Origin of the sequence: Nocardia sp. SYP-A9097, from assembly GCF_009649815.1 — a bacterium.
Classification (GTDB): domain Bacteria; phylum Actinomycetota; class Actinomycetes; order Mycobacteriales; family Mycobacteriaceae; genus Nocardia.
Map to the genome: position 1 here is coordinate 169,562 of NZ_WJIC01000012.1, position 41,140 is coordinate 210,701.

Sequence of the window (41,140 nt, forward strand, 5' to 3'; positions counted from 1 at the left end):
GGGTTCGGGGGCGAAGCCCCTGAGAGGTACGAGAGTTGTTCTATCCCCCATAAACCTTCGCGTCCAGGGTGCCGATGTACGGCAGATCCCGGTACCGCTCCGCGAAATCCAGGCCGTAACCGACCACGAACTCGTTCGGAATATCGAAACCGACCGCCATCACGTCGACCTGGGTGCGCAACGCATCGGGCTTGCGCAGCAGCGTCACCACCTCCAGCGAGGCCGGATTGCGGCTGGACAGATTGCGCAGCAGCCACGACAGTGTGAGCCCGGAATCGATGATGTCCTCGACGATCAGCACATTGCGCCCGGCAATGTCCTTGTCCAGATCCTTCATGATCCGCACCACGCCCGAGGACGAGGTGGAGGAACCGTAGGAGGAGACCGCCATGAACTCCATCTGGGTGGGCACGGTCAGCTTCTTGGCCAGATCCGTCATGAAGAAGATCGCGCCCTTGAGTACGCCCACCAGCAGCAGATCACCCTCGGGGGCACCGGCGGGATAACGCTTGGCGACCAGTTCGGCGAGCTCATCGATCTTGCTCGCGATCTCGTCTTCGCTGATCAGCACCGACGCGATGTCGTCCCCGTACACGTGGCCTGGTTTCCCTTCAGTGATGATGTCGACCCCGATCGGGTTCGCTGTGGGTCAGTATGAGCCTGCCATGTTCACGCGCGGCAACCAACCTGGTCCCGGTGACCGAGCCACCGACCGCGACGCCGCCCTGCCCGCGCCAGTCGGTGACCAGCGCCTCGACCGCTCGTAAATTGCTGTCCGTCAATGATTTTGCGCCGCCGCCGAGCAACCACGCGCGAATAACGCGCCGCCGCAGCGCGGGCGCGACAGTGGTGAGCGTCTCGAGAATCAGGGCTTCGCCATCAATCGCGGAGTTCAGCAAATTTTCGGCAAGCGCATCCAGGGTCGCGCCGTCCTCACGCAGCTGCGCGGCCGTGCGCGCGAGTGCGGCCGCCACTCCCCCGCCGAGCACCTCCTCCAGCAGCGGCAGCACCTCGGTACGCAGCCGCACCCGCGTGAATTCGGGTGCGGTGTTGTGCGGGTCCTCCCAGGGCGTCAGCCCGAGATCCGCGCACAGTTGCCGAGTCACGTTGCGCCGCACGCCGAGTAGCGGTCGGCCCCACGGTTCGGCGTACTCGGTCATGCCTTGGATCGACCGGCCGCCGGACCCGCGCGCGAGACCCAGCAGCACGGTCTCGGCCTGATCGTCGAGGGTGTGCCCGAGCAGCACCGGCATCCCCGGGCGCAGGCTGTTCGCCCCCGAATCCGCGCCGGGCAGCACCGAACGTGCCTGTTCCCTCCCCCGGTAAGGCTCGAATCGCGCCGCATCCAAGGCCGCATACCGAGCGCGCCGGGCCGCCGCCTCGAGGCCGCCCTCGGTCCCCACCTCGACCGTGAGCACCCGCGCGGACCGGCAGCCCAGGCGCAGCGCCACCTCCGCCGCCCGCGCCGCGACCTCGGCCGATCCGTCCTGCAAACCATGGTCGACGATGTACGCGTCCACCACCTCGGCCTCGACCGCCGCGGTCGCCGTCAACGCCAAAGAGTCCGCCCCGCCGGACAATCCGACCGCGACCACCCCGTCCGGCGCGAACCGGCCCAGCCAATCCCGCACGGCATGACGCATTTCCAGCGCCGCGCGCGTCTCGGGCAGCCGGGGGCGAGTGTTCACGCCCCGATCGTCGCACGGCGCTCAGCGGAGTCGCCGCATACCCGCTCAGCCCAGTACGCGGTCGACCCAGCGCTGCGGTTCGCCGATCTCGTCCGTGCGCGGCAGCGTCTCCGCATCGGTCCAGATGGTGTTGAAATGATCCATGCCGACGGTGCCGACCACCTCGTCGACGAAGGCTTTGCCCCGAACGTATTGCGCCACTTTGGCATCCATGCCCAGTAGCGCGCGGAGTAGTCGCTGCAGCGGATTGCCGGGCCGTTTACGGCGCTGATCGAAGGCCGAGCGAATGCGGGTCACCGACGGCACCACGGCCGGGCCGACCGCGTCCATGACGTGATCGGCGTGACCCTCCAGCAGCGTGCCCAGCATGAGCAGCCGGTCCAGGGCCGCACGCTGCGGTTCGGCCTGGGTGGCGCGCAGCAGCCCGACCATGCCGCCCGCCGGATCCTCGATACCGCGACGGCGGTCCCGGACGGCCTCGACGAGGCGGCCGAGCATATCGGCGATGGGCTCGTCCCCGGCCGCGCCGAGCACCTCCACATTGCGCTGCATGTACTCGGCCAGCCACGGTGCGGAGGAGAACTGCACGCGATGGGTGACCTCGTGCAGGCACACCCAGAGCCGGAAGTCGCTGGGCTGCACGCCGAGTGCACGCTCCACCGCCATGATGTTCGGCGCGACCAGCAGCAGGGTGCCGTCCGGTCCGCTGAACGGGTCGTATTGACCGAGGATCGCGGTGGACAGGAAGGCCAGCATGGCCCCGGCCTGCACGCCTGCCGGTTTACCGATGAACTTGCCCTTGTCCCCGGCGGCCACGCCGGTGCCGGTGAGCTGGGCCATGGACTCCGCGGCAGCCGTGATCCAGCCCCGCCGATCCACCACTCGCGCCTCGGGGACGGCGGAACCGTCCAAGAGCCGGCTCACCTCACGCACCGGACCCTCGGCCCGCCTGGACGCCGCGGACAGCTCCAGCACCGCCTGTTCGGCCGAGTACCGGGACGTGCGCGGGCCGGACGGCACCAGGGCCGCCCCGGTGCGCGCGGCCAGGCTCCAGTCCACCGAACCGGCGAGCGTGTTCTTCAACCGCGACGGTTGGAGGGTCTCCGTGGTCACCAGCGCCCCCGAATCATCGGCTGTCGGATGTGCGGCGAATTCGATACGCCCGGAACCGTTCTCATCGGCACGCCCTGTCTCTGCGCCCCGCCGGTCGGCGGGGTGTTCGGGTCCGGTCATAGTCATCCACCCGTCAGGAGCAGCCACAGTTGCGCAGTGCGGCTGCGATGGCGTCCAGCGCGGCGCGGCTCTGTTCGGGCAGCCGCTGGTTGGACATCAGCGCGAAGGTGAGTACGCGCCCATCGCGATCCAGCACATATCCGACCAACGCGCTCGCCACGTCCAGAGTTCCGGTCTTGGCCCGCACCCAGCCCGCGCCGACCCGGTCGCGGCTGGTGTAGCGGTCGGTGAGCGACCCGGTGGCCCCGGCAACGGGCAGATAGTCGAGGAGGGCGGCGAGCGGGTCGGCGACGGCGTTCGAGGTCGATGCGACGCTCGAAGTCTCCTGGCCCACAGCACTGTTGGGCAGTGCCGCGACGGTGACGATGCGGTCCAGCAGGCGCGGCGGAATCAGGTCGTCCACCGAGAGCCCGCTGGCATCGAGCAGGGTGAGCCCGGTGGCGTCGAATCCGGCGGCGCGCAATGTGGTCGCCATGGCGGTGACGGTGCCCGTGAACGACGCCTCCGAGCCCGCGGCGACGGCGATCTCGCGGCCGATGGTCTCGGCGAGCACATCATCGGAGTGAACCATCATGTCGCGCAGGCGATCCCGCAGTGGCGCGGACTGTACCGAGGCGACCTTGGTCGCCGCCGCGGGCGCAGTGCCGAGCCGCACCTTCGCCGGGTCCAGCCCCAGTTCGGTGGCGAGCCTGCGCCCCGCGTCGAGCGCCGGCGTCGCCGTGCGCGGCGAGTACTCGACCAGCGGATTCAACCGTCCGCCGTCGATCATCACCGAATCGATGGGTGCGATCGACCCGCCGCCGATATCGGCCGGATCCCAGCCCTGCGCCATGCTCGACCCGGTGTAGGCCGAGGTGTCCACCACGATCGTGTCCGGCTTCTGCCCGGAGGATTTGACCTGCGCCACCAGATCCGAGAGCTTCGGCCCGTTCGGGTAGTAGCCCTTACCGTCCGGTTGCGCGGTGAGCGTGGGATCGCCGCCACCGACGAGCACCAGCTCATTGGCGGCCGCACCCGTGACGACCTGTGTGCTCACCCGATGGTCCGGCGGCAGCGCCAGCAGCGCGGCGGCTGTGGTCAGCACCTTGGCGGTGGAGGCCGGGATCATCGGCTTGTCCGGATCGGTGGTCCACAGCACCTTGCCGCTGTCCGCGTCCGAGACCGAGGCCGCGAAAATCCCCAGGTCCGGATTGCCGATCACCGGTGCGAGCGCGGCGGCCAGCCCGGTGACACTCGGTGCGGGCGCGGTCGGCGGTGCGGGCGCGACCTGCGGCAATGGCCGCACCGGCGACGGCGGATCGGCGATCGTCAAGCCCCCGTGCCGGAATTCCTCCGTCCACGGTTTCAGCGTCGCCACCACACCGGCGGCTATGCCCAGCACCAGGACCAGCACGGATGCCACCACGATCCAGGTCTTTCGACGCCGTTTGGCCTCCAGCCCACCGATGTTCTGCTTGTTCCCAGCCACCTGCCGCCGTCTCCCTGATACACGTCCCTGCCGAACCCACGCATCCCGGCACCACACTATCCTCGTTGCGCAGTCGTTCCCCCGAACGAGCTGGCGAGTCGGCAGCCATACCCGCACCGAAGAAGGAGATGACGTGGAGTTCGACGTCACCATCGAGATCCCCCGGGGTCAGCGCAACAAGTACGAGGTAGACCATGAGACCGGCCGGGTGCGGCTCGACCGCTACCTGTACACGCCGATGATGTACCCGGCCGACTACGGCTACATCGAGAACACCCTCGGCGGCGACGGTGATCCCCTGGATTGCATGGTCCTGCTGCCCGAGCCCGTGTTCCCGGGTGTGCTGGTCGAGGCCCGTCCGGTCGGCGTGCTCATCATGAGCGATGAGGCCGGCACCGATGAGAAGCTGGTGGCGGTCCCCGCCGGCGACAAGCGCTGGGATCACATCCAGGATGTCGAGGACATTCCGGAGTTCCAGCGCAAGGAGATCTCGCACTTCTTCGAGCGCTACAAGGACCTGGAGCCCGGCAAGTGGGTCAAGGTCGAGGGCTGGGAGAACCGCGCCAAGGCCGAGACTCTGGTCGTCGAGGCGTACGCCCGGCTGAAGGAGCAGGGCGAGCACTGAGCTCGATGCTTTACTCCACCGCCGGTGTCACACCACCGGCGGTGGTACGCAGCGGTACTTCCTTCCAGAACACCACCAGGATCAAGGCGAGTAGCGCCACTCCCGACGTGGTGAGAAATACCGTGGACAGCGATTCCGCGAAGCCCACCTGAAAAGGCTTGGCCAGCACCGGATTCAGCCGCTGAATCACCGAACTGTCGCTGAGTACGCTCTGCGCGGCCGTGCTGTCGTGGTTCGAAAGTCCTTGTGCGAGCGCCATATCCGCCGGATTACCGTCGTGCGCCCCTTTGATCAGCGCCTGCTGGAATTCCGTATCCTGGCTCGCCGCAACGAGTTCGGTGCGAATATTCGGGGCCAGTCGAGTGAAGAGCACCGACAGGAATACCGCCGCGCCCAGCGTGCCGCCGATCTGCCGGAAGAAGGTGGCCGCCGCCGTCGAAACACCCATATCCTTGGGCGGCAACGCATTCTGCAGCGCGATGATGAGCGGCTGCATGAGATTGCCGAGCCCGAAACCCACGCACAGCATGAACAGCACCACCACCCAGTACGCGGTATCGGCCTTCAGATAGTGCAGCAGGAACAGCCCGAGGGTGATCATGCCCGCGCCGACCAGCGTGTACGCCTTGTAGCGGCCGGTGCGGGAGATCAACTGCCCGGACAGGATCGAGCCGATCATCATGCCCAGCACCATGGGCATCATCTGCAAACCGCCGATCATCGGACTGGCCCCGCGCACCGCCTGCAAATACTGCGGCAGCAGCAGAATCCCGCCGAACATGCCCGCGCCCACCACGAATGAGATCACCACGCCCAGTGCGAAAGTGCGGTCGGCGAAGATGCGCAGGGGGATCATCGCGGCATCCCCGAGCGCCGCCTCCACCGCCACGAAGCCCAGGATTCCGATCGTCCCGACGGCATAGCAGAGCACCGATCTGCCACTGCCCCAACCCCATTCGCGGCCCTGTTCGGCCACGATCAACAGCGGTGCGATGCCGATGGCCAGCACCAGCGCACCCCAGTAGTCGACGCGATCGCGGGAGCGTTCCCGCGCGGGCAGATGCAGCGCCCGGGTCACCACGAGCAGGGTGAACAGGCCGATCGGCACATTCACCAGGAATACCCAGCGCCAGCCCGAAATTCCGAGAATACTTTCCTGACCTGCGAACAATCCGCCCAGCACCGGCCCGAGCACACTCGAGGTACCGAACACCGCCAGGAAATAGCCCTGATACCTGGCCCGCTCCCGAGGGGGCACGATATCGCCGACGATGGTGAGCGCCAACGACATCAGCCCACCCGCGCCCAGACCCTGCACCGCACGGAAAGCGGCCAGCTCATACATGGAATGCGCGAACGCGCAGAGCAGTGAACCGGTCAGGAAGATGATGATGGCGGCCAGATAGAAGGGCTTGCGCCCGTACATATCCGAGAGTTTGCCGTACAACGATGTGGCGAGCGTGGAGGTGATCAGATACGCCGTGGTCGCCCACACCTGCAGCGAATACCCGTGCAGGTCATCGGCAATGGTGCGAATCGCGGTGGACACGATGGTCTGATCGAGCGCGGCGAGCAGGATGCCGAGCAACAGCCCGCTCAGAATCACCATAATCTGCCGATGGGTGAAGCCGCCTGCTTCGGTCGACTCGCCCACCTCGGATGTAGCCATGACCAACCTCCCCGGTCCCCGCTCACGATAAGCGGGCGGGAACCGGGAGGCCAGCGGTTTCCGGTGCCGAGCCCCGGAGTGTTTCGAGAGTTGTTACTTCCCTCGGAACTTCGGGGCGCGCTTCTCGAATACGGCCTGAATCGCCTCGGTCAGATCCTCCGACGGCAGGAACGCCGAATTCCAGGCCGACACATAGCGCAGCCCGTCCGCGACCTTGCCCGCCTTCGGATGATCCAGCACATCCTTGATGCCCTGCACCACCAGCGGCGGATTCTCGGCAATCTCACGCGCCAGCGCGTACGCCGCGTCCAGTACCGCTTCCTGATCGGCGAACACGTCGTTGATCAGTCCGATCTTCTCCGCGCGCGCCGCGTCGATATCCTTACCGGTGTAGGCGAGTTCGCGCAGATGCCCCTCACCGATGATCCCCGGAAGCCGGTGCAGCGAACCGATATCCGCGACGATGGCGACCTTCGCCTCCCGCAGACTGAACTTGGCGTCCGCACTGGCCAGCCGGATATCGGCGGCCGCGATCAGATCCAGCCCGCCGCCGATGCACCAGCCGGAGACCGCCGCGATGACCGGCTTGTGGCAGTCGGCGACCGCGGTCACCGAAGCCTGCATCTCGCGCACATGGCGCAGGAAGTCGGTGCGCGGTCCGGCGAGCGCGCGCTCGGCGAGCAGCGGGCCGAAGAGCGGGCTCATGGCGGGCAGGTCCAGCCCGTAGGAGAAGTGCTTGCCCGCGCCGGTCAGTACGACGGCCCGCACCTGCGGGTCGGCGTCGAGCTCACCGAAGATGAGCGGCAGTTCGCGCCAGAAGTCCGGGCCCATGGCATTGCCTTTGCCGGGACCGGTCAGCGTCACCGTCGCGATGTGGTCCTTGCTTTCGACCTCGAAAGCCTTCCAATCGGTCATCGGACCAGCGTATCGGGGGTGCACGGGGCCTGGGCGGGCGGTCCGAACCCGGTGTTGAATCCGCTGTCCCGCACGGGTTTCCGCGCTGGTCCGCACATTCACCGCAATCGCTCTACTCTGGTTGCCATGCGCAGGTCCCTGCCACCGGTCGCCTCCAAAGTCTCCGACACCCTCATCGCTCGCGGCCATCACGGGGTGATCCTCACCCAGCCGCAACCCACCCACACCGCCGCCGAGGCCGCTCAGGCGCTCGGCGTGGAGATCGGCGCGATCACCAAATCGCTGGTCTTCCTGCTCGACGACGATCCGGTACTGCTGCTGGTCTCCGGCGCGCACACGGTGCATCTGGACCGCACCGGGGAACGCCTGGAAGGCACGCTGACCCGGGCCCCGGCCGCCATGGTGCGGGAGGTGACGGGTCAGCCGATCGGCGGAGTCGCTCCCGTCGGGCATCCGATCAACCTGCCCACCTTCATCGACAACGCGCTCGGCCGGCATCCGGAATTGTGGGCCGCGGGCGGGCATCCGAATACCGTCTTCCGCACTACTTTTGGTGAGCTGGTCCGGATAACCGCAGGTCTGGCCATCGACGTGGATTGAGAATCGGCAGTTTCCTGCACCGGATGGAATATCCGGCGGGTAGTGGACGTAGGTTCGGAAGGTGACCGATTCTCCGACGCCTGGCGCCGAGCTTCATGTGCCCGACGACCTGAGCGGCATCACCGCCCAGCAGTACCGCGCCGCCATGCGGCACTATCCGGCGGGCGTCACCATTGTCACGCTGAATTCCGATGACGGACCGGTCGGTTTCACCGCAACCTCGTTCGCATCGCTCTCCGCGCAGCCGCCGCTCATCTCGTTCAATATCGCCGAGACCTCGTCGAGTATCGCCGCCATGTCGCAGGCGCAGTCGGTGGTCGTGCACTTCATCGGTCAGCATCAGAAGCATCTGGCGCAGCGGTTCAGCCGCAGCGCGGCGGAGCGTTTCACCGACCGGTCGCTCTGGACCACCCTCGAATCCGGCGAACCGGTCCTGCACGGCACCCCGATCTGGGTGCGCGCCACCGTGCACCAGCTGATTCCGATCGGCGATCACACCCTGGTGATCGGCCTGGTAACCCGAGTCCACGACAACACCGAGGACGCACCCGCCGTCGGCCCGCTGGTCTATTACAACGGCGTCTACCACCGCGCCGAGATCGCCGACTGACACTCCGGTCACGCCGCCGAGGCCACCGTCCCTATCCCGAGAGCCGCCAGGATTCCGGCACTCGCCCGCTCCAGCCGATCGCGCACCTTCGGTTTGCGCAGCAGCGCCACCGCCCGCGAGGCCGCCACCGCCAGCAGCACCATTTCGATTGCGGCAATGCTGGATTCGATCGCGCCGAGGGTGAGCGTATCGGCGAAACTCACGTGCGCGAGGAACTGCGGCAGCACCGCGAGATAGAACAGGCCGACCTTCGGATTGAAAACACAGGACAGCAATCCGGCGGCGAATGCCGAGCGAACCGAGGAGGCCCGGGCGCTGGACTGCTCCAACTCCGGCTCCGCCGACCCCTTGCGATGCGCCATCAACGCTCGAATCCCCAAGTACAGCAGGTAGATTCCGCCGATCACCTTCAGCGTGCGATACGCCGTGGCCGACTGCTCCAGCAGCGCCGCCACTCCGGCGGCGACAACCACCGCCCAGACGATTCCGCCGCAGGCCGATCCGGCCGCGGCGGCGATCCCGGGACGCGGTCCGGCCATCGAAAAGCGCAGTACCAGAAAGGTATCCGGGCCAGGGGTGAGGGCCAGCAGCACACACAACCCGATAAAGCTCAGCAGCAGGGGGAGACTCACCCGCTCATGGCAGCGCACCGGGCGGCCCGAACGCAAGCGGATATGCGAAAGCCGCCGGACCTGCTCGAAATCAGCAGGTCCGGCGGCTCACCGAGCTACGAAGATTCAGTTCCGCGCGCTGAATTCCGCACCCAGATCGTGGAACACATTCGTGTTCATCGTGAAGGCCAGGCGAGCCTCGTCGAGTACCTTCTCCACATCGGCGCCCTCGATCGGCAGCGCGTCCAGGGCATCGCGGTAGTCGCGCTTGAACGCGGCCGGGTTGGTGATCTTGTCGAAGACGTAGAACCGCACGCCGTCACCCTTTTTCGGCAGATCCCACAGCTTCTCCGCGGTACCGCGAATGACCTGGCCACCGGAGAGATCGCCCAGGTAGCGGGTGTAGTGATGCACCACGTATCCGGCGGTCCACTGGGTCGCGCACTCTTCGATGCGGGCGGCGTAGGCCGCGGTGGTATTCAGCGCGGTCAGCTCATCGCGCCAGCGCGGGCCGCCGAGGTAGGCGAGATCGGCCTCGATGGCGGCCAGGCGGTTCAGCTCCGACTTCACGAACGGGCCCGCGATCGGATCGGAAGCCAGTGTGGCGGAATGCTTTTCGAGCGCCGAGTAGACGAACCAGAGCTGCGAGGTGTAGCGGTAGAAGGCCTCGACGCCGAGCTGCCCGGTGAGCAGGTCCTTCATGAAGGTGGAGTGTTCGGCCTCGGCGTGCTGCTGCTCGGTGGCGCTGCGAATGAGCGTCGAGAACGGCGTGCTGGTGTCCAACATGGTCGAGCTCCTCGTGGTCTCCGGGGCTACCACCTTTGGCTACCCTAACTTTCTTCTCGACCATACGCTTCAGCAACGATCGCGCGATTCGACCTTTTCGCTCCTCCCACTCCAACTTTCGGATGATTTTCCGGAGGGGGTTGACAAGACCCTCGATCGTCTGCAAGCCTCTTCAACCAGGTCATGAGTACCAGCGCAAAGCCCTGGCTAGCTGGTCGGCAACCCTCCTCCGCGGTGGGGTGCTCCAGGTGACGACCCGGCCGACGCCCAAACCGGGCGCGGCAAGCGCGGACTCTCGATCACTCTTCTTCTGATCGCGTGTCCCTTGCCCGATGGGATTTCGTGATGACTGCATTTGCCGACCAGACCTGCACCGCCCTCACCACCGTCTCCGGCTGCGATCTCCAGGTACCCCTGGTTCAGGGCGGCACCACCAGGTACGCCAACTTCGACTATGCCGCCAGCGCACCGGCTTTGGCGCAGGTCACCGCCCGTGTCCAGGAGCTGCTGCCGTTCTACGCCAGCGTGCACCGCGGTGCGGGCTACGCCTCCCGCGTCTCCACCGACTGCTACGAATCCGCGCGCGGTTCGGTCGCCCGCTTCCTCAATGCGGCCGACGACCAGGTCGTGGTCTTCACCCGCAACACCACCGACTCGCTGAACCTGCTCGCGGCCTGCGTGCCCGGTGACACGGTGGTGCTGGATGTGGAACACCACGCCAACTTCCTGCCGTGGGTCAAGAACGGCCGCCGGGTGGTACCGATCGCGGACACCATCGAGGAGACCATTCAGCGCGTGGTCGCCGAGCTGTGCACCAAACCCGCTGCGCTACTTGCCATTACCGGCGCGTCCAATGTGACCGGGGAACTGCTCCCGCTGGAGCGACTGGCCTGGATCGCGCACCAGTGCGGCACCCGCGTCCTGGTGGACGCCGCTCAGCTGGCCCCGCACCGCCGCATCGATCTGCGGACCAGCGGCATCGATTACCTGGCCTTCTCCGGCCACAAGGCGTACGCGCCGTTCGGCGCGGGCGTACTCGTCGGCCGCCGGGACTGGCTCGATACCGCCGAGCCGTACCTGGCCGGTGGCGGTGCGGTCCGTTCGGTCACCGCCGACAGCGTCGAGTGGGCTCCGGCCCCGCAACGGCACGAGGCCGGTTCCCCCAATGTGCTGGGCGTGGCCGCGCTGGCCGCCGCCTGCGATGCCCTCGCCGAGCTCGACCAGACCACCGTGCTCGAGCATGAGCAGTACCTCACCCACCGCCTGCGCTACGGACTGAAAACCGTTCCGGGCGTGAACTTCCTGCGCATCTGGCGGGACAGCACCGACGCCGTCGGCATTGTCGCCTTCACCGTGGACGGTTTCGAACCCGGACAGGTCGCCGCGTATCTCTCCGCCGAACACGGCATCGGCGTCCGCGACGGCCGCTTCTGCGCGCATCCGCTGCTGTCCCGGCTCGGCGTGGATGCCGCCCTGCGCGCCAGCATCGGCCTGGGCAGCACCACCGCCGATGTGGACCGTCTCATCGACGCCATTGCCGCGCTGGTCGAGAACGGCCCCACCTGGGATTACGCCAAGACCGACGGCCACTGGAACCCCACCCCGGAGACCCGCCCTTTCGGCGGCTCCGACGCGGGCGCGGCCCCTTGTGGATTCTGAATCGACACAGCGGATTCTGAATCGCTGACTCAGAACACCAGGTAGCGCTGGGCGAGCTCCTCGACGAACGGATCGTCGTCGGCAACGGCATCAAGTATGTCGAGATCGTCCTGCACCGAAAGCTGGCGCGTATCTTCCTGATCCGGATCCGGCGGCCCGTCCTCTTCGAGCTGCCGGATCAGTTTCGCGCGCACCCGCTCCTTCAACGAATCACCCATAGCCAGAGCATGCCATCACACCGGCGCGAGCCAGGTCCCCCACGGCGTATTACGCAGCACCGTATATAGGAGAAGGAATGCCATGGTCACCCACATAGCCGGCTTCGGCAGCACCTGCGGCAGCCGCGGCGGAGTCGCCTTCCCCTGAAAACCCCGGACCAGCCAGGTCCCCCACCACGCCAGGAAGCCCAGCAGCAACGGGAACAGCAGGATATTGCTGTGAATCGCGTCGAGCACATGGCCTTCGGTGAGATTGTGCAGCCCGCGCAATCCACCGCAGCCCGGACACCACCACCCCGTCAACTCCTTGAACGGGCAGATACCGTACGAACCCTGCTCATGTGGATCCCGAAAATGCAGTAGCGCCAGCCCACCGGCCACCGCACCGCCCACGAGCAACGGCAATCCAGCACTCAGCCACCTGGGGCGAGTAGCAGATTCGGCGTCGAACGCCTGCGCGGTATCCACCAGACAACCGTAACCGCGCCCCCGCCGACCCGCCATATCACCGCCGACTTCGCACCCCCTGCGAACAGGATTAACTCTGCATACTCGTGGGTATGCTTCCCCGGCAACGGTTTTCGATTCGGGGAAGGTAGGCATATGAGCCAGCGCCAGGCCGACGGCGACAAGATCGCCCGCGCCGCGGCATCCGCCGGTGTGCTCGCCTTCATCATCGTCGCCAAAGCGGGCAGCCGAGTCCTCGGCTGGTCTTTCGGCCTGATCATGCTGTTCGGAGTTCTCACGCTCGCCCTGATCGGCGCGGGCGCCTACTTCTGGTCCAAGAAGCAGGTGCAACCGGCCCCGCCCGGCATCGAGGCGGATCCGCCCACACAGCCGCTGTTCTACCAGCGGTAATCCCGCGCCACCGGCGGTAATTCAGCGAATCGGCGCGCGGTCGCTCACGGGTGCGGTGAGTGCGCCCGCGAGCATATCGATGATCTCCGCCCACGCGCCCACCTCGCTCGCGGCGACCCGCCCCGACTCCACCGCCCGCTCATGATCGGCGAGCAGCGCGAACAACATGGTCGGCAGCGCGCGCAGCCGATGCACCCGCAGTCGCGGTGCGAGAGCGGTCATTTCATCGTCCAGCCGCTGCATGATCACCCGCACCGAGGTGCGCCGATCGCTCTCCAGATTCGAGGCGTCGGTGACGGCGGGGTGGGTGTGGATCTGCTCCAGGAACCGCGCGTAGTGGTTGATCCCGTGCTGCGCACTGAGTTCGAACATGGGCACCACCAGTGCCTCCAGCAGGCCGTGTACGCCCGCACCGGATCCCACCTGCTCCGCGAGCAGTTCCAGCCGCCGCACCTCGAGGGTCGCGAGCCGCAGCTCTACGACCGCTTCGATGAGCCCGTCCCGCGAGCCGAAGTGGTACTGGATCGCCGAATTGTTCCGCTGTCCGGCGGCCGCGGCGATATCGCGCAGCGGCACCGCCTGGCCGCGCTCGGCAATCAGGCACTCGGCCGCGAGAATGATCCGCTCCCTGCTCGTCACATTGAGCAGAGTAGCCGCTCACCAGCCAGTCAAGAACTAGTCCTTGACAGTTAAGCGCATTTTCTTAAAGCTCTGAGTGACTGCCATCACTTCGATAGGACTGCATCCGATGATCCTGGACACCTTCCGACTGGACGGCCGCGTCGCCGTCGTCACCGGCGCGGGCCGCGGTATCGGCGCCGCCACCGCCCTGGCCCTTGCCGAGGCCGGCGCCGATGTCGCTCTCGCCGCCCGCACCCCCGCCCAACTCGAGGAGGTCGCCGGCAAGATCCGCGCACTGGGCCGCCGCGCCGTCATCGTCCCCTGCGATCTGAACGATCTGAACACCGTCACCGCCTTCGCCGATACCGCCGCCGCCGAACTCGGCCGCCTCGATATCGTCGTCAACAATGTCGGCGGCACCATGCCGAACACCTTCACCACCACCTCCCCCGAATTCCTGGAGGACGCCTTCCACTTCAATGTGTCCACCGCGCACGCACTTACGCAGGCCGCGGTCCCGCACATGCTGAAGAACGACGGCGGCTCCGTGGTCAGCATCTCCTCCATGATGGGCCGCGCACCCGGCCGCGGCTTCCTCGCCTACGGCACCGCCAAGGCCGCCCTCGCGCACTGGACCCGCATGGCCGCCAGCGATCTGTCTCCGCGCATTCGCGTGAACGCCATCGCCGTCGGCTCGGTGCTCACCTCCGCGCTGGAAGTCGTTGCGCAGCAACCGGAAATCAAGGCGAAGATGGAGGGCGCGACCCCGATGCGCCGCCTCGGCGAACCGTGGGAGATCGCCGCCGCCATCGTCTTCCTGACCTCCCGCGCGGGCGGTTACATCACCGGCAAGATCCTCGAGGTCGACGGCGGTATCGAGGCCCCCAACCTCGAACTCGGCATTCCCGACCTGTGAACCCGGAGCCAGCCATGAAATACCGTGTCGTGCAATGGAGTACCGGCAATGTCGGCCGCCGCACCCTGCGCAATATCATCGCCCGCCCCGAACTGGATCTGGTCGGCGTCTGGGTCTCCAGCGACGCCAAAGCCGGTAAGGACGCGGGCGAACTCGCGGGCCTGGACCGTGAAATCGGTGTCACCGCAACAACAGACGCGCAAGCCCTGATCGCCCTGAAACCGGACTGCATCGTCCACACCGCCATGGCCGACGACCGCCTCATGGAGGCCGTCGAAGACCTGAAGATGTTCCTGCGCGCAGGCATCAACGTCGTCTCCAGCAGCCCTGTCTTCCTGCAATTCCCCTACGGCACCCTCCCCGACGAGGCCATCGCCCCCATTGTCGAGGCGGCGAACGAAGGTGGAGCCTCCCTCTGGGTGAACGGCATCGACCCCGGCTGGGCCAACGACTGGCTCCCCCTCCTGCTCTCCAGCGGCTCCGAGCGCATAGACGCCGTCATCTGCTCCGAGATCATGGACTACTCCACCTACGACAACCCCAAAGTCCTCTTCGACATCATGGGCTTCGGCAGCAAGCTCGAAGACCTCCCCATGCTCCTGCAACCCGGCATCCTCACCCTCGCCTGGGGCAGCGTCATCCGCCAGCTGGCATCGGCCCTCGACATCGAATTGGACTCGGTAACACAGCATTTCGAGCGTCTGCCCGCCACGGAAGAGCTCGTCGTAGGCAAGCGCACCATAGAGGTAGGCACCGCCGCAGCCCTCCGCTTCCAAGTCCACGGCGTCCGAGCAGGCCGAGAAATACTCACCCTCGAACACGTCACCCGGCTACACCCCGCCTTAGCCCCCGACTGGCCACAACCGGCCGGAAAGGGTTGCTACCGAGTAGAAATCAAAGGCGACCCCGACTACCTCCTGGATCTCCAGCTCTACAGCAACGGCGACCACGCCGAAGCCGGCGTAGTAGGCACCGCAGCCCGCCTGGTAAGCGCCATCCCCGCGCTAGTCCAAGCCCGCCCCGGCCTCCTAACCGCCATGGACCTCCCCTTGACCACAGGCCGCGGCCTGGTCTCCTAGAGCTGCATCGAGGCCGCGGCGATTCCATCTGCGATCGCCGCGGCCTTCGGTCCCATTGCGCTGTAACGCTTCTCGCGCGCGATGCCGCGTAGCACCTGCACCGCTGTATCCCCGCCGATCGCGGCGATCACGTTCAAGCCCGCCATCGCACGCGCCGACGCGGTGTCATCGATCCACCCGCCCACCAGCGGTGCCAGTCGAGTCACCGTGTCGTCATCGCCGAAAAGGCCCATGGCGTGTAGCACCCAACCACCGTTGGCGGGAAAATGCTCGAACCGCCACCCGTCGAACAGTGCCCACACGAAGTCCGCCAGCGACTTCCGATCGACCAGATCCGCGGTTACGGCCACTCCCGCGTAGTCGCCGCCGGGTCCGGACATGGCCAGCATTGTCACGAAGTGCGCGACGGAGGGCTCGGGAAGAGCCGACGCGCGGTCGCGCAGGCATAACTGCGGCAGCGCCGCGGGAATGACCCAGTACGGCAACCCCGGCACCTTCGCCGGTAGTCGCGCGAGCGGATCCTCCTGCAGGACAGCGAAAATCGAGCCTCGGGCCGGTTCGCCCAATCCGGATACGGCCGCATCGATCGCCGCCGAGTGTCCACGCTCCGCCAGCAGCTGGAGTGCGCTGCGGGCCGCCGCGCGATCCTTACCCTGATCGGTCAGCGCTACCTGGACGAGATCCACTGCCGCCGTGACCGAATGCCGGTCGAACCAGGCAATGGCGTTCTGCCGCACCTGCTTTCGCGACAACCATCGCATCATCTCCAGCGTCACCGCCGTACCGTCCACCGGAGCGAGAGTGCCCGCCAGCGCAACCGGATTCGCCACGGCGGCCGCAGCGGCGAAGTCGAGTGCGTCATCACCGTATACACCCATCAGCCGGCGCATCGGCGCATCCGGACCGCTCCCGGATATCGCCCGATGCCGGCCCGGCCGCTGCTGCTCCAGCGCCCGCACGATGTCTTCATCCGGTGACAGCGCCAGCAGAAAGGCCAGTGCTCCCGCCTCCCGTGCCTCATCGATCAGCAGATCCCACGCCTTCCCTCGGTCGAAGCGGTACGAGTAGGAAGAAACCCACGTATCGGCCCAGCCCTGCCGTTCGCCGAGCGCCCAGCGCAGGCGGAGCGGACGGGCGGGTTCCGGAGTGATCAACACTGGCGGCTTCTTCGTCCGCGGTTTTGTCCACGGCGGTGCGGTGAGCACAACCGGCAGGTCGGCGGGCGCCGCCGCCGGACGACGACCTGCCGGATCGATGAGTGCGAGCGCGCCGGCATCGACGCACCCTGGCTCGGCGACCAGTTCGGGATGTGCGAGCGCATGCAATTTGAACCGATACACGACAGCGGGTGCCCCGGCTGCGGCAGCACTCCGCGAGAGTAGCCGCATAGCTCGCCGCGGGAAGCGAATCATCGCCTGTGTCAATGCCTTTGCGACATCCTTGTTGCCGATATGGTCGAGCAATCCTTGAAACGCCTCATCACAGGGCAGCTCGGCCAGCAGCGCCGACATGGATCGAAAGTCCTCGCTCGACCCACGATGTGCGGCGGCGAGCCGGTCCACGATCACGCCCGTGCCGGCCGGTCCGATCTGCGTCAGCATGTTGAACAGGTGTTCCTCGTGGATGTACGTCCGCCTGACGGACGCCATGAACCGAGTGAACTGTGCGGTCGTCGTCAGTGAGCCGAGCAATCGCACTGCCGCGGCGGACTCCCCGAGGCCCGCCAGCGCCAGATCGGCATCGACCCAATCCTGTTGGTCCGGAAGCAAATAGGACGTCGTGAGCCGTGCCCAATCCGCCCCCGAATCGGCCCGCAGCAATGCGAGCCGTTCCACCACCGCGCGATAATCGGCTTCGGGCACGGACGCCAGGCGCGCGCGCAGCTGCTCGGCGACATCGCCCAGGCCGCCGACCCCACCGCTGTGCGTATCCAGCACCTCCAGAGCGGCGGCCCATTTCCCCGGGCCGAGGTTGATGCGACGGGTCAGCATCCCGGACCGGAGTACGGCAGCCGAGGCCGCGAACCCGAGACCGTGCTCGGAGATCCAGCTGTCGACGAACGGGCCGGTGACGTCCGTCTCCACATGACGCCAATGGTCGAAGGTCGATTGGCAGCAGCCGCGATATTCGTAGTGCACGATCACCCAGATCGCCGCAGCCCCGAGCGGCGAAACCGCACCGCCGGGGTCCGCCAAATACTCTTGCGCCGCATCGGCGAGATCCTCGAGACCCACGGCCCGCGTGTGCTCCAAGACCTCCATGATGACGGCGCGGCGGTCTTCGACCACCCTGATCAGCTCTTCCGTCGCCTCAGGATCGACCGACCGCGGCGGCGGTGCACAGAGTCCACGAAACGGATCAGCCTTCGCCCACCACTCCCCCGGCACGGTCCAAACATCTTCGATGTCCGTCGATCCCGTCGAACTCGTTGTCATATCTGTTCTTTCATCCCACCCAGCACGTCGAGCCGATCATGCACTCGACCGCCGACAACTTCGCGCCATCCCGACCGAACTTGTCAGGACATCGATGGGATCCGAACCCCGAAACGACAAAAGGTGGAGAGCGTGTACCGCTCTCCACCTGCTGCTTTGGAGCCGCCTGCGAGAATCGAACTCGCGACCTTTTCATTACGAGTGAAGCGCTCTACCGACTGAGCTAAGGCGGCGTGCCTTCCGGCGAGGCGAGTCTATCTGTTGAGGGGCGGATCGCGAAAATCGGTGGTCGTGGTCACGCGGAACGGGCCGCTATCAGGCCCGCGACCATGGCGGCTACGGCGAAGCGGGGCTTCACGTTGGTGTCCAGGGCCTCGCGGCAATCCAGGACGGCTTGGATGGAGAGGAGTAGGCCCTCGGGGCGGATGTCGGTGGCGAGTTCGCGGATCTGGTCGGCCATATCGGGATGGGTAAGGGTGACACCGGTTTTCGCGGTGGCGTCGGCCGCGCCGAAACGCACCGCGAGGGCATCTCGGTACATTCCGGCGACATCGATGAGGGCGCGATCCAGGGCGTCACGACCGGTGCGAGTGGCTCGGGACTTCTGGCGCTTCTCCAGATCCTTCAACGCACCGGCCGAACCGCGGGTGGCCGAGGCCGCGCCCTTGCCGGTGCCGCCCGCGCCTAGCGCGGTCGCCAAGGCGTCCCGCTCCTTTTCGTCGCGGGTGGCGCTGACCTGCTTCGCCTCATCGTCGGCGGACTTCACCAATTCGTCGGCGGCGGTATAGGCCACGCCGGGGCGCGCGGTCGCGGCGACCAGCGCCAGCGCGCGCTTGCGGCGGGCGCGTGCCTCATCGTCGGTGGCCAGTCGGCGGGCGCGACCGACATGACCACCACTGATCGAGGCCGCCCATTCCGCCTGTTCGGGGGTGAGGCCGTCGCGCTCGCGCAGCACCTTGGCGATCGAATCGACCGACGGCGTCGCCAAATGCACATGGCGGCAGCGGGAACGCAGGGTGATCGAAATATCCTCCGGGTCCACCGAAGGGGCGCAGAGCAGGAAGACGGTGCGGGCGGGGGGCTCCTCCACCACCTTGAGCAGGACGTTTCCGGCGGCCTCGGTCAAGCGGTCGGCATCCTCGACCACCACGACCTGCCAGCGCCCGGTGCTCGGCCGCCGCGAAGCGACCTGCACGATCTCGCGCATCTCCTTGGTACCGATACTCAAACCCTCCGGCACCACGCGCCGCACATCGCCGTGCGTCCCGGCCATGGTGGTGGTGCAGGCATGGCACTTTCCGCAACCGACGGCACCCGGATCGGTGCACTGCAGTGCCGCCGCGAAACACAGCGCCGCTACCGAACGCCCCGAACCGGGCGGACCGGTGAACAGCCACGAATGCGTCATGGCCGATGACGAAACGACCACCCCACCCCGGGCCGCCTCGGCCGCAGTCCTCAGCTCGGACTCGACCGCATCCTGTCCCACCAGTCGATCGAAGACTCCTGCCACGCCGTACACCCTACTGTCGGCCTATGACATCGCCGCTGCCGCCGGTGCCAGGGGTGGCAGCAACCCGACAACCCCCGCGCGCGGAATCTCAGAGCGCGCGCTGGTAAGTCGTATTCGCGCCGTCGAGCGCCTCACGAATGATGTCGGCGTGCCCGGAGTGCTGCGAGATCTCCCGCAGAATGTGCAGCAGGATGTACCGGACCGTCAGCCACTGCCGCTCGGGAGCCCAGGGGGCGGTCGGCGTCGGCACCGAATCCTCGAGATTGGGTAGTTCACGAATCACCTTGGCGGTGTGCTCGGCCACCGCGTCCCACTCCACGAGCAGACCCTCGACCGTCTCGTCCGGACCGAGCTTGTACTCGGAATCCATTCCGGAGACATCGAATTCGGAGTTCGGGTCACGTTCGACCAGGATCGTCGTCCAGTGCCGCTCGGTATTGATGATGTGATGTAGCAGACCACCGAGCGTCAGTTCACTGACCGTGCTCCGCTCCCGCGCCTGATCATTCTCGATACCCCGCAGGGTGATTCGGAACAGGTCGCGCTGACTCGCCAGTACCGTGATCAACTGTTCGCGCTCGTGGTCGACTGTCATCTCGAATGCCCTTCCGCCGGTACGTGTTCGAACCTCACGCTACGTCAGGGCACCGACAGGAATCAGCTGATCCGAACCCGGAATCAGCTGCTCCCGACTCCGAATCAGGACTTGGTCGCAGTCGCCTTCTTGGCAGCGGCCGCCTTCTTCGTGGTGACCCCGTCCGCGGTCTTGGCCGCGGCCTTCTTCGCCGCCGCCTTCTTGACCACCGTCGTCTTCGACGCGACAGCCTTCTTGGCAGCGGTCTTCTTCGCGGCCGCCTTCTTGGCCGGAGCTTTCTTCGCGGCGGCCTTCTTGGCAGTCTTCTTCACCGGCCCGCGCGCCCGCCGATCCGCCAGCAGCTCCGAGGCGCGCGCATCGGTGATGGACTCCACCTCATCGCCCTTGCGCAGGCTGGCATTGGTCTCACCATCGGTGACATACGGCCCGAAACGACCGTCCTTGATCACCATCGGCTTCTCCGACACCGGATCCACACCCAGCTCACGCAGCGGCGGCGCACTCGCGGACTGACCACCGCGCCGCTTGGGCTCGGCGTAGATCTTGAGCGCGTCTTCCAAAGTGACAGTGAAGATTTGGTCCTCACCGGTCAGCGACCGCGAATCGGTACCCTTCTTCAGGTACGGCCCGTAGCGACCGTTCTGCGCGGTGATCTCCGCACTCGACTCCGGATCCAGCCCGACCAAGCGCGGCAGCGACAGCAGCTTCAACGCGTCATCGAGCGTAATGCTCTCCAAATCCATGGATTTGAACAGCGACCCGGTGCGCGGCTTGGGCGCTTCGACCTTCTTCGCGCCCTTCTTGGGCTCGGCCTCTTCCGGCGGTGCGGGCAGCACCTCGGTCACGTACGGCCCGAAACGTCCTTCCTTGGCAACGATTTCGTTCCCGCTCTCGGGATCCACACCGAGTGAGCGCCCCTCCTGCGGCGTCGAGAACAACTTCTCGGCGACCTCGGCGGTCAACTCGTCCGGCGGCAGATCATCGGGCAGATTCGCCCGCTGCGAGATCGAATCCCCTTCCGGGTCATCGGGATTGACGATCATCCGCTCGAGATACGGACCGAACTTGCCGACTCGGACGACCACATCGCGGTCCTCTTCATCGCGGAACAGCTTGATCGAATTGACCTCGCGCGCATCGATACCGTCGAGCCGCTCTCCGACCATCTTCTTCAGGCCGCCCTCGCGGGCCACCGAACCCTCGGCACCGTGATCGCCACCGAAGTAGAAGGAGGACAACCAGTTTCCGCGCTGCTCGCGCCCACCGGCAATGGCGTCGAGGTCGTCTTCCATGGCCGCGGTGAAGTCGAAGTCCACCAGCCGGCCGAAGTGCGCTTCGAGCAACCCGACCACCGCGAACGCCACCCACGACGGCACCAGCGCACTACCGCGCTTGTACACATACCCGCGATCGAGAATCGTCTTGATAATCGACGCGTAGGTGGAAGGACGCCCGATACCGAGCTCTTCCAAGGTCTTGATCAGCGAAGCTTCGGTGAAACGCGCGGGCGGATTGGTGGTGTGCCCATCGGGCAGCAGCTCCACCGCCGTCACGCCCTGGCCCTCGGTCAGCGCCGGCAGGCGCGATTCGGCGTCATCGGACTGGCCGCCCGCCTCCTCGTCGACACTCTCCACATACGCCTTGAGGAAGCCGGCGAAGGTGATCGTCCGGCCGGACGACGAGAACACGCACTCCTCACCGGTATTCGCGACACCGGTGATGCGCACCGTCATGGTGGTGCCGCGCGCGTCCTGCATCTGCGAGGCCACCGTGCGCTGCCAGATCAGCTCGTAGAGCCGGAACTCGTCATTGTCGACGCGCGAATGAATCTGCCCCGGCGTGACGAACACATCACCGGAGGGGCGGATCGCCTCGTGTGCCTCCTGCGCGTTCTTCACCTTGCGGGTGTACTGCCGCGGCGTCGGGCTCACATACTCCGCACCGTACAACTGCGTGGCCTGCGCCCGCGCGGCCTGAATCGCGGTGTCCGACAACGTGGTCGAGTCGGTACGCATATAGGTGATGTAGCCGTTTTCGTACAGTCGCTGCGCGACCCGCATGGTGCGCTCGGAGGTGAAGCGCAGCTTGCGCGCCGCCTCCTGCTGCAACGTCGAAGTCATGAACGGCGCGTACGGCTTTCGGGTGTACGGCTTCGACTCCACCGAGGTGACGGTGAGATCCACCCCGTGCAGTGATTCCGCCAACCGCTGCGCGTACCCGGCATCGATCACCGTCACGCCGGAAGACTTCAGCTGCCCGTCGGAGCCGAAATCGCGACCGGTCGCCACGCGCGAACCATCCACGGTCACCAGACGCGAACCGAAGACCCGCGGATTCCCGTCGCCCTGATCCCCCGCGTCCAGCTTGGCCGCGATATCCCAGTACTCGGCGGAACGGAACGCCATGCGCTCGCGCTCACGCTGCACGATGACGCGCGTCGCCACCGACTGCACGCGGCCCGCCGACAATCGCGGCATGACCTTCTTCCACAGCACCGGCGAGACTTCATAGCCGTACAACCGGTCGAGAATGCGCCGGGTCTCCTGCGCGTCGACCAAATCCTTGTCGAGCTCGCGCGTGTCGGCGGCCGCCGCGAGGATGGCGGGCTCGGTGATCTCGTGGAACACCATGCGCCGGACCGGCACCTTCGGCTTCAGCGTCTCCAGCAGATGCCACGCGATGGCCTCGCCCTCGCGGTCGGGGTCGGTGGCGAGATAGAGCTCGTCGGCGTCGGCCAGCAGGCTCTTGAGCTCCGCGACCTTGGCCTTCTTATCCGGGCTGACCACATAGATGGCCTCGAAGTCATTGTCGACATCGACGCCGAGGCGGGCCCACTGCATACCCTTGTATTTGGCGGGAACATCCGCCGCGCCTCTGGGCAGGTCCCGAATATGGCCCACCGAAGCCTCGACGACATAGCCGCGGCCCAGGTAGGGGGCGATTTTCCGGGCCTTCGTCGGCGACTCGACAATCACGAGACGACGCAGGGGGCGGCCCTGGTCGGGCGCTGCCTTGGAGTTCGGCGATGCACCGCGGTCTCGTGTTGCCACCGGCGAACACACCTTTCCTGTCGATCCGCGCGGCGCTGGCTGTGCGCGCATTACGCGGCTGGGGCAAGCGGCTGCGACTACTGATATCGCTGCCAGCAACGTTTATACCGTGTTCAGAGGCTCAGCCTCGGTCGCAGCGACGATATGGCCCCGGGTTGTGATCGAGTGTAGTGGGTCCGGATATGGGTCGTCCCCCACCGCCGATGGCGGTGGGGGACGGGATTGTGGGGTTGGCCCGCTCAGCCGAGCGCGCGAACACCAGTGGCCTGCGGGCCCTTGGTGCCCTGGCCGACCTCGAACTCGACCTTCTGGTTCTCCTCGAGAGTACGGAAGCCCGAACCCTGGATCTCGGAGTAGTGGACGAAGACGTCAGCGGAGCCGTCCTCGGGCGCGATGAAGCCGAACCCCTTCTCCGCGTTGAACCACTTCACAGTTCCCTGTGCCATTCTGTTCCTTCTCTTTCCATACCGGAACGGTAGACAAGTAGGTTCGTCCACCGGGTCCGTTGAGACCGCTGTACTCTGTTCCCCCTGCAGGAAAGCCTCGGTACACCGTTCGCAACATCGATCCTGCTTGATGGTTTGGACTTTGGATCCGTTCCCTCGAACACAGAAGCTTGCGACCAGGACCCAGTGAACCATGTCTTCGCGCAATTCAACAGCTGAGTTACCCACAATTTGCAAAAAAGTTGATCTTGCGAATGCGCAGGTGAGGGGCGCAATGCCCAAATCCGTACTCGGAGTAGGTTTGCTTCCGGATAACAGAGCGAGCATCCGGCAAACCCCCTGTGACACAGGCCGCTACTCTGTAGTGAAATGGCAGGTAGAGGACCACACATACACACCTTTCGCACCCCTCTCGCCGAACAAGGCCCCGTGAGCACCAATCCGGCGGACCCGGCGGACCGAGATAACGGCTCCGGCGACCCCAGCTATGGCCGATCGTTGCTGAATCGTGTCCTTACCGGGGCGGGAACCGGTGACCCCCGTCTCACCCATGTCGCGGAGCTACCGTCACGTGCGGCTCAGGTCACGAAGTGGCCCGAATGGACGTCACCGGACGTGGTTGCCGCGGTGCGTGCCACCGGCGTCGAAGAGCCCTGGAGTCATCAGATTCACGCCGCCGACCTGGCCGCACAGGGAAAACACGTGGTGGTGTCCACCGGAACGGCCTCCGGTAAATCCCTCGCCTACCAATTACCGGTGCTCACCGCACTGCAACAGGACCCGCGCGCGACCGCCCTCTACCTCTCGCCGACCAAGGCGCTGGGGGCCGATCAGCTGCGCATGATCAATGAACTCACCGGTCAGGACCCACTTCGAGGGATTCATCCCGCGCCGTACGACGGTGATACACCGCCCGAGATCCGGCAGTGGGTACGTGCCAACGCCCGCTGGGTCTTCACCAATCCGGACATGCTGCACGTCGGAATGCTGCGGTCACATCAGCGCTGGGCCCGGCTGCTGCGGCAGTTGAAGTACGTCGTGGTCGACGAATGCCATACCTATCGTGGGGTTTTCGGGTCACATGTGGCGCTGGTGCTGCGGCGACTGCGGCGACTCGCCGAGCGGTACGGAGCGGATCCGGTATTCGTGCTCTGCTCCGCCACCAGCGCGGAACCGGCCGAGGCGGCCTCGAAATTGATCGGCGCACCCTGTGTGGCGGTCACCGAGGACGGGTCGCCACAGGGGGCGCGGACCGTGGCGCTATGGGAGCCGCCGCTGCTCGGAGTGGGCGTGACCGGGGAAAATGGTGCGGCGGTACGGCGTTCGGCCGGGGCCGAGGCGGCCAAGGTGATGGCGGATCTGGTGGCCGAGGGGGCACGCACACTCACCTTCGTGCGGTCGCGGGTCGGGGCCGAAGCCGTCGCCATGGATACCCGGCGACTGCTGGCGGACGTCGATCCGACGCTGCCGAGCCGCATCGCCGCATATCGAGCGGGGTATTTGGCGGAGGATCGGCGGGCCCTGGAGACCGCGCTGTCGGAGGGATCGCTGCTGGGTGCGGCCACCACCAACGCCCTCGAGCTGGGCGTGGACATCGCCGGGCTGGATGCCGTTGTGGTGGCGGGATATCCGGGCACGGTGGCCTCGTTCTGGCAGCAGGCCGGACGGGCCGGCCGGCGCACCCAGGGGTCATTGGTGCTGCTCATCGCCCGTGACGACCCCCTGGATACCTACCTCGTGCATCATCCGGAGGCGCTGCTCGGGCGGCCGGTCGAGGCCACCATCACCGATCCGCACAATCCTTATGTCCTGGGCCCGCATCTGCTCTGCGCGGCCATGGAACAGCCGCTCACCGATGCCGAAGTACTGGCGTACCAGGCCTGGGAACTCCTCTCCGACCTGGCGAAACAGGGTTTGATCCGGCGGCGGCCGGGCGTCGGACGGGATGGGTCGGCGCGCTGGTTCACCACCGCCGATTCGCATCCGCACGATGCCGTCGACGTGCGCGGCGGTATCGGCGCGGGCATCGCGGTGGTCGATGTCGAGACCGGGCGCATGCTGGGCACCACCGATGCCGGGCGGGCACCGGCCACGCTGCACGAAGGGGCCGTTCACCTGCATCAAGGTGACAGTTACGTGGTGGATGAGCTGGATTTGGAGGAGGGCGTGGCGCTGGTGCGCGCCGAGACTCCGGGCTGGTCCACCAGTGCGCGAGCGGTGACGTCCATCGAGATCGAAGAGGTGACGCGGGAGTACACGCACGGACCGGTGACCATTGCCCTCGGGCGGGTACTGGTGACCCGGCAGGTCATCGGCTACCTGCGCAGACTCCCCAGTGGCGAGGTACTGGACATGGTGCCGCTGGACCTGCCCGCGCAGCTGCTGCAGACCAGGGCCGTGTTCTACACCGTCACGCCGGAGCTGCTGGCCCGGGCCGGAATCGATGCGAAACGGGCGCCAGGGGCGCTGCACGCCGCCGAACACGCGGCCATCGGCATGCTGCCGCTGGTCGCGACCTGCGATCGGTGGGATATCGGTGGGGTGTCGACCGCCGAGCATCCCGATACCGGACTGCCCACCGTCTTCGTCTACGACGGGCATCCCGGCGGTGCGGGCTTCGCCGAACGTGGCTTCGCCCGGCTGCGGCAGTGGCTTGGGGCGACTCTGGATGCCATCGAATCCTGCGGCTGCGCGAGCGGCTGCCCGTCCTGCGTACAGTCTCCCAAGTGCGGAAATGGCAATAATCCGCTGGACAAGGCGGGGGCGGCGCGGCTGTTGGCGGCGGTACTGGCCGAGCTCGGCGATGGTGACGGGGACCACATCGTTTCGTGACCGGGCCGTCTCCGGGGCGAGGCCGGGCCGCCATCCGACCGGGCGGTCCGAGCTGGGCCGCTGGAAGGTATCGGGCGGCCCGATGAGTGGCTCGGAACGAGTCCTGCGACACGCAAGCGATAGTCGAATAAAAAGGGAAGTAATCCTGTTAACTGCATGGTTGCTCCGTTCGATAATGTCGATCACACATTTACCTGTGCATTCTTTGGAATCGCGCTCGGTAATGAATTGGAAAGTGATCGATACTCGAACTGGCCGCCTACCACTTTCATCCAATTTCGACATTGATCGACACGCGGTGTGGTCCGCGCCATCCATTCTCTAACCAACCGCTCGGTACGAGATACTCGCCATTAGTCGCTATCTCCCATCGGCCCCGCCCGCGCCATCGCGCGTACCGATCGAGTTCCGAGTGGACCGAGTGACATTCGCCCTTCGACAGTGACGGTCACATCCCACAAGATCACCGCACAGTCGATCACCCGCACCCCCATTCGCGTACCGATCTTGTTCGCCCGCGCGCATGCCGCTCCCGTGCCATCGACCAATCCGGCGGCGGCCGCGAGCGCCGCCAGATCCGCCGCCGACTGCGCCCGGTGCTTGCCGACGACCGCCACACCGACCTGCGCCATCAGCACCGTGAGCGTCAATAGAGCGAGCAACGCCACACTTGCGACGACCGTCACTCCCCCGGCCTCACCCCGCCGATTCGACCGGCGCGGGGCCGGAACCCGCCTCACGCCGCCGCCCCGGGCTCCCTGACCGCCACCGCCTCCGCGTGCAGGGTCAGCGGCAGCAGCGGGGCACGCACCCGAACCACGGCCACCACCAACTCACCCTCGGTACGCAGCGTGATCGAGGCGTTCGGCGGTGCCACCCGCTGTCCGGCCGGCACCGCCTTCGCCTCCTCGCCCCGCGCGGCCAGCCGCGCCGCCTCACGCGCCGCGTCCACACAGCGCACCTGGGCCGATACCGCGAGCAGCGCGCCGACACAGAGCACCAGGACGGCGACCAGCGCGGCCAAGGCGATCGCCGCCTCGACGGTCGCCATGCCGTCCTCGGCACCGGCGCGGGATTTTCGCACCCAGCTCACTTCACGGAGGTCTTCAGCGCCTTGTCGATGATCTTGGTCAAGGCATTCACAATGCTGTCGCCGGTCACCACCCCGTAGAGGACGGCCCCGAAGGCCGCCGCGGCGATGGTGCCGATGGCGTATTCGGCCGTGCTCATACCGTCCTCGCGGGTCGCGACCAGCAGCAGCCGGTTTCGCAGGTCCCACCCCAGTGCCTGAACGCAAGTGCGCACGATCTCTCCTCTCCTCGATCCGATGCGGCTGTTCCCCATCGGCACAGTCGATTCCGTTCACAGCAGCCCTCCGCCCAGTACCCGGCCCGCGAGCCCGATCACCACCGGCACAATCCCCAGACAGACGAAGGCGGGCAGGAAGCACAGTCCGAGGGGTCCGCCGATCAGCACCCCGGCCCGCTCGGCCCGCGCCGCCGCCGCATCCTCGACCGCACCGCGGCGCTGCTCGGCCAATTCCCCGACCGCCGTGGCCAATCCGGCACCCGAGCGCGCCGACCGCCGCGCCATCCGAGCCAGCGCCGCCACCCCCTCATCCGCGCACCCGTCCGTCGCCTGCTCCCACGCCGTCACCGGATCCGCGCCCAGCGCAAGCAGATCCGCCGCCCGCCGCATTACCGAACCCAGCGGCTCCCCCGCCCCCGCCGCGACCGCACCCGCCGCCGCGGCAGCGGGCAACCCGGCCCGCAGACAAGCCGCGAACAAATCGAGCGAGCCCGCGGCCTCCAGCGGATCCGCCATCCGCCGGACCGGCCGGACCCTCGAACCTCCTTTCATGGCACCGTCTCGCATTCGAACCAGCCGGCGGCGAGCCGCGATCCGCCCCGGCTCCACCAGCAGCGCCAGCGCCGCGAACACCCCGGCCCACGAAAACGCGTTCACCACAGCACCTTTGCCGTGATGGCGTCCGTCCATAGCAGACCCGCGCAGGTCAAGGCCGCGCCCAAGGGCAGCAGCCAGGTTCCCGCCGGGGAGATGAACAGGACATGCAGCGGTGCGGCCCCCATCAGCTGGCCCAAGGCAATGCCGAGCAGCGGAAGCAGCGCCAGCACCGCGGCGGTCGCCCGGGCACCCGCCAGGGCGGCACTCGTCCGATCACGGAAACGCTTGCGGCCCAGCAGGTCCAGTCGCGTCGCGGTCAGTAGTTCAGCCAGTGCGAGACCATGACGATCCGCGACCTGCCAGGCTTCCGCGATTCGGGACAGTTCCTCCGGAATGGCGGTTCCGGTGCGGCGGAACGCCTCCGCGCCCGAACCACCCAGGCGACTGCGTGCGGCACTCACAGCGAAGGCACGAGCCGTCGGACCGATGGTCTCGACAGCAGCGACTTCGGCAGCGGCGCTGGGGTGCGCACCGATCCGCAGTTCTCCGATCACCGTCTCCAGGCCCTCCAGCAACTGGACACTCTCGGCGGTCCGGATACGGTCGGAGCGAGCCCGCCGCCAGCGCACCGCCAGCGTTCCGGCGACCAAGATCGCGGCAACCAGCGGCCCCACGCCGACCAGCAGCGTCGCCGGCAACGCCGAAACCACAGCCAGCCGAACAGTGGCGCCCCTGCCGGGCCTGCGAAACCGCTTGGTACGCCCGAACAGTCGCGCGAACCGCCGACGCGATCCCGGCTCCGGAGCCACCACCAGTGCCAGCGCGACACAGCCCAAGATCGAATTCGAGTGGCCGACAAGCGAAGTCATCGCCCACCGCCGTCGGCTGGTGGTGCGGGAGCCGCACGATGATCACCACAGCCGCTACGCCAACCCGGGCGTAGGCCGGGCGGCTGACTGTGCCGCCACCGAAACAACTTGCCGCAACGCTGATCTCGCGCCGAGCATTGCGCATCGGCACAGCCTCGCGGCTGCCTTTCCTGCCGGGCAACCGAGCGCGGCTCCGGTCCGTTCGACGCAGCGTTCATCGATACTCTCCTTTCGTAGTGGAACTGAATCGACCTGTCGGCGAACGTGATCGAACAGACCGACCGGCATGCGTCCCGACAGTGACGACGGGCCGGGCAGGCTCCCTCTACCGCCGGGCTCCCCTTCCTGCGGCCGTCGTCGTCAGCCGGTTGAAGGGTTGAACAGCCCCATGGTCACGAGTTCGACGTCTAATACGCCGGGAGCGGACGGCGCCGGTGGCCTCGAGTACTGTCCGGTCGTCTCGGGCTCGGGCGCGGCCAACCGATTACGCGCGCCGTACTGCGAGCGATGCCGATGCGGACCTGCCGCTACCGGCTGCGGCGGTTATAGGGATGTTCGATCCTCCAGTAGGTGGTTCAGGTCGGCGGTGGCCGGGGTCGGACGGGGGTCCGCGGTCCAGGCGGGGGCTATTTCGACGCGGGTGGCGGTGGGGGTGACCAGGCCGATTTCGCGGAGGGTGCGGGTACCGTCGGGGCGGCGGTGAACATGCAGGACCACCTGGATGGCGGCGGCCAATTGGCTGTGCAGCGCGTCGCGGGACATACCGCCGAGGGCGGCAAGGGCTTCCAGGCGGGCGGGGACCTCACGGGGTGAGTTCGCATGGACGGTTCCGGCTCCGCCGTCATGGCCGGTGTTCAGCGCGGTGAGCAGGTCCACGACCTCCGCGCCGCGGACCTCACCTACGACAATCCGGTCCGGCCGCATGCGGAGGGCCTGGCGAACCAGGTCCCGGACCGTCACCTCACCTGCCCCTTCGACATTGGCGGGGCGGGCGACCAGGCGGACCACGTGGGGATGGGGTGGGGCGAGCTCGGCGGCGTCCTCCACGCAGATAATGCGTTCCGCCGGATCGACTTTGGCGAGGAGGCCGGATAAGAGCGTAGTTTTTCCAGCGCCGGTACCGCCGACCACGAGGAAGGCGAGGCGAGCGCGAATTATGCGCTCCAACAGGACTTTCGCCTCCGGAGCCACCGCGCCCGCCGCGGCGAGGGCGTCCAAACCCTGCGAGGCCGGGCGCAGGACGCGCAGGGACAGGCAGGTGCCGCCGTGCGCGATGGGTGAGAGCACCGCGTGCAGGCGCACGCCGAATGAATTCCCCAGGGCCGCTTCCGTTCCGGAGAGTCGGCCGTCCACCCACGGTTGCGCGTCGTCGAGCCGGCGCCCGGCGGACAGGGCCAAACGCTGCGCCAGGCGACGCACGGCGGCCTCATCCGGGAAGCGAACCGAGGATCGCCGCAGCCCGTGGCCACGGTCCACCCACACCGCATCCGGCGCGGTGACCAGCACATCGGCGACCTCCGGATCGTGCAGCAGCGGCTCCAGTACCCCGGCCCCGGTCATCTCGGTCTGCAAGAGACGCAGTGCGCGGAGCAGATCGGTGTCGCCGAGCATGCCGCCCGCCTCGGCGCGAATGGCCGCGGCGACTTGCGCGGGCTCCGGAGCGCCCGCGCCGTCCGCCAAACGCTCCCGCACCCGGTCCAGCAACTCGGCCGTCACCAGCGCACTCATGACCGGGCTCCGGCCAGAGGTGCCGCAACTCGGTTGGGCCGCACGGGATTACCGTCACTCAGCTCGGTGAGCACGAGATCGGCGGCTGTTCGCAGCGGGCCGCGCCGCCGAATGGTGAGGCCGCCGCGTTCCAGGCGCTCGGCCAGGCCCGGCTGCGGTGGCAGCGCCGCGAGTAGGGGCAGCGCCAGGACCTCCGAAATTTCCCGGCCGCGCAACCCGCCCGGCGACGGCCCACGAACCAGCAAGCGCACGTGCGGATTTCGTCGCGTCAGATAGCCCGCCACCGATTCGGCGGCGGCAATGGTGCGCAGCCGAGCGGGAACCACCAGCACCACCAGGTCGGCGGCGTCGAGGATTTCATCCGTATACGGGCCGCGCTCGGCGGAGAGATCGCAGACAACCAGGTCACCCGCGGCGCGACCGGCCTCGACCACCGCGCGAACCGCCACCGGAGCGAGTTCCATTGCGGCCATACCCCTTCCACACGAGAGCACCGCCGTACCCCCGATTCCGGGCAGCGCATCATGCAGGGCCGCGGCCGACACCCGCCCGTCCTCGATCACGAGGTCCGGCCACCGCAGGCCCGGAGCCTGTTCGAGACCGAGCAGCAGGTCGATGCCACCGCCATACGGGGCCGCGTCCACCAGCAGGGTGTTCGTGCGGCTACGGTCCCCGGCGAATCCTCCGCGCGCACCGGCTCGCGGCCCGCCGAAACCGGCTCGCACTCCAGGCGCACCCTTTTCGACTGCTCCGGACACTCCGCGGGCCGTACTCGCCGCCCGCTGCGCGGCGGTGACACCACCCGGTACCAATGCCGAGAAGTCCGACCGCCCGGTCGTCCCGCCACTTTCGCCGGACCCCGCCGTGCCGGTCCGAAACCATTCCGGCGCAGCACCATTCGTTGATCGTGCGCGATCCGGATCACCAACGGCGGTGTGCACGCCACACGGCCGGAGCGGTTCATGCCGGGTCCGTTCAGGACCGGCCGAGCGGGCATCCGACGGGCTGCGGCGGATGCGCCCTCCGGCCGCCAAAGCCACCGCCGCGGCGAGGGTGGAGGCGCCCGCGCCGCCGCCCGCGCCGGCTATGGCGACCACGGCTCCATCGCCCGTCCCGACCTGGTCGGAAGCGGTGAAGGCGGCTATCAGCGAGTCTGCGGCGGCGGGGAGGGACAGGACTTGTTCGGCGCCTATTTCGGTGGCGGTTTGCCAGTCGAGCAAACCTGGGTCGCCGTCGGTTACCAGGAGGATTCGGGGGCGGCGCGGGGAGCCGGCGGATACGCAGCAACGGGCGGCCGGAGTGTCCAGGACTATCACGGGAGCGGCTGCCCAGGGGTGGCGGGCGACGGGTGGGGTGCGCTCGTCGAGGGGGCGGTCGGCGGCGGCCGCTATGCGGCGGACCTCCTCACGCAGGCGTGGGTCGGAGAGCAGAGCCAGGACCCGAGGTGCCGCATCGGCCGATGAGTTCATGCAGGTCAGCGTCGCTCAGCAATGAGACCGAGGGAAGGGGGCAGTGCGCGAATGTGGATAACACGCGGCCTGTGGATAAAACCCGGGTGATGAAGTGGGACAGCACAGTCCATAGATAGAGGACGACCCCAGCCGGGGGGGGAGGAGGCTGGGGTCGTCGGGTTCAGCCCCGGGGGGTCGGGCTGAACGCGCCTGGAACAAGTCCAGGTATCTGCGATACTACACCCAAGCCCCGCCGGGTTTGCAAGTCCGCCGGGCGAGTCTTTTTCCCGCTGACACGGCTCCGCTTCCCGCTGGCTAACCCCGGCAAACCATGAAATATCCGACACCGAGCACACCGCGACAGGCGGTCGTCACAGCCGAACCATAAGCTGAACGCCGTGACAGCCGAGCGCGGACGAGTCGCCGCCTTCTTCGATCTCGACAAGACGGTGATCGCGAGGTCGAGCGCCTTCGTGTTCAGCAAGCCGTTTCTGGACCAGGGTCTGCTCTCCCGTCGTGCCGTCCTGGAGAGCAGCTACGCGCACTTCCTGTTCCTGCTGTCGGGCGCGGACCACGACCAGATGGAGCGCATGCGCGAACATCTGACCCGCATGTGCGCCGGCTGGGATGTGGACCAGGTGCGCTCGGTGGTCGCCGAGACCCTGCACGACATCGTGGACCCGCTCATCTACGCCGAGGCCGCGGATCTCATTGCGGACCACCGCATTCGGGGCCACGACGTGATCATCGTGTCGGCGTCGGGCGAGGAGATGGTGGCTCCGATCGCGCAGGCGCTGGGCGCGGATCACTACGCCGCCACCCGCATGGTGGTGCAGGACAACAAGTACACCGGCGATGTCGAGTTCTACTGTTACGGCGAGGGCAAGCTGGAGGCCATCGAAAAGCTCTCCGCCACACACGGATACGACCTGTCCAAGTGCTACGCCTACTCCGATTCGGTGACCGATGTGCCCATGCTGAGCGCGGTCGGGCATCCCACGGCGGTGAATCCGGACCGCGCACTGCGCAGGGAGGCGGTCGCGCGTGGTTGGCCGGTGCTCACCTTCTCCAATCCGGTATCGCTGTGGGCACGCATCCCGCAACCCTCCACGACAACGGTCGCGGCCAGTGCCGTGGTCGCTTTGAGCGCGGTGGTGGCGGGTGCGGTGAGCTATCGGCTGCTACGTCGCCGCAGATGACACTTGATGTGAAGGCCATCACAGAGTAACAATGGACGCACGGAAGGACGGAAGGCCAAGATCGGATCGGAAGAGAAGATCCGGTTTCCCATCCCACCCTTTCCAGCACGGACACCGGGCACCCACGCGGAGCACGCCGCGACAAGGGCACGAATAGTTGTGGGCCTGCGTTATCCGAGGTTTCGGCGGTAATGCCTCGCAAGTCATGCGGGGATGATCCGCACCGGACCCGGAGAGCTCGCCGAGGCCGAAACACAACCCGAAAAGCACGCTTGGTAACCAGGCGATCCGTGCTACGCGGGCGGTGAAGTCGCAGCAGCGGCTACGCCGCCCGCTTTGGTGTCCGGACTCCTATCCCGAAGCCGAGTCGGCGATCGAACGGGCTTCGCGCGCACCATCTTCCAGCGCGCCGCAGGTGAAGATCACCCAGCCGCCCACACCTTCGGCGGTGCCCATGCCGAATCCGGCGGCCGCGTCCAGGTACGCCTGACGGCGGCGCAACCAGAACACTTCCGGCACGCCGAGGCTGTGCGGGTCCAGCCCACTGGACACGGCTACCAGTCGGGAAGCGGCTCGCGCGACGATGCCATCGCCGGTGCCGAACGGCCGCAAAGCGAGTAGCTCGCCGTGCACGATGGCCGCGATCACGGGGGCCGGAGCCTTGGTGGTCAGTACGGTCTGCGCCAGGATATCCAGCCGTTCGGCGACCCCGGGCACATTGCGCGGCCGCCCCAGCAGCTCCTTGTCCTCGACCATGTCGGCCGCCGCCAACAGGTGCAGCCGGGCCAGTGCCTGCAACGGCGCGCGCTCCCACACCCCGACCAGAGTCCGCAGCGCATCGCCGTCGAGGGCCTGTCCGACGCGCAGCGCACCGGCGAGAATCGGGTCCTCGACATTGCCGTCCGCGGGCAGATCGATGGTCCCGCCCTCGATGGCGGCCGACGAGCGAGCGGCTCGAACCGCCGCCTCGGCGGCGGTGGTCGGCCACCCACGCCGATTCGCTTTGTGCCGATGCACTTCGGCCAGCGCGTCACGCGCCTTGTCGGCGGCTTCGCTCACACCGGGCAATTCGACGAGTGGCTGTAGCGGATCGGTCACGAGGTACGAGGCTACTGGCAGCGGTTTCGTCAGCCCGCGAGCAGGTCTCGGCCGGGGATGGCTTCGAGCAGGCGCCGGGTGTAGGGGGATTGCGGGTTGTCGAAGACTTCGGTGGTGGGGGCGGCTTCCACGACCTTTCCGGCTTGCATTACCACCACGTTGTCGGCGATTTGGCGGACGACGGCAAGGTCGTGGGTGATGAAGAGATAGGACAGGCCGAGTTCGGCCTGGAGTTGGTTGAGCAGTTGCAGGATTTGGGCCTGGACGAGGACGTCGAGGGCGGAGACGGCCTCGTCGCAGACGACCAGTTCCGGGGAGAGGGCCAGGGCGCGGGCGATGGCTACCCGCTGACGCTGGCCACCGGAGAGTTCATTGGGGTAGCGGCGCATGACCGAGGCGGGCAGTGAGACCTTGTCGAGCAGGTCGCGGACGGTGGCCTCACGCTCCTTCGGGGTGCCGATGCGGTGTGTGCGCAGTGGTTCCTCGATGGTGCGATAGATGGAGTACATGGGGTCCAGTGACCCGTACGGATCCTGGAAGACCGGTTGGACTCGACGCCGGAATGCCAAGGCGGCCTTGGCATTCAGATTCGCCACCGCGCGCCCGTCGAAGCTGACATGCCCGGAGGTGGGTGCGAGCAGGCCCAGCACCATCTGCGCGACAGTGGATTTGCCGGAGCCGGATTCGCCGACGATGGCGGTGGTGGTGCCGCGACTCAGCTTGAAGGAGACGTCGTCGACGGCGACCAGGTCGCTGGATTTCCACGGGGTACTGCCGCGGATCTTGTAGACCTTGGTGAGGTTCTCCACCACGAGCACTTCATCTGGGGCACTGGCGAATTCGGCATCGGTCTCGGCCAGTTGCTCCGCCACTTGAATGGCTTGCGCGCGTACTTCCGCGCGTTGCCGGACCGAGGAGAGCCGCTGCGAGGCCAGCGACGGCGCGGAGTTCACCAGCTTCTTGGTGTACAGGTGCTGGGGTTCGCGCAGGATCTGTTGTGCCGGACCGGATTCCACCACCTTGCCGCGGTACATCACCACCAGGTGTTCGGCGCGTTCGGCGGCCAGTCCGAGGTCGTGCGTAATGAGCAGCACGGCCGTACCGAGTTCGCTGGTGAGCGTATCGAGGTGGTCCAGGATCTGCCGCTGCACGGTGACATCCAGCGCGGAGGTGGGCTCATCGGCGATGAGTAGTGCGGGGCGGCAGGACAATCCGACGGCGATGAGCGCGCGCTGGCGCATGCCGCCGGAGAATTCGTGCGGATACTGATTGACCCGCCGCTCGGCATCTGGCATGCCGGCCTCGGCGAGCAGTTCGACCGCACGCTGTTTCGCGGCCGCACCCTTGGCAATTCCGTTGGCCTCCAACGTTTCCCGAATCTGGAAGCCGACCTTCCACACCGGGTTCAGGTTGGACATGGGGTCCTGTGGCACGAAGCCGATCCCCTTGCCGCGCACGCCTTCGATCTCCCGCTTCGATGCTTTGGCGAGATCCTTGCCGCCGAACATGATGGAGCCGTCGGTGATCTCCCCGCTGCCGGGCAGCAGGTCGATGATGGCGTGCGCGGTGGTCGACTTGCCGGACCCGGATTCACCGACAATGGCGACGGTTTGGCCCGGGTACACCGACAGATTCACCCCGCGCACGGCGGGAATCCGTTTCCCCTCCGAGGTGAAGCAGACATTCAGGTCGCGGACCTCGAGCAGTGGTTCGGTCACGGTCGTCACCTCTTCCGGGACTTGGGATCCAGGGCGTCACGCACCGCGTCGCCGAGCATGATGAAGCTCAGCACGGTGAGCGCCAGCGCGGTCGCCGGATAGAACAGGATGGCGGAGGTGCGAATCTCCTTCTGATTCGCGGCGATATCCGAACCCCAGGACACGATCTGCCGGGAGAGCCCGACGCCCAGGTACGACAGCGTGGCCTCGGTGACGATGAAGACGCCCAGTGAGATGCTGCTGACCACGATCAGCGGGCTCACCGAGTTCGGCAGCACATGCCGCACCAGCGTCCGGAATCTGGTCACCCCCAATGCCTGTGCCGCGGTGACGTATTCGCTGTTGCGTGCCTGGATCACCGCGCCGCGGGCGATACGCGCCGCCTGTGGCCAGCTGAACGAGGCCAGTGTCAGCATGACCGTCCAGATGGTGCGGGTGGCGAGCAGCTGCATGAGCACGATCGCGGCCAGGGTCAGCGGCAGCGCGAAGAATATCTCCGCGATGCGTGAGATCACCGAGTCCAGCAGGCCGCCGTAGTACCCGGCGATGGCGCCGAGGGTGCCGCCGAGCAGTACGAACAGCAGGGTGGCACCGAGTCCGGTCGCGACCGATGCCCGTGCCCCGTAGATGGTCCGGGCGTAGATGTCACAGCCCTGCTTGTCGTAGCCGAACGGATGGCCGCTACTCGGCGGATGCATGCTGAAATCGCCGCTGCAGTAACGCGGATCGACGCTGGTGAACAGCCGCGGCCAGATCGCGACCAGCACGATGAACACGATCAACAGCGCCGCGATAATGAAGATCGGGTTGCGCCGCAACTGTTTCCACGCCTCGTGCCACACGCTGGTCGGTGCCGCGGTTTCGTCCAGCCGGTCGGTGGCGAGCACCTCCACTTCGTCCGGCGGTGCGACGAAATGCTCTTGCCCGGGCCGGATTTCGGATATTCCGAGCTCTGTGTCAGACATAGCGGATCCTCGGATCGAGTGCGGCATAGAGCAGATCGACGATCAGATTGGTCAGCAGCAGAATGACGATCAGCACGGTCACGAAGGCGACCACCGTGGGCGGTTCACCGCGGGTGATCGCCTGGTACAGCGTGCCGCCCACGCCCGGAATATTGAAGATGCCCTCGGTGACGACCGCGCCGCCCATCAGGAAGCCGAGGTCGGTGCCGACGAAGGTGATCACCGGGATGAGCGAGTTGCGCAGGATGTGCACCACGATCACCCGTCGCCGGCTCAATCCCTTGGCGGTCGCGGTGCGCACGTAGTCGGCGGACATGTTCTCCGCCACCGAGTTTCGAGTCAGCCGCAGCACATACGCGAAGGAGAGTGAGCCCAGTACGAACGCGGGCACCAGCAGGTCGGTGAAGCTCGCCTTGCCGCCGACGGTGACCGGTGCGATACCCCATTTCACGCCGAGCAGGTATTGCGCCAGGAAGCCGACGACGAAGATCGGCACGGCGATGATGACGAGGCTGAGCACCAGCATGGTGGAGTCGAAGAGTTTGCCCTTGCGCAGTCCGGCGACGAGTCCGAAGGCCACCCCGAAGACGAATTCGATGCAGACGGCCATGACGGCGAGCCGGAAGGTGATGGGGAAGGCGCGGGCCAGTTCCTCGCGCACCGGTCGTCCGGAGAACGAGGTGCCGAAGTCAAGGGTGACAATGCCTTTCAGGTATTCCAGGTATTGAATGAAGAACGGCTGATCGAGGTGATAGCGCGCCCGCAGCGCGGTCTCGACGGCCGGGGTCATCTGTTTTTGCCCGGCGAGCGCCTGGATCGGGTCGCCCGGGATCAGGAACACCATCGCGTAGATGAGGAACGTCGCTCCGAGGAAGACCGGGATCATCTGGAGCAGCCGCCGCACGACATACCAAGCCATGTTTCACTCCAATGAGCGGACGGGGGTCGCGGCGTTCGCGCGACCCCCGGCGGCGGTTACTTCTCGATGTTCTCGAAGTCGAACAGGCCCGACCAGCTGACCTCCGCCTTCTTCACCTTGTCAGAGCGCCCGGCCGCGACGTTGTAGTCGAAGATCGGGATATCGGGCATGTCCTTGAACAGCACCGTCTGTGCCTGGGCCAGGATGTCGTAGGCGGCCTCCGGGGTGGCGGCGGCCTGCGCCTTGGTCAGCAGTTGATCGAATTCGGGGCTGGAGTACTGGGTGTTGTTGGAGCCGGATCCGGTGAGGTACAGCTGGGTCAGGAATTCGAACATCGACGGGTAGTCGCCCTGCCAGCCGTAGCGGAAGGCTTTGCCGATGGTCTTGTTGGTGATCTCGTCGCGGATGCCCTTGAACGTCGGGTAGGGCACGCCGACCGAGTCGATGCCGAGGGTGTTCTTGACGCTGTTGGCGACCGCTTCGATCCAGCCCTGATGTCCGCCATCGGCGTTGTAGCCGATCTGGAAGGAGCCCGACCACGGCGAGATGGCGTTGGCCTGCGCCCACAACTTCTTGGCCTCGTCGGGGTTGAACTTCAGTGCCTCGGAGCCGGGCAGGCCGCCGCGGAAGCCGGGCAGCGTGAACGCCGTGAAGTCCTGGCAGGCGACGCGGGTGCCGTGGAAGATGTTGTCCGCGATCTGATCCCGGTTGATGGCCATCGAAATGGCCTTGCGCCGTAGGACGCCTTCGGCGCCGCCGAAGTGCGCGACCGTCGGCTGGATGCCGATGTGCTGGCTGTAGGCGATCGGGTGCTGGATGGCGCGGTCGCCGAGGTCCTTCTTATAGGTGGCCAGTGCGCTGTCCGGAATGATGTCGAGCGCGTCGAGATTGCCGGCCTGCAGATCGGCGTAGGCGGTGTCGTAGGACTGGTACATCACGAACCGCAGGCCCTTGTTCTTGGCCGGGCGGCCGCCGTGATAGTCCGGGTTGGGCACGACATCGATCTGGACATTGTGCTGCCAGTCGGAGAACTTGTATGGGCCGTTGCCGATCGGGTGTTCGCCGAATCCCTTGGTGTCCTTGAAGAACGACTCCGGCATCGGATAGAACGGCGCGTAGCCGAGCTCCAACTCGAAGTCGATCGAGGGCTCTTTCAGATCGATGGTGAAGGTGTGGTCGTCGATCACCTTCAGCCCCGAAAGGGTCTGTGCCTTGGGCGGATCCGCCGAAACGTCGTCGTAACCGGCGATCTCGGAGAAGGCCGCGTTCTGCAGCTGACCGTTGGTGCCGAGCGCGCCGTAGTTCCAGGCGTCGACGAACGATTTGGCCGTCACGGCGGTGCCGTCGGTGAACTTCCAGTCCTTCAGCGTGATCTTGTAATGCTGCCGGTCGGTGGTGTCGATCGACTGTGCCACTTCGTTTGTCGCCTTGCCACCGGCGTCGTAGTACTTCAGACCGGCCCACAGCCGGTCCACCACCCGGCCGCCCATATTCTCGTTGACATCGGTGGGCACCAACGGTTTCTGCGGTTCACCGCCGTTGACGGTGACGAAGTCGGTACTGTCGCCGCCGCCGGACGAGCAGCCGGTCAGCGCGAAGCTCGTGGCCATCAGCGCTGTGGCCGCCACCGCGGTTATCGTCTTTATTCTCAACGCATTTCTCCCGGTTTCCGGAATGGCGAGGGGGACGGTGATGCGCGCCGAGGTCCTTCAGCGCTATCGACGATCCGCCTTGGGTGAATCGGACAGTAACCGTCCGACACGGAGATTTCAGCGGTTCGAAACCGGATTGTTCGCTGAGTTAGCAATCCGGCAACATGATCGGCTCGGACCCGGGGTCGCACCTGACACTTTGCACAATGAGACAGCCGCACCCACCCCTGGTCACACTCGGTTAGGGTCGAACGTGGCCGCGGTCACCCCGCGACCTGCACGCGCGAGAGAAGAAGAGAGAGATGACCGAAACCACCGCCGATCACCTGGATGCCTATCCACCGAGCGCTGAGTTCGCCGACGCCGCCAACGCCGACGCCTCTCTCTACGAGCGGGCTGCCGCCGACCGCGAGGGCTTCTGGGCCGAGCAGGCGCAGCGACTGCACTGGGCGCAACCGTGGAATCGGGTACTGGACTGGGACAACGCCCCCTTCGCCGAATGGTTCGTGGGCGGCAAGCTGAACGTCGCCTACAACTGCGTCGACCGGCATGTGCTGGACGGGCACGGCGACCAGGTCGCCATCCACTGGGAGGGCGAGCCCGGAGATTCCCGCGCCATCACCTACGCCGAACTGCTGGCCGAGGTGTCCCGCGCCGCCAATTACCTGACCTCCATCGGGCTCGTCGCCGGGGATCGCGTCGCCATCTACATGCCGATGGTGCCCGAGGCCATCGTGTCCATGCTGGCCTGCGCCCGGCTGGGACTGACGCATTCGGTCGTGTTCGCGGGCTTCTCCCCCAGCGCCCTGCGCCAGCGCGTGGACGACGCGTCGGCCCGGCTCGTCATCACCACCGACGGGCAGTGGCGGCGCGGTAAGCCCGCCCCGCTCAAGGAAGCGGTGGATGAGGCTCTCGCAGAAGGCGATTCGAGCGTCGAGCAGGTGCTGGTGGTCAACCGCACCGGGATCGACACGGCCATGGTCGAGGGCCGCGACGTGTGGTGGCACGAGACCGTCGCGAACGCTTCGCCCGAGCATGAGGCCGAAGCGTTCGATGCCGAGCATCCGCTGTTCATCCTGTATACCTCCGGGACCACGGGTAAGCCCAAGGGCATCCTGCACACCTCCGGTGGCTACCTGACGCAGACCTCGTACACCCACAATTACGTGTTCGATCACAAGCCGGGTGCCGATGTGTACTGGTGCACCG

General features: G+C 66.8%; 38 protein-coding genes, 1 tRNA gene and 1 riboswitch. Of the genes, 10 read left to right on the top strand and 29 right to left on the bottom strand.

Going from position 1 to position 41,140, the window contains the following annotated elements; genetic code table 11:
- Positions 1–40: 40 nt before the first annotated feature.
- The 4 genes from hpt to dacB all read right to left on the bottom strand — a co-directional run bounded on the left by hpt (position 41) and on the right by dacB (position 4,389).
- Positions 41–595 (bottom strand): hypoxanthine phosphoribosyltransferase, encoded by a 555-nt coding sequence (gene hpt, locus GFY24_RS23950; protein WP_309231257.1) that lies wholly within the window; start codon positions 593–595, stop codon positions 41–43.
- Positions 596–611: 16 nt separating this feature from the next.
- Positions 612–1,643: a tRNA lysidine(34) synthetase TilS gene (gene tilS, locus GFY24_RS23955; RefSeq protein WP_153807381.1), complete on the bottom strand. Its 1,032-nt coding sequence runs from the start codon at positions 1,641–1,643 to the stop codon at positions 612–614.
- A 90-nt stretch (positions 1,644–1,733) separates the two neighbouring features.
- Entirely contained in the window at positions 1,734–2,921 is a 1,188-nt protein-coding gene (locus GFY24_RS23960; protein ID WP_153807312.1) for a zinc-dependent metalloprotease, read from the bottom strand.
- Between the two features lie 13 nt (positions 2,922–2,934).
- A complete protein-coding gene (gene dacB / locus GFY24_RS23965; protein ID WP_194853002.1) occupies positions 2,935–4,389 on the bottom strand; it encodes a D-alanyl-D-alanine carboxypeptidase/D-alanyl-D-alanine-endopeptidase in 1,455 nt (484 codons plus the stop codon).
- Between the two features lie 133 nt (positions 4,390–4,522).
- Here dacB and ppa point away from each other — a divergent pair, with 133 nt between their 5' ends.
- Positions 4,523–5,014, top strand: coding sequence for an inorganic diphosphatase (gene ppa / locus GFY24_RS23970; protein ID WP_309231258.1), 492 nt, complete (start codon positions 4,523–4,525; stop codon positions 5,012–5,014).
- Between the two features lie 10 nt (positions 5,015–5,024).
- Here the strand turns inward: ppa and GFY24_RS23975 are convergent, their stop codons facing one another.
- Both GFY24_RS23975 and GFY24_RS23980 read right to left on the bottom strand, forming a co-directional pair.
- Positions 5,025–6,683, bottom strand: a complete 1,659-nt coding sequence (locus tag GFY24_RS23975) for an MDR family MFS transporter (protein ID WP_153807315.1) — start codon at positions 6,681–6,683, stop codon at positions 5,025–5,027.
- Between the two features lie 93 nt (positions 6,684–6,776).
- Complete coding sequence (locus GFY24_RS23980; RefSeq protein ID WP_153807316.1) at positions 6,777–7,598, bottom strand: crotonase/enoyl-CoA hydratase family protein; 822 nt, start codon at positions 7,596–7,598, stop codon at positions 6,777–6,779.
- A 126-nt stretch (positions 7,599–7,724) separates the two neighbouring features.
- Here GFY24_RS23980 and GFY24_RS23985 point away from each other — a divergent pair, with 126 nt between their 5' ends.
- Together GFY24_RS23985 and GFY24_RS23990 are read left to right on the top strand one after the other, a co-directional pair.
- Complete coding sequence (locus GFY24_RS23985) at positions 7,725–8,198, top strand: YbaK/EbsC family protein (RefSeq protein ID WP_153807317.1); 474 nt, start codon at positions 7,725–7,727, stop codon at positions 8,196–8,198.
- A gap of 145 nt (positions 8,199–8,343) precedes the next feature.
- Positions 8,344–8,808 carry a flavin reductase family protein gene (locus tag GFY24_RS23990; RefSeq protein WP_153807382.1) on the top strand — a complete coding sequence of 155 codons (465 nt, stop codon included), beginning with the start codon at positions 8,344–8,346 and terminating at the stop codon, positions 8,806–8,808.
- 8 nt (positions 8,809–8,816) lie between these two features.
- Here GFY24_RS23990 and GFY24_RS23995 read toward each other — a convergent pair whose 3' ends face one another.
- Positions 8,817–9,440, bottom strand: coding sequence for a LysE family translocator (locus GFY24_RS23995; protein ID WP_309231260.1), 624 nt, complete (start codon positions 9,438–9,440; stop codon positions 8,817–8,819).
- Positions 9,441–9,545: 105 nt separating this feature from the next.
- Positions 9,546–10,205: a heme oxygenase (biliverdin-producing) gene (locus GFY24_RS24000; RefSeq protein WP_153807319.1), complete on the bottom strand. Its 660-nt coding sequence runs from the start codon at positions 10,203–10,205 to the stop codon at positions 9,546–9,548.
- Positions 10,206–10,384: 179 nt separating this feature from the next.
- A riboswitch (SAM riboswitch) is annotated at positions 10,385–10,499 on the top strand.
- Between the two features lie 51 nt (positions 10,500–10,550).
- On the opposite strand from GFY24_RS24000, the gene GFY24_RS24005 reads away from it, so the two are divergent.
- Positions 10,551–11,864, top strand: a complete 1,314-nt coding sequence (locus GFY24_RS24005) for an aminotransferase class V-fold PLP-dependent enzyme (RefSeq protein ID WP_153807320.1) — start codon at positions 10,551–10,553, stop codon at positions 11,862–11,864.
- A 29-nt stretch (positions 11,865–11,893) separates the two neighbouring features.
- On the opposite strand, the gene GFY24_RS24010 is transcribed toward GFY24_RS24005, so the two are convergent.
- Positions 11,894–12,082, bottom strand: coding sequence for a hypothetical protein (locus GFY24_RS24010; protein ID WP_153807321.1), 189 nt, complete (start codon positions 12,080–12,082; stop codon positions 11,894–11,896).
- Between the two features lie 15 nt (positions 12,083–12,097).
- Positions 12,098–12,550, bottom strand: a complete 453-nt coding sequence (locus tag GFY24_RS24015) for a DUF2752 domain-containing protein (protein ID WP_309231261.1) — start codon at positions 12,548–12,550, stop codon at positions 12,098–12,100.
- Between the two features lie 135 nt (positions 12,551–12,685).
- On the opposite strand from GFY24_RS24015, the gene GFY24_RS24020 reads away from it, so the two are divergent.
- The gene (locus tag GFY24_RS24020; RefSeq protein ID WP_153807323.1) at positions 12,686–12,940 is read left to right on the top strand and encodes a hypothetical protein; all 255 of its coding nucleotides are present in this window, start codon (positions 12,686–12,688) and stop codon (positions 12,938–12,940) included.
- A 21-nt stretch (positions 12,941–12,961) separates the two neighbouring features.
- On the opposite strand, the gene GFY24_RS24025 is transcribed toward GFY24_RS24020, so the two are convergent.
- Positions 12,962–13,579, bottom strand: coding sequence for a TetR family transcriptional regulator (locus GFY24_RS24025; RefSeq protein ID WP_194852998.1), 618 nt, complete (start codon positions 13,577–13,579; stop codon positions 12,962–12,964).
- A 109-nt stretch (positions 13,580–13,688) separates the two neighbouring features.
- Between GFY24_RS24025 and GFY24_RS24030 the strand changes: the two genes are divergently transcribed.
- Positions 13,689–14,477, top strand: coding sequence for an SDR family oxidoreductase (locus GFY24_RS24030; protein ID WP_153807383.1), 789 nt, complete (start codon positions 13,689–13,691; stop codon positions 14,475–14,477).
- A 14-nt stretch (positions 14,478–14,491) separates the two neighbouring features.
- Positions 14,492–15,556 (top strand): diacylglycerol kinase, encoded by a 1,065-nt coding sequence (locus GFY24_RS24035; protein WP_153807325.1) that lies wholly within the window; start codon positions 14,492–14,494, stop codon positions 15,554–15,556.
- On the opposite strand, the gene GFY24_RS24040 is transcribed toward GFY24_RS24035, so the two are convergent.
- The 6 genes from GFY24_RS24040 to GFY24_RS24065 form a co-directional block, all read right to left on the bottom strand.
- Positions 15,553–17,844 (bottom strand): hypothetical protein, encoded by a 2,292-nt coding sequence (locus GFY24_RS24040; RefSeq protein WP_153807326.1) that lies wholly within the window; start codon positions 17,842–17,844, stop codon positions 15,553–15,555. The two genes, GFY24_RS24035 and GFY24_RS24040, sit on opposite strands and share 4 nt — an antisense overlap.
- A gap of 304 nt (positions 17,845–18,148) precedes the next feature.
- Positions 18,149–18,224: transfer RNA gene (locus tag GFY24_RS24045), tRNA-Thr, on the bottom strand.
- Between the two features lie 62 nt (positions 18,225–18,286).
- Positions 18,287–19,504 carry a DNA polymerase III subunit delta' gene (locus GFY24_RS24050; protein WP_309231262.1) on the bottom strand — a complete coding sequence of 406 codons (1,218 nt, stop codon included), beginning with the start codon at positions 19,502–19,504 and terminating at the stop codon, positions 18,287–18,289.
- Positions 19,505–19,592: 88 nt separating this feature from the next.
- Positions 19,593–20,099, bottom strand: coding sequence for a DinB family protein (locus GFY24_RS24055; RefSeq protein ID WP_153807327.1), 507 nt, complete (start codon positions 20,097–20,099; stop codon positions 19,593–19,595).
- Between the two features lie 104 nt (positions 20,100–20,203).
- Positions 20,204–23,074, bottom strand: coding sequence for a type I DNA topoisomerase (topA, locus tag GFY24_RS24060; protein WP_309231270.1), 2,871 nt, complete (start codon positions 23,072–23,074; stop codon positions 20,204–20,206).
- A 314-nt stretch (positions 23,075–23,388) separates the two neighbouring features.
- Positions 23,389–23,595: a cold-shock protein gene (locus GFY24_RS24065; RefSeq protein ID WP_067573509.1), complete on the bottom strand. Its 207-nt coding sequence runs from the start codon at positions 23,593–23,595 to the stop codon at positions 23,389–23,391.
- 429 nt (positions 23,596–24,024) lie between these two features.
- Here GFY24_RS24065 and GFY24_RS24070 point away from each other — a divergent pair, with 429 nt between their 5' ends.
- A complete protein-coding gene (locus GFY24_RS24070) occupies positions 24,025–26,427 on the top strand; it encodes a DEAD/DEAH box helicase (protein WP_375336090.1) in 2,403 nt (800 codons plus the stop codon).
- 353 nt (positions 26,428–26,780) lie between these two features.
- Here GFY24_RS24070 and GFY24_RS24075 read toward each other — a convergent pair whose 3' ends face one another.
- The 7 genes from GFY24_RS24075 to ssd all read right to left on the bottom strand — a co-directional run bounded on the left by GFY24_RS24075 (position 26,781) and on the right by ssd (position 32,398).
- Complete coding sequence (locus GFY24_RS24075; protein WP_309231263.1) at positions 26,781–27,113, bottom strand: Rv3654c family TadE-like protein; 333 nt, start codon at positions 27,111–27,113, stop codon at positions 26,781–26,783.
- Positions 27,114–27,163: 50 nt separating this feature from the next.
- Complete coding sequence (locus GFY24_RS24080; RefSeq protein WP_153807386.1) at positions 27,164–27,478, bottom strand: TadE family type IV pilus minor pilin; 315 nt, start codon at positions 27,476–27,478, stop codon at positions 27,164–27,166.
- Positions 27,479–27,516: 38 nt separating this feature from the next.
- A complete protein-coding gene (locus tag GFY24_RS24085; protein WP_153807387.1) occupies positions 27,517–27,711 on the bottom strand; it encodes a DUF4244 domain-containing protein in 195 nt (64 codons plus the stop codon).
- A gap of 78 nt (positions 27,712–27,789) precedes the next feature.
- Positions 27,790–28,425, bottom strand: a complete 636-nt coding sequence (locus GFY24_RS24090; RefSeq protein WP_153807330.1) for a type II secretion system F family protein — start codon at positions 28,423–28,425, stop codon at positions 27,790–27,792.
- Entirely contained in the window at positions 28,389–29,201 is an 813-nt protein-coding gene (locus tag GFY24_RS24095; protein ID WP_153807331.1) for a type II secretion system F family protein, read from the bottom strand. Before GFY24_RS24095 ends, GFY24_RS24090 begins: the two co-directional genes overlap by 37 nt.
- Before the next feature lie 543 nt (positions 29,202–29,744).
- Complete coding sequence (locus GFY24_RS24100) at positions 29,745–30,929, bottom strand: TadA family conjugal transfer-associated ATPase (RefSeq protein WP_153807332.1); 1,185 nt, start codon at positions 30,927–30,929, stop codon at positions 29,745–29,747.
- A complete protein-coding gene (gene ssd, locus GFY24_RS24105; protein WP_194852999.1) occupies positions 30,926–32,398 on the bottom strand; it encodes a septum site-determining protein Ssd in 1,473 nt (490 codons plus the stop codon). Before ssd ends, GFY24_RS24100 begins: the two co-directional genes overlap by 4 nt.
- Positions 32,399–32,778: 380 nt before the next feature.
- Between ssd and GFY24_RS24110 the strand changes: the two genes are divergently transcribed.
- Positions 32,779–33,579: an HAD family hydrolase gene (locus GFY24_RS24110; RefSeq protein WP_375336091.1), complete on the top strand. Its 801-nt coding sequence runs from the start codon at positions 32,779–32,781 to the stop codon at positions 33,577–33,579.
- 351 nt (positions 33,580–33,930) lie between these two features.
- Here GFY24_RS24110 and GFY24_RS24115 read toward each other — a convergent pair whose 3' ends face one another.
- Genes GFY24_RS24115 through GFY24_RS24135 form a run of 5 tightly spaced genes read right to left on the bottom strand, consistent with a single transcriptional unit; the run spans position 33,931 to position 39,889 of the window.
- Positions 33,931–34,677, bottom strand: coding sequence for an oxidoreductase (locus GFY24_RS24115; protein WP_309231265.1), 747 nt, complete (start codon positions 34,675–34,677; stop codon positions 33,931–33,933).
- 29 nt (positions 34,678–34,706) lie between these two features.
- The gene (locus GFY24_RS24120) at positions 34,707–36,395 is read right to left on the bottom strand and encodes an ABC transporter ATP-binding protein (RefSeq protein WP_309231266.1); all 1,689 of its coding nucleotides are present in this window, start codon (positions 36,393–36,395) and stop codon (positions 34,707–34,709) included.
- A 5-nt stretch (positions 36,396–36,400) separates the two neighbouring features.
- Positions 36,401–37,360 carry an ABC transporter permease gene (locus GFY24_RS24125; RefSeq protein WP_153807335.1) on the bottom strand — a complete coding sequence of 320 codons (960 nt, stop codon included), beginning with the start codon at positions 37,358–37,360 and terminating at the stop codon, positions 36,401–36,403.
- A complete protein-coding gene (locus tag GFY24_RS24130; protein WP_153807336.1) occupies positions 37,353–38,279 on the bottom strand; it encodes an ABC transporter permease in 927 nt (308 codons plus the stop codon). The genes GFY24_RS24125 and GFY24_RS24130 overlap by 8 nt, the downstream gene beginning before the upstream one ends.
- A 56-nt stretch (positions 38,280–38,335) precedes the next feature.
- A complete protein-coding gene (locus tag GFY24_RS24135) occupies positions 38,336–39,889 on the bottom strand; it encodes an ABC transporter substrate-binding protein (protein ID WP_153807390.1) in 1,554 nt (517 codons plus the stop codon).
- A 344-nt stretch (positions 39,890–40,233) separates the two neighbouring features.
- Between GFY24_RS24135 and GFY24_RS24140 the strand changes: the two genes are divergently transcribed.
- A partial coding sequence (locus GFY24_RS24140) for an AMP-binding protein (protein WP_153807337.1) occupies positions 40,234–41,140 on the top strand: 907 nt, incomplete at its 3' end.

Excerpts from the sequence above, each read along its gene's own strand:
- GFY24_RS24135 (WP_153807390.1), bottom strand. The coding sequence starts at position 39,889 with ATGGCCACGAGCTTCGCGCTGACCGGCTGCTCGTCCGGCGGCGGCGAC.
- GFY24_RS24005 (WP_153807320.1), top strand. The coding sequence starts at position 10,551 with ATGACTGCATTTGCCGACCAGACCTGCACCGCCCTCACCACCGTCTCC.
- GFY24_RS24035 (WP_153807325.1), top strand. The coding sequence starts at position 14,492 with ATGAAATACCGTGTCGTGCAATGGAGTACCGGCAATGTCGGCCGCCGC.
- GFY24_RS24130 (WP_153807336.1), bottom strand. The coding sequence starts at position 38,279 with ATGGCTTGGTATGTCGTGCGGCGGCTGCTCCAGATGATCCCGGTCTTC.
- GFY24_RS24000 (WP_153807319.1), bottom strand. The coding sequence starts at position 10,205 with ATGTTGGACACCAGCACGCCGTTCTCGACGCTCATTCGCAGCGCCACC.
- GFY24_RS23980 (WP_153807316.1), bottom strand. The coding sequence starts at position 7,598 with ATGACCGATTGGAAGGCTTTCGAGGTCGAAAGCAAGGACCACATCGCG.
- GFY24_RS24080 (WP_153807386.1), bottom strand. The coding sequence starts at position 27,478 with ATGGCGACCGTCGAGGCGGCGATCGCCTTGGCCGCGCTGGTCGCCGTC.
- GFY24_RS24125 (WP_153807335.1), bottom strand. The coding sequence starts at position 37,360 with ATGTCTGACACAGAGCTCGGAATATCCGAAATCCGGCCCGGGCAAGAG.
- GFY24_RS24030 (WP_153807383.1), top strand. The coding sequence starts at position 13,689 with ATGATCCTGGACACCTTCCGACTGGACGGCCGCGTCGCCGTCGTCACC.
- GFY24_RS23975 (WP_153807315.1), bottom strand. The coding sequence starts at position 6,683 with ATGGCTACATCCGAGGTGGGCGAGTCGACCGAAGCAGGCGGCTTCACC.
- GFY24_RS24065 (WP_067573509.1), bottom strand. The coding sequence starts at position 23,595 with ATGGCACAGGGAACTGTGAAGTGGTTCAACGCGGAGAAGGGGTTCGGC.
- tilS (WP_153807381.1), bottom strand. The coding sequence starts at position 1,643 with ATGCGTCATGCCGTGCGGGATTGGCTGGGCCGGTTCGCGCCGGACGGG.
- GFY24_RS24100 (WP_153807332.1), bottom strand. The coding sequence starts at position 30,929 with ATGAGTGCGCTGGTGACGGCCGAGTTGCTGGACCGGGTGCGGGAGCGT.
- GFY24_RS24095 (WP_153807331.1), bottom strand. The coding sequence starts at position 29,201 with ATGACTTCGCTTGTCGGCCACTCGAATTCGATCTTGGGCTGTGTCGCG.
- GFY24_RS24090 (WP_153807330.1), bottom strand. The coding sequence starts at position 28,425 with ATGGACGGACGCCATCACGGCAAAGGTGCTGTGGTGAACGCGTTTTCG.
- GFY24_RS23990 (WP_153807382.1), top strand. The coding sequence starts at position 8,344 with ATGCGGCACTATCCGGCGGGCGTCACCATTGTCACGCTGAATTCCGAT.
- GFY24_RS23985 (WP_153807317.1), top strand. The coding sequence starts at position 7,725 with ATGCGCAGGTCCCTGCCACCGGTCGCCTCCAAAGTCTCCGACACCCTC.
- ssd (WP_194852999.1), bottom strand. The coding sequence starts at position 32,398 with ATGAACTCATCGGCCGATGCGGCACCTCGGGTCCTGGCTCTGCTCTCC.
- GFY24_RS23960 (WP_153807312.1), bottom strand. The coding sequence starts at position 2,921 with ATGACCGGACCCGAACACCCCGCCGACCGGCGGGGCGCAGAGACAGGG.
- GFY24_RS24055 (WP_153807327.1), bottom strand. The coding sequence starts at position 20,099 with ATGACAGTCGACCACGAGCGCGAACAGTTGATCACGGTACTGGCGAGT.
- GFY24_RS24020 (WP_153807323.1), top strand. The coding sequence starts at position 12,686 with ATGAGCCAGCGCCAGGCCGACGGCGACAAGATCGCCCGCGCCGCGGCA.
- GFY24_RS24010 (WP_153807321.1), bottom strand. The coding sequence starts at position 12,082 with ATGGGTGATTCGTTGAAGGAGCGGGTGCGCGCGAAACTGATCCGGCAG.